Genomic DNA, 56647 nt, shown 5'->3' on the forward strand with positions numbered 1-56647 from the left:
CCCAGCCTCCATCCGCTGGCGATAAAACCGGACAACTCACGTGCTACCTAATCCGGACAACTCATGTGCTTACGACATTGACCGCCGTTATGGCTTGGCATTCGGCGCCGGATCGACTAGATGAGCCCCGCGCCTGTTGCTTTGACGGCTCAGGTGCGGGCAGGGAGTCCGCTGGTTGGCGGCGCCCGGTGCGGAAGTTCCGCAGCCCAAAGGGAGAGCATCTCCCCAACCCGCGCGGCGAAACCGGCCGGCGCGAAAGGCAAGGACGGAGAGGTGGCCGAGTGGTTGAAGGCGCACGCCTGGAAAGTGTGTTTACGGGAAACCGTAACGCGGGTTCGAATCCCGCTCTCTCCGCCAGCCTGCTTCGCTCTTCGAGCTTCGCAGGATTGGCTCAATCGACAGCGCGAAGCAGGATGCCCTCCGAAGCTTCAGCGTAGGAGGGCAGGGTCATCAACCTTGCCGACCGGCTTGCACGATTAAAAAAGCAGCTGTTAGTTTCGAGCGCTTTGGGAAGCGCGTCGAGTGATCCTTGGGCATTCTATGAACACGCCGCCCCCGACCCGGTTTTGGAATTCCCGGTGATCTGGTAATGGGTGATCCCGACCACAGGAGATGGCATGCCGGACGATGTAATGGTGCGCGACAGCAACGGCGCTCAGTTGAGTGACGGCGATTCCGTTACGCTGATCAAGGACCTCAAGGTCAAGGGCACTTCGGAGACGATCAAGCGCGGCACGTTGGTGAAGAACATTCGCCTTAACGGTAATCCCGGTGAGATCGAATGCAGTACCAGGCAAGTGAAGGGCCTGGTGCTCAAAATCGAGTTCGTAAAGAAGGCGTGACCCTCAAGGCGGTCGAGCCGCAGGGGTAGAATGCGTTTACCGGCGGCGAGCCGTTTCGTCGGCCAACCTGTTACCCCTTACGACTGACGATATCGCTGGAGCGCCAGGACGCGTTCACCACTTCCAATTCATCCGCCGAAAATCTTTATAAAATTCCTATTTCTTTCCGCTTTGCCCCGTCTCGAACCTTTATGGCGATCGGGTCCATATTCCGCTTTGAGAAAAACGTCGGACGCCGTCACCCAAGTGGGCGGGGCGTTCTCACGTAATCGCCAAGCTGCTTCGAGCGGGCGCAAAGTGGAAAAATCAAAGCAAGGACAAGCACAATGGACATCATTGTTCTCGGGATCGGGGTTTTGTTTTTCGCCCTCTCCTTTGCCTACGTCAAAGCCTGCGACAGAATTTGAGCGATCGGGCCATGCTTGTCGATTACATCCTCGGTGGCGGCGTGACGTTGTTCCTGCTCGCCTATCTGACATACGCCCTGATCCGCCCGGAACGCTTCTGACCGGCGCACGGAAAGCCACATCATGACTATCAACGGATGGATACAGATCCTTCTCTATTGCGGGATCCTGGTTTTGCTCGTGAAGCCGCTGGGCGGCTACATGCATCGCGTCTTCACCGGCGACCGCACCTTGCTGTCGCCGGTGCTCGGCCCCGTCGAGCGGGCCCTTTACCGCCTGGCTGGAACCGGCGACCAGGAGCAGCACTGGACGGGTTATGCCGCCGCCATGCTGTTGTTCAACCTTGCCGGTTTCCTGGCGCTCTATTTCCTGCAGCGCCTGCAAGGCGGCCTGCCCTACAACCCGGCCGGCATGAGCGCGGTCGAGCCGGGGCTCGCCTTCAACACCGCCGCCAGTTTCATGACCAATACCAACTGGCAGAACTACGGCGGCGAGAGCACGATGTCCTATCTCGTGCAGATGGCCGGCCTCACCGTGCAGAACTTCCTGTCGGCGGCCACCGGCATCGCCATGGCCATGGCGCTGATCCGCGGCTTTGCCCGCGCTTCCGGCAAGTCGATTGGGAATTTCTGGGTCGATATGACCCGTGCCACGCTCTACGTGCTTTTGCCGCTCTGCGTCGTGCTCACCCTGGTCTATGTTTGGCTCGGCATGCCGCAGACGCTGGGAGCCTATGTCGACGCCACCACGCTCGAAGGCGTGCAGCAGACCATCGCCGTCGGGCCGGTCGCCTCGCAGATCGCCATCAAGATGCTCGGCACCAATGGCGGCGGCTTCTTCAACGCCAATGCCGCGCATCCCTTCGAGAATCCGGACGCCATCTCCAACCTGATCCAGATGCTGTCGATCTTCGCCATCGGCGCGGCGCTCACCAACGTCTTCGGCCGCATGGTCGGCAACCAGCGCCAGGGCTGGGCGATCCTGGCCGCTATGGGCGCGCTGTTCATCGCCGGGGTCGCGGTCTGCTATTGGGCGGAAGCCGCGGGCAATCCGCTGGTCCATGCGCTGGGCATCGACGGCGGCAACATGGAAGGCAAGGAAACCCGCTTCGGCATCGCGCTTTCGGCGCTGTTCGCGGTCATCACCACGGCGGCTTCCTGCGGCGCGGTCAACGCCATGCATGACAGTTTCACCGCGCTCGGCGGCATGATCCCGCTCATCAACATGCAGCTCGGCGAAGTCATCGTCGGCGGCGTCGGCGCCGGCTTCTACGGAATGCTGATGTTCATCCTCATCGCCGTCTTCGTCGCCGGCCTGATGGTCGGGCGCACGCCCGAATATCTGGGCAAGAAGATCGAGGCCAAGGAGGTCAAGATGGCGATGCTGGCAATCCTGTGCCTGCCGCTGGCGATGCTGACCTTTACGGCCATCGCGGTGGTCCTGCCGAGCGCCGTGGCATCGATCGCCAATGGCGGTCCGCACGGCTTCTCCGAGATCCTCTACGCCTATACGTCGGCGGCGGCGAACAACGGCTCGGCCTTCGGCGGCCTCACCGGCAACACGCCCTGGTACAACATCACGCTGGGCCTCGGCATGCTCATGGGCCGCTTCCTGGTCATCATCCCGGCGCTCGCCATCGCCGGCTCGCTGGCGGCGAAGAAGACCGTGCCCGCCTCGGCCGGCACCTTCCCGACCGACGGCCCGCTGTTCGTCGGGCTGCTGGTCGGCGTCATCGTCATCGTCGGCGGCCTGACCTTCTTCCCGGCACTCGCCGTCGGACCGATCGTCGAGCATCTGGCCGCCATCCACGGGCAGACATTCTGAGACGGAAGTGTCCTGGCTGAAACGGAAATGTCCTGGTTCAACAACAGGCATCGCAACGATCGCCATCCCGCCGACAACGGAAAGGAGGAACGGCCTCCTCCTTTCCCCACCATGTCGACATTCCTCGGCATCGCCGCCGTCATGATCGTTCTGTGGTTGCTGGCCTACGGGCTTCCGCATCTTCTTTCGGCATCCGATCGCTCGGTGCCGCTCACCAACACCGAAGCTGGAGCTTCAAAATGAGCCAGTCAAAATCAGCGAGCATCATGGATGCCGGCATCCTATGGCCCGCCATCGGCGGCGCCTTCAGAAAGCTGAACCCACGCACATTGGCCAGGAACCCGGTAATGTTCGTCGTTGCCGTCGTCTCGGCGCTGACATCAGTGCTTTTCGTCAAGGACCTCGCCAGCGGCGGCGGCAATCTCGGCTTCACCATCCAGATCATCATCTGGCTGTGGTTCACCGTGCTGTTCGCCAACTTCGCCGAAGCCGTCGCCGAAGGCCGCGGCAAGGCGCAGGCCGATTCGCTGCGCAAGGCGCGCACCGAGACCCAGGCCAAGCTCCTGACCGGCGAGGACCGGACGAAATTCAAGCTGGTGCCCGGCACCAGCCTGAAGGTGGGCGACGCCGTGCTGGTCGAGGCCGGCGACATCATCCCCTCCGACGGTGAGGTGATCGAAGGCGTGGCTTCGGTCAACGAGGCGGCGATCACGGGCGAATCGGCGCCTGTCATTCGCGAATCCGGCGGCGACCGCTCCGCGGTCACCGGCGGCACGCAGGTGCTCTCCGACTGGATCCGCGTGCGCATCACCGCCGCCGCCGGCCACACCTTTCTCGACCGCATGATCTCGCTGGTCGAGGGCGCCGAGCGCCAGAAGACCCCGAACGAGATCGCGCTCAACATCCTGCTGGTCGGCATGACGCTTATCTTCGTGCTGGCCACCGCTACCATCCCGAGCTTCGCTTCCTATTCGGGGGGCTATATCCCGGTCACGGTGCTCGTCGCTTTGTTCGTGACCTTGATCCCGACCACTATCGGTGCGCTTTTGTCGGCCATCGGCATCGCCGGCATGGACCGTCTGGTGCGCTTCAATGTGCTCGCCATGTCCGGCCGCGCCGTCGAAGCGGCCGGCGACGTCGACACGCTTTTGCTCGATAAGACCGGCACGATCACGCTCGGCAACCGCCAGGCGACCGAATTCCGGCCGGTGAAGGGCGTCACCGAGCAGGAACTGGCCGACGCGGCGCAGCTTGCCTCGCTCGCCGACGAAACACCGGAAGGCCGCTCGATCGTCGTGCTGGCCAAGGAGAAATACGCCATCCGCGCCCGCGACATGGCGACACTGCACGCCACCTTCGTGCCCTTCACCGCGCAAACCCGCATGAGCGGCGTCGACATAGACGGCTCCTCCGTGCGCAAGGGCGCGGTCGATTCCGTGCTCGCCCATGTCAACCAGTCGACCGTCGCCAGCCACGCAACGCGCCCGAACAGCGATACGATCAGGGATCTCCAGGCGATCGCCGACGAGGTCGCCAAATCGGGCGGCACGCCGCTTGCGGTCGAGCGCGACGGACGCCTGCTCGGCATCGTGCACCTCAAGGACATCGTCAAGGGCGGCATCCGCGAGCGCTTCGCCGAGCTGCGCAGCATGGGCATACGCACGGTGATGATCACAGGGGACAATCCGATGACGGCAGCGGCCATTGCGGCCGAAGCCGGTGTCGACGACTTCCTTGCCCAGGCGACGCCGGAGGACAAGCTGAAGCTGATCCGCGACGAGCAGGCCAAGGGCAAGCTGGTCGCCATGTGCGGCGACGGCACCAACGACGCGCCGGCCCTTGCCCAGGCCGACGTCGGCGTCGCCATGAACACCGGCACGGTGGCGGCGCGCGAGGCCGGCAACATGGTCGACCTCGACAGCGATCCGACCAAGCTGATCGAGATCGTCGAGATCGGCAAGGCGCTGCTGATGACACGCGGTTCGCTGACCACCTTCTCCATCGCCAATGACGTGGCCAAGTACTTCGCCATCATCCCGGCCATGTTCGCCGTGTTCTACGTCGCGCCCGGCCAGACCACAGGTCCGCTGCAGGCGCTCAACATCATGCATCTGGGGACGCCGCAGAGCGCCATCCTGTCGGCCATCATCTTCAATGCGCTGATCATCATCGCGCTGATCCCGCTGTCGCTGCGCGGCGTCAAATACCGGGCGATCGGCGCCGGGGCGCTGCTCAGCCGCAACCTGCTCGTCTACGGCCTCGGCGGCATCATCGTGCCGTTCGCCGGCATCAAGATTATCGACATGGCCGTCACGGCCCTCGGCCTTGCATAAGGGATCATTCCGATGCTCAAGCAAATCAGACCCGCGATCGTCATGATCGTCTTCTTCACCGTGCTGACCGGGCTCATCTATCCCATCGGCATGACCGGCATCGCCCAGGCGCTGTTCCCGAAACAGGCCAATGGCAGCCTGATCGAGAAGGACGGCAAGGTGGTCGGTTCCGAACTGATCGGCCAGGCCTTCGCCAGCGAACGCTATTTCCACGGCCGGCCATCGGCCGCCGGCAATGGCTACGACGCCGGCGCCTCCAGCGGCTCGAATCTGGGTCCGACCAACCCCAAGCTGATCGAGCGCATCAAGGGCGACGCGGCGAAGTTGAAGGCCGAAAACCCCAATGCGCCGGTTCCGATGGGCCTTTTCACGACATCGGGCAGCGGGCTCGATCCCGACATCAGCCCCGAGGACGCTTCTTTCCAGGTTCCGCGTGTCGCCAAGGCAAGGGGCATCGATGAAGCCAAAGTCAAGGCGCTCGTCGACAGCCATGTCGAGGACCGGGAGCTCGGCGTGCTGGGCGAGCCGGTGGTCAATGTGCTGGCCCTTAACCTCGCATTGGACGACACAGCCAAGCAATGAAGAACAGCGCCGGGGATCGACACCGTCCCCCGCGCCGTTCAAACTGGATGCCGATGCCGGACGACAGAAGCAACGTCGAAAACAGACCTTCCCCCGACGCGCTGCTCGAGCATGCCGAGCGCGAGGGCCGCGGGCGTCTGCGCATCTTTCTGGGCGCGGCACCGGGCGTCGGCAAAACCTATGAAATGCTGATGTCGGGACGCGCCAGGCTGGCCGACGGCATCGACGTGGTGATCGGCGTGGTCGAGACGCACGGCCGCAAGGAAACCCTGGCCCTCGTCGAGGGCTACGAGGTCATTCCGCGCCGCCCGGTCGAATACAAGGGACGCACCCTCGACGAGATGGACATAGACGCCATCCTGGCACGCCGCCCGGCACTGGTCCTGGTCGACGAACTCGCCCATACAAACGCGCCCGGCAGCCGTCACCCCAAGCGCTATCTCGACGTGCAGGAAATCCTGGCGCGCGGCATCGACGTCTACACGACGCTCAACATCCAGCATGTCGAAAGCCTGAACGACGTCGTCGCCCAGATCACGCGGGTCAGGGTGCGCGAGACGGTTCCCGATTCCATCATCGACCAGGCCGACGACGTCGAAATCATCGATCTGACGCCCGACGACCTGATCAAGCGGCTGGAGGAAGGCAAGGTCTATTTCCCCAACACCGCCCAGCGCGCCATCGAGAACTATTTCTCGCCGGGCAATCTGACGGCGCTGCGCGAACTGGCGCTGCGCCGCACCGCCCAGCGTGTCGACGAACAACTGCTCAACCACATGCAGTCCCATGCCATCCAGGGCCCATGGGCGGCGGGGGAAAGGGTGCTCGTTTGCCTCGACGCGCGTCCGGGCGGGGCGGCGCGCGTGCGCTATGCGCGCAGGCTGGCCGACCGGCTCCGCGCGCCATGGACGGCGCTTCATGTCGACACGCCTCGTTCGGCCGCCATGTCGGAAGAAGAGAAGGGCAGGCTGGCGAACCATCTGCGCCTCGCCGAGCAACTCGGCGCCGAGGTGACGACCATTCCGGGCCAGAACGTCGCGCAGGACATCGTGCGCCATGCGACGGCGAACAATTTCACCCATATCGTGGTCGGCAGGCCGACCCGGTCGCGCTGGCGGGAATTGATCGAGGGCTCGCTCACCTATGATCTGATCCGCAATGCCGGCGACATCAGCGTCCATGTCATCTCGGGAACCGAGCGCGATACCGACGCAGCATCGAGAAAGGTCAGGACGGCGGCCGAGCAGCGGCCGTTCCAGATATGGCCGTATCTGTTCGCCACGGCCTATGTCGCGGGCTCGCTGGCCGTCGGCACGGTTCTCGATCAGTTCCTCGACGTGCGCAATCTGGCGATCGTGCTGCTGCTGGCGGTGCTGACATCGGCGGTGACGTTCGGACTGTGGCCGGCCTTGTACGCCTGTTTCCTGAGCGCCCTTGCCTTCAACTACTTCTTCCTCGAGCCGCGCTACACGCTGACGATCAGGGATCCCGAGAGCATCGTTGCGTTTGCCGTCTTCCTCGTCGTTGCCGTCATCGCCAGCAACCTGACGGCGCGCGTGCAGCGTCAGGCCGCCGCCGCCCGCTCACGGGCGCGGGCCACGGAGGATATCTATCTGTTTTCCAAGAAGCTTGCCGGCGCCGGTACGCTCGACGACGTTCTGTGGGTCACGGCCTTCCAGATCGCCTCGATGCTGAAATTGCGGGTGGTGCTGCTTTTGCCCGAAAACGGCGCCATCACCGTCAAGGCGGGCTATCCGCCCGACGACACGCTGGCCGAGGCCGACATCGCCGCCGCCCGCTGGGCCTGGGAGCACGATCGCGCCGCCGGCCGCGGCGCCGATACGCTGCCCGGTGCGAAGCGGCTCTATCTGCCGCTACGCACCGGGCGCACGGCGGTCGGCGTGGTCGGCCTCGACAACGACAAGCAGGGTCCGCTGCTGACGCCCGAGCAGCAGCGGCTGCTCGACGCGCTGGCCGACCAGGCAGCGGTCGCCATCGAGCGCATCCAGCTCGTCGCCGACGTCGATCGTGCCAAGCTCGCGGCCGAAGCCGACAGGCTGCGCTCGGCGTTGCTGACCTCCATCTCCCATGATCTGAAGACGCCGCTCGCCGCCATCATGGGCGCGGCCGGCACTCTCAGGGAGTTCGCGCCTGATCTACCCGAGCAGGACCGGACGGAGCTGTTGTCGACGGTGGTCGACGAAGCGGAACGGCTGAACCGCTTCATCGCCAATCTGCTCGACATGACCAAGATCGAATCCGGTGCGATGGAGCCGAACTATGCGCTGCACTATGTCGGCGACGTCGTCGGCACCGCGCTCGATCGCGCCCGCAAGATCACCAGCGAGCACAAGATCGAGGTCGACATTCCGCCCGACCTGCCGATGCTGAAGCTCGACCCGGTGCTGTTCGAGCAGGTCCTGTTCAACCTGGTCGACAATGCATCGAAATATTCGCCGCCCGGCTCGACGATCCGCCTGCAGGGCTGGACCGACATCGGCTCCGTCGTGCTTCAGATCATGGATGAGGGATTGGGCATCCCTCCGCAGGATCTTGAGCGCGTGTTCGACACTTTCTACCGGGTCCGCAAGGGCGACCAGGTGCGCGCCGGTACCGGGCTCGGCCTGTCGATCTGCCGCGGCTTCATCGAGGCGATGGGCGGCACGATCTCGGCCGCCAACCGGACCGACCGTTCGGGTGCTGCCTTCACCATCAGGATGCCGGTGCCGGCGGAACTGTCCGGCAATCGCATCGGCTCCAGCGCGGATCAGCCTCGATGACCAATTCGAACGTCAGGATACTGGTCGTCGATGACGAGCCGCCGATCCGCAAGTTGCTCCGGGTCGGCCTCGCCAGCCAGGGCTACGCGGTCAGCGAGGCGCCGAACGCCAAGGCGGCTATCGAGCTGATGGTGCAGGAAAAACCGGATCTCGTGCTGCTCGACCTTGGCCTGCCCGGCATGAGCGGCCATGAACTGCTGCGCAAATGGCGCGACGACGGCCTCGATATGCCGGTGGTCATTCTCTCCAGCCGCGCCGACGAGGCCGGCATCGTCGACGCGCTCGAACTCGGCGCCGACGACTACATCACCAAGCCGTTCGGAATGAACGAGCTGGTGGCGCGCATCCGCGTGGCACTGCGGCACAAGTTCCAGCAGCAGGGCGAGAGGCCGGTGTTCCAAACCGGTGATCTCAGCGTCGACCTGGTCAAGCGCATCGTCAAGGTCGGGGGCAAGGAGGTAAAGCTGTCGCCCAAGGAATACGACATTCTGCGCATTCTCGTGCAGTATGCGGGCAAGGTTCTCACGCACCAGTTCCTGCTGAAGCAGGTGTGGAACGATTCGACCGACGTGCAGTATCTGCGGGTCTATGTCCGGCAGTTGCGGCAGAAGATCGAGAAGACGCCGGACCAGCCGCGCTACATCACCACCGAGACCGGCGTCGGCTACCGCCTGCGCGAGGTCGAATAAGCGTTGCCTGGCCTGATTAGCCGACAGCTTCCGGCAGCCGGTTCGCGGCCGTCGATGTGCGCAAGGCGGCGAGGCAGCCAATGATGCCGAGCGGCACGAAGGCGAGGAACAGCCAGGTCGCCACATCAGCCGCCGCGTCCCGGTTCAGGCCTTGCGAAAAGCCGCTGGCATTGGCGACGATGCCGGCAAGGGCGGCACCCACCGCATAGCCGATGCGTTGCATGGTCGGCACCGCGGCCGAGGCGATGGTCTGCTCATCACCCGGCGCGGAGGCCACGATGACGCGCGTCAGGAACGGCCAGGCAACGCCGAAGCCGCCACCCTGCAAAAGGGCGCATACCAGGATCAGCGGGATCGAGCCTGCCGGGATGGTGTAGGCGAAACCAGCGAGGCCGGTGGCGATCATCAGGGCGCCGATGACGATGATCGATCTCTCACGCTCCTGTGGCGCGTTGGCGACAAGGATCGACAGGATCGACCAGGCGATCGATTCGGCGGCGATGATGTAGCCGGTGGTCAGGAGCGGAACGTGGTGCAGCGTGGTCAGAAGCAGCGGGCCGTAAATGGCAAAGGAACAGGTCGCCACCGAGAAGGCGGCGACCATGGTCATGCCGCTGCCGACCGGCGTGCGCCACGAGAACAGCTGCGAGGGGAAAAGCCGCGATTTCGGCTTCAGCGCATCGATACGGAAAAACAGCACAAGGCCGACCAGGCCGAGCACCATCAGCAGCGATGAGCGCAGAAGGGCGATGTCGACGCCCGCCGAGGCGATCAGCACGACGGCGACGGCAAGGCAGCCAAGCGCTATGAGCGGGAAGGGTGGTGCCTTGCCCGCGCCGGCACTCGGCCTCGTCGCTTCCGGCGTGTCGAGCACGACGAAGCTCGCCAGCGCCATCGCCGCACCGCCGAACACGAAGATGCCGAACGCCCAGCGCCATGACAGAAGCTCTGTCATGATCGCGCCAAGCATCGGCCCGCTGAAGGCGGCGACGCCCCAGATCGCCGACATGATACCGAAAAGCTGCGGCCAGATGGCCCGCGGAAACAGGCGCTCCACCGAGACGAAAGCCAGCGACACCAGCGCGCCGCCGCCCAGGCCCTCGATCAGGCGCCCGGCCAGGAACAATTGCATCGAGGGCGCGGTGGCGCAGATCAGCGCGCCGGCCGCGTAAAGCAGCGCCGCGACCACCATGTTGGTGCGCAGTGCCACATAGCTGACCAGCCGTCCGGCCGCGGCACCGGCGACGATGGCGCCCAGTTCATAGATCGCCAGCGACCAGCCGACGAGCTGCACGCCCGCCAGTTCGCCGATCATGGCGGGCATGACGGTCGCCACCATCGTCTCGTTGGTGGCGTGCAGCAGGATGCCGAGGCTGATGAAGCAGAAGCGCGCGAGGTCGCCGCTCGCCCACAATGCGCGCCAGTCGACCCTGTTTGTGCTGATGTCGGTCACTTCGGTCCCTCGAATTTCATATCCCGATGCAAACGCATGGCGCCAGGAGCCGGCTCGGGGGTCCGGCAGGACCATGGTCGGATGGGTTTGTAGAACCTCAACCAAGCTTGAGCTCAAGCGATTTTTTGGACATGTTCGTGGATGCCCGCATCCCTGGCCGGCCGGCATCGCCGGCCAATCAGTTCTCCGTGCTGCGCAGCTGGAACTGGCTGACACCGATGGCGAAATTGATGCCGGTCTGGGTCTGCAGGCTGAGCGGCTGCAAGGTGAAGGACTGCGAGGAGCCGCCAACCAGCAGATTGGCCCCGGCGCCGACGGTTGCCGTCACCTCGGCGCTGGCGCCGACATAGTCGCCGGCCAATGCGCCCGGCGCGTAGATGTTCTTCAGCGGCGTCAGCACCAGCCATCGCATCACCGCCTGCTTGGTCGTGCCGATGTCGAGGCCGTATTTGTTGACGGCACCGAAATAGGCTTCCGGCGCGAAAGTCTTGTCGGCAGGGGTGAAGGTGCAGCTCAGATCCTTGCTCGAGCCGAAGATGAAGCCGGTGCCGCCCGATATGGCGCATTCAAGTGTGCCGAGCTCGATGCCCTGGTCCTGTGCCTGGGCCAAGGCGGGGCTGGCAATGGCAACGATGGCAGCAAGGATCATTTTGCGTGTCATGGGCCCCTCGTGCATTCGCTGCAGCCATCTTTGAGGAGCAGATGACACTGCTTCGCGAGCGAAGGATGCCAGGTCAGTGCACGGGGTCCGGTCGGTGATCGTCGGGCTTTGGCCGGCAACCGTCTATGGCGGGATGTATCGTCCACTGGTTCTGAGGCTCCTGCTGGGATGCGACGGTCAATGGCGATCCTGCCGTCTCAACGGCTTCACACCAGCGCGCGGGGCTGCCGTCGGGAACCGGGGATTCGTTCCAGCTGCCGTTCCAGGTGCCGATCTTCTGACAGTGCTTGATGGGATGGATTTCGTTCCAGCCGTCATGTGCCGAATCGTAGACCCACGTTCCCTTGACGAACAGGATGTCCGCGCCGCGGCGCGTCGGATCGTTGACGTGAAGATCGCCGAGATTCTCGTCGAGATCCGTCGGATTGGCTGTGTCGAGCAGGCCGACTATGCCGCCTATGATGACGATGACCGCCGCGATGAGCGACAGGACCGCGCAGGCGATCCAGCCGAAGAAGGGAATGGCGCAAGCAACCGCGGCGGCCGTGGCGACTGGAATTGCGGCAAGGCAGGCTATCATGAGGTCGTAGACGCCGGCGCCTTCGAACTCGCAATGCAGCACCGCGGTCGGGTCGTCATTGGCCCATTGGCGCGCTTCCTGACCTTTCCAGTCGAGGCCCGCGCCCTGGATCGCAGGCGTGTTGGCGATCAGGCGTCCAAACGGCGCTATCTTTTCGGCCGTTGCCTGGTTGGTGAATTCGACGACATTGCCCGGCACCAGATTGAGACTGTAGTCGGTGTCGAACCGGTCCAGTCCCGACTTCTCCTCCGGCGGATCGACCTTGAGCAGCCAGCCCACCGCGCATTCGTCGCCACCGAGACAGATCAGCCGGTCGTACAGCCACCAGCGGCAATAGGCCAATATGGCCGCAAGCGCCACCAGCATGGCGGCCGGTCCGGGAAGGGCGCCCACAAGGATGAGCGGCAAAGCGACCACGGCCGCCGCAATGATCATCTGCCCGTATTGTTTGCCGTGGTGATTTCCGACCGATACGCATTTGGTGTAGTGCCGATAAGCCATGGCGACCCCCTATCGCTCGACATAGAGCGTCACGCCGCCGGCGAGGCCGCGGGCCGAGAAAGCATGAACGTTGATTGCCTTACGGCCGGTGAAACCGGCTGGCGGTTCAATATTGACAGTGACGGGGATTTCCTCACCCGGGGCAAGGTCCGCTTGTGCGGGCTCGAACGTGACAAGCCAGCCGGCGGGCAAAGGATGCGATTGACGGGTGTGGCCGACAGGCACTGCCGCGATGGTGCCGGGGAAGGTGCGCAAGGGCCGGCGACGCGGCCTCGGGCGAGGGCGCGGCTCACAGACCGGCAATTCAGGAAGGGAATAGGCATCGGCCTCGAGACGAAATCCCATCCTCTCCCGCTCGCCATTGCGCAGGCGAAATTCAAATCTTGCGGGCGAATGGGCGACACCGACGGTGGTGTTGTCCTGGCCTAGGTTGTTGTTCGGGTTCGCATCGTCGAGCCAGTCGAGCAGGACCTGGATGCAATAGTGACCAGGCGCTGCCGGAGTTCGCCATTTGACCGACGCGAAAGCCGGATGGTTGGCCCCGCCCTTGACGCCGAGATCGGTCCTGGTCTCATCGATCCAATGCGACACCGTGCCGATGCCGAAACTCAGATAGGAGAATTTCACCGGCAGATCGACGACCGGGGCCTCGGTCGAGTTGTTCCAGATACGGGCGACGATTTCATATTCGGTGTCGGGCGCCAGCATATGTGGTGCGACAGGATTGCCGCCGCTTCGGATCTCGATGTCGGGGTTGTCCCATGTGACGGCGAGGCCCTGGCCCATCAAATAATACTGCGCGTAGATCAGGGGATCCGGGCGTTTATAGGCGGGGTCGCTGATCTTGACGCAACGTTGCGGCCCGCTTCGGTCCAACCGATCGGGGAGCTTCATTCTTTCGCAGAGCAATCTGGCGAGGGCGCAGATCCGGGCAGCGATCTGGCGCAGGTTCGATGGCCACTCGGTGAACGCGTCGGCGAGCGCGTTCAGGAAATCCAGTACTTTGGGGAGCGGGTTCATGGCCAGTCCGCGGCCATTTCGTCAACGTCGCTGTCGACGCATGAAAAACCAGACAGCGGCAATCAAGAATGGTGCGAGTATCAGAAGAAGTTCGAAGGATCCCGACCCGCCATCGGGCGAAAATCCGAATAACTGCTCGATGAAATCCATCACGGCCTCCGGCAGCTGCAACAAAATTGCATTCGACGATGTCTTTACATCTGCCGGAGCTCGCGCGCATTTTCGCGCAGAGCCAGCAACATTTCCGGTTGGTAGCACAGAACGAGCAAGTCTTCCATCGGCAATAATTTCGATCTGCTAGCTTGGCCTGGTCGCAGCAGTTCGCAAATGCAAAGCGCGCGGCGGAACCAAGTCCACCGCGCGCTATTTTGATCATCGCGCGGTTGCCGTCCGTGCCGAGAAGATCAACGTGCCGTTACTTGAGAGAGTGGATCAGCTCAAGCGAGGTCACGGCAACGGCCAGGTTGACGCCGGTCTGCGCCTGGACGCTGAGCGGCTCCAGCATGAAGGCGCTGTCGAAGCCGCCGACCAGCAGATTGGCGCCGCCGCCGGTCACGACGCTCGCCTCGGCATTGACGCCGTAATAGCTGCCGGCAAGGTCGCCCGCGTCGCGGTCACGGGTCGCGGCAAACACGGCCCAGGCGAGTTGGCCCTGGTGCGTCTTGCCAACATCGACGCCGAGCTTGGAGATGACGCCGGTGTAAATCTCGGCCGGACCGTGATGATAGGGGCGGAAGACACAGGACACGCCCTTGTTGGATGTCACGATGTAGCCGGTGCCGCCGTCGATGGTGCAGTCGAGCGTGCCGAGCTGCAATCTGCCGGCGCTTGCCGGTGCAACAGCGAACATGGTCGTGGCGAGCGCAGCGGCGCAGACGAGTTTCTTGGTCATGGGAGGTCCTTTCGCAAAACGCTTCAAAGTAACGGCTGGGTGGCCAGACCGTTCCGCTGAAACCTTGGCGCGAACAAGGCAGGCGATCACGGCTTGCAGCGGGGTCAGCGCGCGGTTGCCGGATTGATGGCGATCTGCGGCGATACGTGTCCTTTCGGACACGCATCCGACGCGTGTGGGCTTGGCCGGCCTTGCCTGATCTCAGCTGACGCGGGCGAGGCCATCCTTGGCAGGCTGGTAGGTGGGATCGAGCCGAACGGCTTCGCGGTAGGACTTGGCCGCCTTGGCCTTGTCGCCGCGCCGCTCGTAGATCAGCGCCTGGTTGGACCAGGCCTCGGCGTTCTTGCCGTCGAGCTTGATGGCCATGTTGAAATCGGAGAAGGCATTGTCCTCGTCATTGGTGGCGAGGTAGGAAAGGCCGCGGCCATTATACGGCTCGGCGGCGTCCGGGGCCAGCGAGATGGCGGTCGAGAAATCCTCGATAGCGAATTTGTGCTGGCCCTGGCTCTGATAGATCAGGCCCCGATTGTGATAGGCGCGGGCATCGGTCGTGTCGAGCTGGATCGCCTTCTGGAAATCGTTGAAGGCTTCCTGGGTGCGGCCGGCCTTCCGGTAGAGATTGCCGCGGCCGATATAGGCGGCATCGTAGTTGCCGTTGATCTGGATCGAGCGGTTGTAGTCCGCCAGCGCTGCTTCCTGATTGCCGAGGAAGCGCTGGATGAGCGCACGGTTCGAATAGGCCTGGTAGAAATTCGGGTTAAGCTGGATGGCCTGGTTGAAATCCTTGAGCGCCGCCTGGTACTGGCCGCCCCGGCCATAGGCCGAGCCGCGCACATTGTAGCCTTCAGGATCCTGCGGATTGCGCTGAATCACCGCCGACAGCGATGAGATGTTCTCGCTCGACCCTTGCGCCTTGTCGATGTTGTTGAACTCGCCGGTCGGGCCCGAGGTCTGGCAGCCGGCAAGCATCAATCCGGAAAGCAGGGCTGTCGCCAGGGCAAAGCCACGAAATGTGGTTTTGCTCTCCACGCTGATTGCGTTCATGTCTGCCCTGTCCTCACTTGCCGCGTCATTCAGGTCCGGATCCCCCCTCCGGGCCGGGTCACATCAAAATAAAAAGGTGGCGGCGATTCCGCATCGCGCCACCCTTGGTATCCTTCGAAAAGGACGAAATATAGGCGTTAATCAGCGCGGCGGACGCGCTGCACCGGCGGCACCGCCGGCAGCCACCGGACGCGGCGTCATCGGCAGCAGGCCTTCGCGCTGTGCGCGCTTGCGGGCCAACTTGCGGGCGCGGCGAACGGCTTCGGCCTTTTCACGGGCGCGCTTCTCGGAAGGCTTCTCGTAGTGACCGCGCATCTTCATTTCGCGGAAGATGCCTTCGCGCTGCATCTTCTTCTTGAGAGCGCGAAGCGCCTGATCAACATTGTTGTCGCGGACGAGTACCTGCACGGGCAATCCTGTCTTTCGGGTTTGATATCAACAGGCAAGCGGCCATAGCCACTAGCCTCCGCGGCGATTTACACCACGAATTGTGGCGGCTGATAGCAGAATCACGCCGCGCTGTCCACAGCCGAAATGAACGGAGGCGGCCAATTCGCCCAGCGGGCGCTCGCAAGATAGGCAGCCAACTACGCGGTGGCCAGATGCAACCGCTCAAAATCCTCGAAGAATTCGCCATAGTCGCAGGTTATCTCTTCGCCCGCCGCTATGTCGCGGGTCGCGGTTGCCCCGCCATATTGCGAAAAGTCCGTGTTCGGCGTCGCCGAATGGTTCATGAAGCGGCCATTGTCGACCTCATAGACCACGAAGCCGGGCCGGTCGGGACTGGGATAGGCGTAGCGGTCGAGCAGTTCCCTGAGATGCGAGGGTGCCGCCTGGTATTTTTCCAGCGGGATCAGCCGGTCGAAATCCGGGTCGAGCCGCCAGATCGAGGCGCCTTTCCTGATTGGCTCGGCGGCGAACACGCCGACGCCCTCGATTGCGCTTTGGGCGACATAGGTTTTGATCAGCAGCATGGTTCCGGCCCGTTTCCAAGGAGAGAACGGAATCGTCAATTCGAGCCCAAATGCAAGCCCGGATTGCGACATCGCGGCCCGCGTTGATCCGCATGCCGGCGCCGAAACCGTTCACGTCCGGTTGATCGACACGCCGCCGTCGGCGAACAGCGCCGTTCCGGTGGTGAAGCTTGATGCGTCGGAGGCAAGATAAAGCGCCGAGCGGGCGATCTCTTCCGGCCGGGCCATCCGCTTCAGGGCATGGATGCCTTCGACGAACGTGCGGGCCTCGGGCGTGGTTGTGGTCGCGCCGGGCGTGTCTGTGCCGCCTGGCAGCAGTGCGTTGACGCGCAACCCCTTCGGCCCGTACTCGGCGGCCAACACTTGCGTCAGGCCGATCAGGCCGGCCTTGGCCGCGGCGTAGGCCGCCATGCCTGGCATGCCGACGGTATAGCCAACGAAGCTGGAGGTGAAGACCAGCGATCCGCCGCCACGCTCCAGCATCGCCGGTATCTGATGCCTGGCGGCCAGATAGGCGCTGGTCAGATTGGTATCCATCGTGTCATGCCACGACGCCGGCGGCAGGTCCGGCAGCGGCGCCATCATGCCGACAGCGCCGGCATTGTTGAATGCAATGTCGAGACCACCGAAGCTACCGGTCGCGAGATCGACCAGCGCCTTCGCATAGGCTTCGTCCCTGACGTCGCCGGCAAGAGCGATCGCAGTGCCGCCGGTTTCCACGATCTCCTCGACAAGCCTATCGAGCTCGGCCTGACGGCGCGCGGCGGCGACGACCTTGGCTCCTTCCTCGGCAAAGAGCTTTGCAGTGGCGCGGCCGATGCCGGAACTGGCGCCAGTGACGATGGCGATCTTGTTGGCGAGTGCGAGCATGTTTCTGTCATCCTTCCGCTAAGCCGGCCTTGGCGGTCGGATGCGTCGTCGCAAATGAGCATGGCCGCAGCCACCCGAAAGCTGCGAACCCGCCGATTTTCCCTGGCCTCGCACGCCGCGGCCGGTTGCGGCGCAAAACGGCAAGAGCCGTCGCAAACAGCGCAAGGGTGGCAGCGCTGTTTCGCTAGTGATACACCTCGCGCGCCGGGGGAAATTGCTAGCCCGGCCGCAAATCCGCGAGACTTTGGCGCGAGGCTGGAACGTGAAGAAATACTCTGTATTCGCCATCGCGCGTGAGGCCATGCGCGGCCACAAGGGCTGGGAGGAGCAATGGTCCTCGCCGGAGCCGAAGAAGGAATACGACGTCGTCATCGTGGGCGCCGGCGGCCATGGCCTGGCTACCGCCTATTATCTCGCCACCGTGCACGGCATCACCAATGTCGCGGTGCTGGAGAAGGGCTGGCTCGGTGGCGGCAATACCGGCCGCAACACCACCATCATCCGCTCCAACTACCTCTATGACGAGAGCGCTGGCATCTACGACCATGCGCTGAAATTGTGGGACGGGCTCAGCCAGGAGCTCAATTACAACGTCATGTATTCGGCGCGCGGCGTCATGATGCTGGCGCACAATGTGCACGACATCCAGGTGCTGAAGCGCCATGTCCACGCCAACCGGCTGAACGGCATCGACAATGAATGGCTCACACCCGAGCAGGCGAAGGAATTCTGCCCGCCGCTCAATATTTCCAGGGATGCGCGCTACCCGGTCGTCGGTGCCGCCTTGCAGCGGCGCGGCGGCACGGCGCGCCATGACGCGGTCGCCTGGGGGTATGCGCGCGGCGCCTCGGCGCGGGGCGTGCACATCATCCAGAATTGCGAGGTCACCGGCGTCAAGCGGGCGGCCAATGGCGCGGTGACCGGTGTCGAGACGACGCGCGGCTTCATCGGCGCCAAGAAGGTCGGCGTGGTCGCGGCCGGCCATTCCTCGGTCATTATGAACATGGCCGGCGTGCGCATGCCGCTGGAAAGCTATCCGCTGCAGGCGCTGGTGTCGGAGCCGGTCAAGCCTGTCGTTCCCTGCGTGGTGATGTCGAACACGGTGCATGCCTATATCTCGCAGTCCGACAAGGGCGAACTGGTGATCGGCGCCGGCACCGACCAGTACGTCTCCTACTCGCAGACCGGCGGCCTGCACATATTACAGCATACGCTGGACGCAATCTGCGAGATGTTCCCGATCTTCACGCGCATGAAGATGCTGCGCTCCTGGGGCGGCATCGTGGACGTCACGCCCGACCGCTCGCCGATCCTGGCCAAGACGCCGGTGCCCGGCCTCTACGTCAATTGCGGCTGGGGCACGGGCGGCTTCAAGGCGACACCCGGCTCCGGCCATGTCTTTGCCCACACCATCGCCAGGGACGATCCGCATCCGATCAACGCGCCCTTCACCATCGAGCGTTTCCGCACCGGCCGGTTGATCGACGAGGCGGCGGCGGCGGCGGTGGCGCATTGACGATGACTGAGCTGTAGGAACGAAAACATGCTTCTCATCCGCTGCCCCTATTGCGAGGAAGAGCGTCCGGAACTTGAGTTCCGCAACGCCGGCGAGGCGCATATCGCGCGCTCGGCCAACATGTCAGGCGAGAGCGACGAGGATTTCGAAAAATTCTTCTTCATCCGCTCGAATCCCAAAGGCATCATCTATGAGCGCTGGCGACACATGCATGGCTGTGCGCGCTTCTTCAACGCCGTGCGCGACACCGTCACCGACAAGTTCGTCATGACCTACAAGGCCGGCGAGCCGAAGCCTTCCAAGCTGCCCAAAAACTCCAGCGAAGTGGTTGCCAAATGAGCGGCGCGTTCCGCATACCGAGCGCCGGCCGCCTGAGCCAGGCCAAGACCGCCCGCTTCAGCTTCGACGGTCAGTCCTTCGTCGGCATCGAAGGCGATACGCTGGCTTCGGCGCTGCTGGCCAACGGCGTGCACCTGGTCGGCCGCTCGTTCAAATATCACCGGCCGCGGGGCGTGCTGTCGGCCGGCGCGGAGGAGCCCAACGCGCTGGTGCAGATCGTGCGCGACGACGCGCGCAAAACGCCGAATGTTCGCGCGACCGTGCAGGAACTCTATGACGGACTCGCCGCCAACTCGCAGAACCGCTGGCCGTCGCTGTCCTTCGACGTCAGCGCGGTCAACGATCTGGCGTCGCCGCTGTTTTCGGCCGGCTTCTACTACAAGACCTTCATGTGGCCGAAGGCGGCCTGGAAGAGCCTCTACGAACCCAAGATCCGGGAAGCCGCCGGGCTTGGCGTGTCCCCCGACAGGCCGGACCCCGACCATTATTCGTCGCGTTACGCTCATTGCGACGTGCTGGTGCTGGGCGGCGGTGCGGCCGGCATCGCGGCTGCATTGGCAGCGGCTGAAACCGGCGTGCGGGTCATTCTGGCCGATGAGCAGGCCGAATTCGGCGGCAGCCTGCGCTTCGAGAGCGGCGCGAAAATCGACGGCCAGGGCGGCTTTGCCTGGGCGCAGGCGGCGATCGCCAGGCTGAAAGGCATGGACAATGTCCGCGTGCTGTCGCGCACGACTGCCTTCGGCTACTACGCACAGAACTTCGTCGGCCTGGTCGAACGGGTCAGCGATCATTTGCAAAATCCCGGCCACGACCTGCCGCGCGAGCGGCTGTGGCAGGTGCGCGCCAGGCGCGTGGTGCTGGCGTCCGGGGCCATCGAGCGCCACATGGTGTTCGCCAACAACGACCGGCCGGGCATCATGCTGGCCTCGGCCGCGCGCACCTATCTCAATCACCATGGCGTCGCGGTCGGAAAAAACGTCGGCGTCTACACCGCCAATGATTCCGCTTACGCGGCGGCGATCGACCTGAAGAAGGCCGGCGTCAACATCGCGGCTATCGTCGATCTGCGCGACAATCCGACAGGGCCGGTGATCGATGAAGCAAGGATGCTCGGCATCGAGATCAATTTCGGCCGCGCGGTGATCCGCGCCGGAGGCAAGCTGCGCGTCTCGTCGATGACGGTGCAGCCGAAGAATGGTGGCGGCGAGCGCACCATTGCGGTCGATGCGATCCTGATGTCGGCCGGCTGGACGCCGTCGGTGCACCTGTTCTCGCAGTCGCGCGGCAAGGTCGCCTTCAACGACGAAACCAAGCGCTTCGTGCCCGGCACCTACGCGCAGGACTGCGTCTCTGTCGGCGCCTGCAACGGCACGGACGGCCTGTCGGCGACCCTCGACGAGGCCTATGCGGCAGGGGCCAAGGCGGCAAGGGACGCCGGCGCAAAGACTGCCAAGGGTACAAGGCCAAAAGTCGACGCCTCGGAAAGCTGGTCGCGTGGCATGCTGGGCGCCGCCCCCGGCGCCGGTCCGGATACGACGGTGAAGGCCTTCGTCGATTTCCAGAACGACGTCACCGCCAAGGACATCCGCCAGGCGGTGCATGAGGGCATGCGCTCGATCGAGCACGTCAAGCGCTTCACCACCAACGGCATGGCGACCGACCAGGGCAAGACCTCGAACATGCACGGCCTGGCGATTGCCGCCGAGACGCTTGGCAAGCCAATCCCCGAGGTGGGCCTCACCACGTTCCGCGCCCCCTATACGCCGGTGACCTTCGGCGCCATCGTCAGCCATGCGCGCGGTCCGCTGTTCGATCCGACGCGCAAGACGGCGATCCATCCCTGGGCTGAAGCCCAAGGCGCCGTGTTCGAGGATGTCGGGCAGTGGAAGCGCGCCTGGTATTTCCCCAGGGGTGGCGAGGACATGCATGCGGCGGTCGACCGCGAGTGCGTCGCGGTTCGAAACACGGCTGGCCTGTTCGACGCCTCGACGCTCGGCAAGATCGAGGTGGTCGGTCCCGATGCGGCCAAGTTCATGGAACTGCTCTACACCAATCCGTGGGAAAAGCTGGAGCCCGGCCGCTGCCGCTACGGCATCATGCTGCGCGAGGATGGCTTCATCTATGATGACGGCGTCGTCGGCAGGCTGGCGCCCGACCGGTTCCATGTGACGACGACGACCGGCGGCGCGCCGCGCGTCATGAACCACATGGAGGACTATCTCCAGACCGAGTTCCCGCATCTCAATGTCTGGCTGACCTCGATCACCGAGCAATGGGCTGTCATCGCCGTGCAGGGGCCGAAGTCTCGCGACATCATCGCGCCGCTGGTCGAAGGCATCGACATGTCGGACGAGGCGCTGCCGCACATGTCGGTACGCGAGGGCAAGATCTGCGGCGTGCCGACAAGGCTGTTCCGCATGTCGTTCACCGGCGAGCGCGGCTTCGAGGTCAATGTGCCGGCCGATTACGGCCAGGCCGTCTGGGAAGCGCTGTGGGCCGAGGGCCAGAAGCATGGCGCCACCGCCTACGGCACCGAGGCGATGCACGTGCTGCGCGCCGAGAAGGGCTACATCATCGTCGGCCAGGACACCGACGGCACGGTGACGCCCAATGATGCCGGCCTCGACTGGGCCGTCGGCAAGAAGAAGGCCGATTTCGTCGGCATTCGCGGCCTGACGCGGCGGGACCTGGTCGCCAAGGGCCGCAAGCAACTGGTCGGCCTCAAGACCAAGGATCCCAAGGTGGTGCTGGAGGAAGGCGCGCAGATCGTGGAGGATCCCAGGCAGGCGATCCCGATGAAGATGATCGGCCATGTCACGTCGAGCTATTGGTCGCAGAATTGCGGCCGCTCGATCGCTCTGGCGCTGGTCGCCGGCGGTCGCGCACGCACGGGCGACACGCTCTACGTGCCGATGCCTGGCGGGACGATCGAAGTGGAGGTTTCCGGCATGGTGTTCTTCGACGAAACGGGAGGCCGCCTCAATGGCTAAGGCAGTCGCGAAAAAGACGGCTTCGGCCGCATCGCCGGCGGCCGAGCGCCGTCCGGCGCTGGCCGGGCGCGCTATCTCCGCCGCCGGCGTCAAGGTAGAGGTGCTGCCGCCGGCCGAACGGATCTCGCTGCGCGCTCCGGAGGCGTCGCTTGCCGCCTTGTCGAAGGCGCTCGGCGTGACCATGCCGAAAAAGCCGAAGACGTCCGTGTCGAAAGGCGGGCGCACCGCGCTGTGGCTTGGGCCGGATGAATGGATGATCATCGACGAGGCCGGCAAAGACCCGCTCGCCGATTGTGCAAAGATTTCCGCCTTGCATTCCGCTGTCGGCATCTCGCATCGCAACGTTGCGATATCGGTCGCCGGTCCGGCCGCGGCCGCGGCAATCAATTCGGGCTGCCCGCAGGATCTGTCGCTCCAAGCCTTCCCGGTGGGTGCCGCCTCGCGTACCATTCTCGGCAAGGCCGAGATCGTTCTGCTGCGCACGGCGCAAGACGCTTTTCGGGTCGAGTGCTGGCGTTCCTTCTCGGATTATGTCTTTACTTTCCTCTCCGAGGGAGCACGCGACGCGGCGGCCTGATCCCGGAACGTTTGCCGCCCGCGCCCATTTGCGGCAACAGGTCGAGGGAGAATGCCGATGCCATCGAAGTCCACGCCGAAGTCGCCCGGGAAAAGCTCGGCCGTGCGCTCCCTGGAGCATGAGCGGCATCACGGCGCCGACGCCGAAGAGGAACTCGAGGAAGGCCTCGAGGATACGTTCCCGGCCAGCGATCCTGTGTCGATCACGGGGACGGCTATCCCCGGCGCCCCCGCAAGGCCGGGCAAAGCCAAGACCGTTCCCGGACGCAAACCGCGCTGATTTCCCCAGCTTCGGTTGAGGAGCCATCTTTCCAAGACGGCGCCAAGTGGGATATTCAAAGCGCTTTGGGAGATCGTAAAATGCCGGTAAAAGCCGTCGTCTGGGGCGAGAATGTCCATGAGCAGACCAATGCCGCCGTGCGCGGCCTTTATCCATTGGGCATGCATGGGACCATCGCAGCCGCGCTCAACCAGGATAAGGGCATCGAGGCGACCACCGCCACCTTGCAGGAGCCGGAGCACGGCTTGAGCGAAAGCCGGCTGGCTGCCACCGATGTCCTGCTCTGGTGGGGCCATGCCGCCCATGGCGAGGTCAAGGACGAGATCGTCGAGCGCGTGCAGAAACGGGTCTGGGAAGGCATGGGTCTGATCGTGCTCCATTCCGGACACTATTCGAAGATCTTCAAGCGGCTGATGGGCACGCCTTGTTCGCTGAAATGGCGCGAAGCGGGCGAGCGCGAGCGCGTCTGGGCCATCAACCGCGGCCATCCGATCGCGCAAGGCATCGGCGAGTGCCTGGAGATCGGCGAGACGGAGATGTATGGCGAGCCCTTCGCGGTGCCGGAGCCGCTGGAGACGGTGTTCGTCTCCTGGTACGAAGGCGGCGAAGTCTTCCGGTCGGGGCTGACCTATCAGCGCGGCGCCGGACGGATCTTCTATTTCTCGCCCGGCCACGAGACCTACCCGATCTACCACAATGAAGGCGTGCAGCAGGTGCTGCGCAACGCCGTGCATTGGGCGCACAATCCCGCACCCGCATGGTCCGGCATCATCAATGCGCCGAACGTGCCGACAGACCAGGCCAAGGAGAAGATCGTCCAGAAGGGCCTGCGCCTGCATGCCGACGGCGACAAGGGCCTGAGTTAGGCGTGAGTTGAAGATGCACCGCCTCCTTCTGCTCGGCACCGGTGGCATTGCCGGACATCACGTCGAGGAGTTCGCCAGGATTCCAGGCTGCACAATCGTCGCCTGCGTCGACCAGGTGCCGGGCCAGGCGGCGAGGTTCGCCGCCGCCAACCAGATCAGCCAGTCTTTCGAGAGCCTGGAAGCGGCGATCGGCTGGGGTGCGTTCGATGCGGCCATCAATGCGACGCCGGATGGCGTGCACAAGGCCACGACGCTGGCGCTGCTTGCCCATGGGAAACACGTCTTTTGCGAAAAGCCGCTGGCGCCGAACCATGCCGACGCGCTTGCAATGACGGAAGCGGCCGAGGCGGCCGGGGTCGTCAACATGGTCAACCTGACTTACCGCAACTCGCCGGCGATCGAGGAAGCGCGACGCATGGTGCAGGCCGGCGAGATCGGCGCATTGCGCCATGTCGAGGCGAGCTACAAACAGAGCTGGCTGGTCAGCAAGTCATGGGGCGACTGGCGCATCGAGGACAAATGGCTGTGGCGCCTGTCCAACCGGCACGGCTCGACGGGCGTGCTCGGCGATGTCGGTATCCACATTCTGGATTTCGCAAGCTATGGTGCCGACCAGGACATCGCCACCCTGCACGCCGACCTGGTGACGTTTCCCAAGGCCGAAGGCGATCGGATCGGCGATTATGTGCTTGATGCCAACGACAGTGTCGCAATGACGGCGCGGTTCAAATCCGGGGCGCTCGCGACGATCGTCGCCAGCCGCTACATGACCGGCCACGCCAACGACCTGTCGCTGGCCATGCATGGCACCAAGGGCGCCATCAAGGTCAACACAGACGGCAAGATTTCGCGCCTGTCGGCCTGCCTGGGCGAGGACATCGACCAGCAACGTTGGCGGACACTGGCGCTGCCGGATGTGAAGCGCAACGCGCTGCGTTTCGCCGAAGCGCTCGATACGGGAAGGAACGGCGATCCATCCTTCCGTCGCGCCGCCGACATGCAGAGGCTGATCGACGCGGCCTTCGAGAGTTCGTCGGCCAGACTGCCGGTCACGATCGCCTGAATCACATCTGGTCGACTGCACCGGCCAAACGTGTGTTGCCGTTATCAGAACGCGCTCGGTACGATCCAGGGATTGATGCTGATGCCGAGACGCGGCCCCTTGCCTTCAGCGGTATTTTCCGTGGCGCCCTTTTTCTCGAGCGAGCCGGTCGATGCGCAATCGAGCTTCACATTGGCCTTGGTGTCGACGCAGGTCGCGGCGGGCACGTGCTTGACCGGGTGTGTCGTGTTGGCGGCAAGGGCCGAGCCCGAAAGTGCCAGCACGGCAGCGAGGGTGAGGAGGGTCTTTTTCATTGTCCGTCTCCGGGTTCGATGGGTGAATTTGTTCTCGTACGTGTACGGTATTCCGTACAAATACGCCCACCGATCGCGGAGTTCAAGCCAGAAAATCGTACGCGTACGGAAATTTTTTGTTAACCAAGAAAATCCGCCCCGCTTGGCACGTTAAACGCGGAGCGGCGATGAAGCGTGGATACGCAAGGAGATATCGTTCAGCAGTTGACCTGTGTCTCGGTCAGCGGGGGCACGTTCTGTGTGCTGAGCGTGGCAAGGGTGAAATCGCACATCCGTTTCACGAAAGCCTGCGGATCGCCGAAGGGGTAGAAGGGGAAGGTGATCAGCAGCGAGATGGTGCCGTGGCCGACCGCCCACAGCATGGTGGCGATGGCGCGCGGATCGCCCTGCAACTTCCCCGCGGCGACGCAGGCCTCGACCCTGCTGATCAGCACCTTCATCGCCGGGTTGCTTTCTTCCATGTCCTCGTAGCTCCGGCCTGCCGGCAGCTTGGTCTTTTCGGTCATGAAGACGGTGCGGTATTCATTGGGATTGCCAAGCCCGAATGCGGCGTATTCCGTCATCACCGCTTGCAGCGCCTCGATCGGATCGTCGGCAGGGTGCTCCTCGATGCGTCGGGCAAGCGTCTCGAACGCATCCTCGGCCAGCGCGAACAATATGTCCTGCTTGTCGGCGAAATAGGAATAGACCGACATCGGCGCGTAGCCGACACGCTTGGCCAGCTTGCGGATGGTCAGGCCCTCATAGCCTTCCTCCTGCACAAGCTTGTGCGCGGCCTCGACAAGTTCGGAACGCTGTTCGGCCTTTTGTTTCTCGCGGCGTGTCTGGGCGCTCACCGGCAATATCGTCTGCCTCTGCTGGTTGGGGGCCAACTGAATTATATACGCTGTACGGAAACGGACAAGGGCGTCGCTGGTTCCCAAGCGGCAGGCGTCAGATGGCGCTGAGGCCGCCGTCGACAGCCAATGTGTGGCCGGTCATGAAGGAGTTGGCGGGGTCGGCGGCGAACAGGATCACCGGGGTGATCTCATCCACTTCGGCCACCCTCCTCATCGGCACGCCGCGCGTCAGTTCGGCCAGGGCGTCGGCTTCCGGAGCGCCGGAGACGCGCACGAAACTATCGACCATCGCCGTTCTCGTGTGCGCCGGACAAACAGCGTTGATGCGCAGGCCCTTGCTGGCGTATTCAATTGCCGCCGACCGGGTCAGCCCAACCACGCCGTGCTTGGCGGCGGCATAGATCGAAAGCTTCGGCGCGCCACCCAGTCCGGCGGCGGAGGCGATGTTGACGATGGCGCCGCCCTTGCCGTCCGCCTTGAACTGCCGCTCCATCTGCGGGATTTGGTGCTTCATGGCATAGAAGACGCCGAGCAGATCGATTTCGATCACCCGGCGCGCCTCCTCCGAGGCGACCTGCGGCAAACGCACGAAACTCTGCACGATGCCGGCATTGTTGACTGCGACATCCAGCCGGCCGAATCTTTCGACCGCCAGAGCCACCAGCGCCTGCGACAGCGCCTCGTCGGCGATGTTGCCGGCCAGGACCGCCGTCTCGGCATCGAGCGTTTCGGCAAAGCTCCTCAAGATTGGTTCATCGAGGTCGGAGAGGATCAGCCGCGCGCCCTCGGCGGCAAAACCTTTGGCGGCGCCGCGGCCGAGCCCGCCCGCGGCACCCGTGATCAACACCGTCTTTCCGTCGAAGCGGCCCATCGATCACTCCTCGTCGATCAGTTTCGGTCGATCAGTTTCGCGGCGAGGTGCGAAAGCAGTTTCACCGCCTCGCCATAGGTCCTGGCCTTTTCCGGGTTCGAGGCATTGCCGTCCAGCGCGCGCTTGTAGACGCCCTGGCAGATCGCGGCCAGCCGGAAGAAGGAGAAGGCGAGGAAGAACGTCCAGTCGCCGATGCCGGTGAGCCCGCGCCGCCGGCAATAGGTGGCGACATAGTCCTCTTCCGAAGGCAGTCCGAGCGCGGCGCGGTCGATACCGCCCAGGCCGCGAAAGCCCGAGCTATGCGGCAGGCGCCATTGCATGCACTGGTAGGCGATATCGGCAAATGGATGGCCTGATGTGGACAGTTCCCAGTCGAGCACCGCCATCACCTTCGGCCGGTCCGGCGCGAATATCAGATTGTCCAGCCGATAGTCACCATGCACCAGCGAGACACGGCCGTCGTCGGCGGGCCTGTGCGTCTCCAGCCAGTCGATCAGCCGGTCCATGTCGGCAATGGCACCGGTCTCCGAGGCGCGGTACTGACTGGTCCAACGCGCCAGTTGGCGCTCGAAATAGTTGCCCGGCCGGCCGAAATCGCCGAGACCCACGGCCTCGATATCGACGCCGTGCAGGGCGGCGAGCGTGGCGTTCATGGCATCGTAGATGGCGGCGCGCTCGCCATTGTCGCGCGCTTCCGGCAGTGCCGGATTCCAGAAGATGCGGCCGTCGATGAAATCCATGATGTAGAACATGCGGCCGATCGGCGAGTTCTCGGCCGAGAGATGCAGCATCCGCGGCACCGGCACGGCGGTGCCCGAAAGGGCGCTCATCACCCTGAATTCACGGTCGACCTGGTGTGCCGATTTCAGCAACTGCCCCGGCGGCTTGGCGCGCAGCACGTAGCGGCCGCTGGCCGCCGTCAGCAGATAGGTCGGGTTGGATTGGCCGGATTTGAATTTTTCGACGGAGGAAAGTCCGGCAAAACCGGGGATCCGCGCCTCGAGATAGGGCGAAAGCGCTGCCTGGTCGAGCGCGTTCGGGTCGCTCATGCGGTCTCTGGCTGGCGTTCGATCAGGGTCAGCGTCAGCCAGCGGGCGGTGAGCGCCGGTTTCTTCGAGCCCTCGATCTCGATCGTCACGTCATGGGCCGTCTGCACCCAACCTGAGGGCCTGACCTTGACGTCAGCCAGCACGAAACGGGTGCGGATGCGCGCGCCGGTCTTCACCGGCGCCAGGAAGCGCAGCGAATCGAAGCCGTGGTTGACGCCCATCTTGCCGTTTTCCAGCGGCGGCATGGTCTCGAACGTCATTGCCGACAACAGCGACAGCGACAGGAAGCCATGCGCGATGGTGCCGCCGAATGGCGTCTCGCGCTTGGCCCGCTCCGGATCGCAATGAATGAACTGGTGGTCGTCGGTGGCGTCTGCGAACTGGTCGATCATGCGCTGCGTGACCACCCGCCATGGCGAGACGCCCACCTCCTTGCCGACGCTGGCCAGAAGCACATCGAGACTGATCGGTTCCACGCGGATGTCCTCCAGTTTCATCCCCGGCTTCCCCGGCCGGACATGTCATTCCTTGAACAGGGTCAGCCCATGCTGCACCGACTGTCCGCCGTCAATCGGCAGGATGGCGCCGGTGACATAGCTGCCTGCACGGCTGCACAAATAGAGCGTTGCGCCGGCAATGTCATCCGGGGCGCCGATACGGCCGATCGGAACGTGGCTGCCGACATACCTGGCCTGTTCCTCAGTGGCGGTGGCAAACGCCGTCATCCGGCTCTGGAAGGGCCCAGGGGCAAAGGCGTTGACGGTGATGCGGCGGCCGGCGAATTCCAGCGCCAGGGTGCGCGTCAGGTGATGAACGGCCGCTTTGGAGGCGGTGTAGGAGTAGGCGTCGTCGGCCAGCGGCTGCGTGCCCATCACGGAGCCCAGATTGATCACCCGGGCTGGATCCTCGTCGCTGGCGGCGGCTTCGAGCAGCGGCAGCAGTTCGCGGGTCAGGTGGAAGACGGCGGTGACGTTGACGCCGAACACCTTGGCCCAGGCATGATAGGGGAAGCTCTCCAGCGGCGCTCCCCAGGACACGCCGGCATTGTTGACCAGGATATGCAGCCGTTCGGCCCGCGTCTTGACCTCGCCGACCAAGGCGGCAATGCCGGCCTCGCTGGAAACGTCTCCGGCAAAGCCTTCCGCCCGGCCCGGCGCGCCAAACCCGTTCAATTCCTCGGCGACCTTGATGCAGTCCTCGCCCTTGCGCGAGGCGATCATCACCGTTGCGCCGGCCTTGACGAGGCCCGTCGCCGCCATGCGGCCGATGCCGGTCGCCGCGCCCGTGACCAGCGCGGTCTTGCCGGCCACCGAAAAAAGATCGTCGAGATAGCTCATCGAACTCCTGCGCCTTTCATCGGCGGATCGGGGAAAGCGTTCGCGTTGACAAGGCTATCCGAAGTACGGTCATCCTTGCCACTGACAAAATGCCCGGCCTGAATGAAGGGTTAGCAACCGATGACGGAGATGAATCTCGGCATGACGGAGCGGCTGAGGCCGATCCATGCGCGCGTCGCGGCCATGGTGCGCGACGAGATCATGCCGCTCGACAAGGAATTCCTCGGCGAAGTCGGCAAGGCGGGCGACCGCTGGACATACACGCGGCGCCAGACCGAGATCCTCGAAGGGCTGAAGACGACCGCAAGAGAGCGCGGCCTTTGGAATTTCTGGCTGACCGGCTCGGAACGCGGCTACGGTCTTTCCACCGTCGAATACGCCTATCTGGCCGAGGAGATGGGCAAGGCGCATCTCGGCGCCGAGACCTTCAACTGCTCGGCGCCCGACACCGGCAACATGGAGGTGCTGGAGCGCTACGGCTCGGCGGAGCACAAGAACGCCTGGCTGGAGCCGCTTCTCGACGGAAAGATCCGCTCGGCCTATCTGATGACCGAGCCGGACGTAGCCTCGTCGGATGCCACCAACATTTCGATGCGCTGCGAACGGCGCGGCGACGGCTATGTGCTGAACGGCGAGAAATGGTGGGCCTCTGGTGCCGGCGATCCCCGCTGCGCCATCTATATCGTCATGGTGAAGACCTCCGATGGAGAGCCGAAGCACAGGCGGCATTCGATGATCCTCGTGCCGGCGGACACCAAGGGTGTCAGCAAGCTGCGTCCAATGCAGGTCTACGGCGACGACGACGCGCCGCACGGCCACATGCATCTTCGCTTCGACAATGTGCTGGTCCCGGCGTCGAACCTGATCCTCGGCGAGGGCAGGGGTTTCGAGATCGCGCAAGGCCGCCTCGGCCCCGGCCGCATCCATCACTGCATGCGGGCCATCGGCCAGGCCGAGATGGCGCTGGAGCTGCTGTGCCAGCGTTCGGTCCGCCGCGAAGCGTTCGGCCAGCCATTGGCGAAACTCGGCGCCAATTTCGACATCATCGCCGAATGCCGCATGGAGATCGAGATGGCCCGCCTGCTCTGCCTCAAGGCGGCGTGGATGATCGACCAGGGCGACGCGCGCGCCGCCGCGCCCTGGATCAGCCAGATCAAGGTGGTCGCGCCACGCGTGGCGCTGAAGGTCACCGACGAGGCGGTGCAGATGTTCGGCGCGCAAGGCATCAGCCAGGACACGCCGCTGGCGCGCTCGTGGACGCATCTCAGGACGCTGCGCCTCGCCGACGGGCCGGATGCCGTGCATCGCCGCCAGGTGGCGCGGGCGGAGCTGAAGAAATACACGCAGGAGAAGGTCTGAGATGGCCCGGTCCGAGCGGGGAGACAGCCGATGAGCATCCCGTCCGAAATGAAGGCGCTGCTCCTGGTCGGCGACGGCTACACCAGGACGCCGAGCGGCAGCACGCTGGAGGCGATGGAGCCCTATCTCCAGCCAGGCAGTATCGCAGTGCCGGCGCCTGGGACGACGCAAGTGCTGATCAAGGTCAGCCTTGCGTCGATCAATCCGTCCGATGTCGCCTTCATCAAGGGCCAATACGGCCAGCCGCGGGTCAAGGGCCGGCCGGCCGGCTTCGAGGGCGTCGGCGTGATCGTTGCCGGCGGCGACGAGTCCTATCCCAAGAGCCTCGTCGGCAAGCGCGTTGCCTTCGCCACCGGGCTCTCCAATTGGGGCTCATGGGCCGACTATGCCATTGCCGAAGCCGCCGCCTGCATTCCGCTCCTCGACACCGTGCGCGACGAGGATGGGGCTGCCATGATCGTCAATCCGCTCACCGCGATCGCCATGTTCGACATCGTCAGCCGAGAAGGCGAAAGGGCCTTCATCATGACCGCCGGCGCCAGCCAGCTCTGCAAGCTGATCATCGGCCTGGCCAAGGAGGAAGGGTTCCGGCCTATCGTCACCGTGCGCCGCGACGAGCAGATCGCGCTGCTGAAGGAAATCGGCGCCGCCCATGTGCTCAACGAGAAGTCTCCCGATTTCGAAACCTCGCTGCGCGAAGTTATAAAGGCCGAACAGCCGCGCATCTTCCTCGATGCGGTGACCGGGCCACTGGCCTCGGCCATCTTCAACGCCATGCCGAAGCGCTCGCGCTGGATCATCTATGGACGCCTCGATCCCGAAGCCACGATCATCCGCGAACCCGGCCAGCTGATTTTCCAGCACAAGCACATAGAGGGCTTCTGGCTGAGCGAATGGATGCGGCAGCATAAGGACCGCCGCGGTCCTGCGATCCTCGAGGCGCAGAAGCGCTTTTCCGACGGGCGCTGGACGACCGACGTGACGGCTGTGGTGCCGCTGGCAGAGGCGATGGCGCGCGTGCCGGCGGAACTGGCCAGGCCCAATGGCAAGGTGTTCATTCGGCCGTAAAGCAGGGGGTGTGCGGTTGAGCTGCATTCCGGTTCATCGAGAGCACAGCTGCTATAACCTTCGAGGGCCGGAAAGAGGGTGGTTTGTTGGCTGCGATCGTTCAATGTCATCGGCGGCCACGCCGTTCGATCCCCCTATGCCACCCCGCTTTGTCCGTGATATGCCGCCGCCAATGGACGCTGGGACAGCGCCGGACCGGGCCTGTTCCGGATTGGTGTGGGGTGCTTGATGAGGATTTCCAAGCCGGTTTTCGACCGCCTGGGGCTTGGCCTGTGGATCGGGGCATTCGCGGTCGTGCTTGGCCTGGTCCTGTGGTCGCCCGATGCGCGCACCGTATTGCACGCCTACAGATATGGCAGTGTGGAGTTTCTCGCCGGCCGGCCGCTCTACGACCTCGAGTCCGAGATGGGATACCTTTACACGCCCGCCTTTGCCGCGCTCTATATTCCGTTCTTGAATCTGGGACCGCATCTTGGCGGGCTGGTCTGGCATGCCCTCGGTTTCGCCGTTCTCACCCTTGCCGCGGCGCGGCAGGTGCGCAAGCTGGGCGGACAGGAGCAGAACTGGCTGCTTTCCTTCGGCCTCTTTCTCGCTTTGCCGATGACACTGGGCGCCATTCGCAACGGCCAGGCGACAATCCTGCTGACCGGCGCCTGCTGGCTCTTGACCCTGTCGGCACTGGAAGGACGGCGTGCGGAGACCTTTTTCTGGGCCTCGCTTGCCATAACGGCCAAGCCGACCGCGATCATCATGCTGCTGTTGGTGGGGGCGTTGCGCCCGCGGCTGATACCGGTGCTGGTGCTCGCGGTGCTGTTCGTGCTCGCCATCCCCTACGCTTTCGCTCCCGCCGGCTACCTGAACGAGCAGTATGGCGATTTTGCCCGCATGCTGACGTCGATGGCCGTCGACAAGACCAGCCATTTTGTTCCTACCGATTTCACAGCGCCCTTTATCGAGATGGGGCTGCCCGTTCCGGACTCGGCTGCCACGGCGGTGCGCGTCGTGATCGGCCTGCTGACGCTCTCGATCGTGCTCTGGTTCGACCGCAAGCTCGAACAAGGAGCGGCCGGACTCGCGATCTTCCTGGCGGCCGCCTTCTACATGTGCGTCTTCAACCCGCGCGTCGAGCCCAACACCTATGCGATGATCGCGGTTCCCGCCGGCCTTGCCATTGCCCTGTTGTGGCGCGAAGAAAAAGGTGGCGTCCTGGCCTGCGTGCTGTCCATGACTTTATTCCTGACAGGTTTGACCGGTGTCGAGCGCCACATGCATGACTTTCTCTATCCCTGGTTTCGGCCGATCACGGTCACTTTCATCGCCTGCTTCCTGATATGGTGGTTCTGGGCCAAGGCGCGGCAAAAATTGGTGAATGCGGAGCCTGTCGCCCATGGCTGAGATGCGCCCGACACTCGATATCGTGGCGCCGTTCTTCAACGAGGCGCAATCGGCGACGGCTTTCGCGGCATTGCTCGACGCGCTCGAGGCGGCGGTGTCGAGCCGCTTCGGCATGCAAGTCCACAAGATCCTGGTCGACGACGGCAGCCGGGACGATAGCGCCGGGCGGTTTTCGCAGGCACTTTCGGGATCCTGGGAAATCGTGCGCCTCAGCCGCAATTTCGGCAAGGAGGTCGCCGTGCTCGCCGGCCTCGACCACTCGCGGGGCGACATGGTGCTTGTCATGGACGCGGATCTGCAGCACTCCCTGGAGACCAGCCTGAAGATGATCGTCGAGCTGGCTGAGAATCCGGACGTCGACGTCGTCTACGCGCAGAACGACCGGCGCGGGGCAAGCTGGCGGCGCAGCCAGTTGGCGAAACTGTTCTACAGCCTGATCAACAGCAGCCAGCGGTTCGATATTCCCGAGAATGCAGGCGACTTTCGCGTCATGCGCGGCACCGTGGCGCGCGCATTGACCAGCCTGCGCGACAAAAGGCGCTTCAACAAGGGCCTGTTCGCCTGGGCCGGCTTCCGCCAGAAGGCCATATCCTATTCGCCGGAAAACCGCGCCAGCGGCAAGTCGAAATGGAGCCGGCTCAACCTGATCGCCTTTTCGCTAGAGGGGTTTACGTCCTTTTCGGTGATTCCGCTGCGCCTGATCAGCCTCAGCGGACTGCTTGCGGCGTTTGCCGGCGCGGTCTACGGCGCGAAAGTGCTCTTCGAGGTGCTGTTCTACGGCATTGCCGTTCCAGGCTATCCGAGCCTGCTGGTCGCCGTGGTGCTGCTCGGCGGCCTCAACCTGACACTTCTCGGGCTGATCGGTGAATATGTCTGGGTCACGCTCAGCGAAAGCAAGGATCGCCCGGTCTACATCGTGCGCGATATCGTGCGCAGCGATGTTCCCGCCAGGTCGGCGCCGGGCGTTTCCGGGGCATGATGCGCGGCATCCGCCTGATCGCCGACGATTACGGCCTGGCGCCCGGCGTCTCGGCGGCGATCCTCGACCTGCTCGATCGCGGGCGGCTAACGGGCACCGGTTGCATGACCGGTTTCGCGGAATGGCCGGGGGAGGCGGAACGCATCAAGCCGCTGTGCGGCCGGGTCGCCGTCGGCCTGCATCTGACCTTGACGGACCAGCCGGCCGTGACCGGCCCGTCGAGCCTGGCGCCGGAAGGCCGGCTGCCGCCGCTCCGCTCGCTGGCATTGCCGATCCTGCGTGGCGGCATCGAGACCCGCGACGTCCATGCCGAGCTCGACGCCCAATTTGGCCGCTTCGTCGAGGCGCTCGGACACCGGCCCGATTTCATCGACGGCCACCAGCATGTGCATTTCCTGCCTGTCGTGCGCAAATGGCTGCGGGGGCGTTTCGCCGGAGATGCCGGCAGACCGTGGCTGCGCGGCGCGCCGGCACTGGCCGGCAGCGGAGCGGCGGCATCGAAAATTGCGGCGATCGCCGCCCTGGCAACTGGTTTCAACCGATCCATGCGGCGCGCCGGCTTCACCGTGAGGGCGCCGCTCGCCGGCATCTATGACTGGCGGCAGCCGGAAAAGTTCGCGCCCGCCCTGCAAACCGCCGTTGAAAGCCTGCCGGAAGAGGGACTGTTCATGTGCCATCCCGGGCATGTCGACGAGACGTTGCGTGCACGCGACCCGATGCAAGATGTGCGCGAAGTCGAATTCGCGGTTCTCGCCTCCGATCATTTCGGCGCAAACCTGGCTCGCGCGCGTGTCGGCATCATGGACGGCACAGCATGAGTGCCGATCAGTCCCGGCGTTCGACCGGCAACAAGATTATCCGCTTCGCCATTGTCGGCCTGGTGAACACGGCCATCGACCTTGCCGGTTTCTTTCTGCTGCTCAAGCTGCACGTGCCGCCGCTGCCCGCCAACGTTGCGTCCTGGTTCATTGCCGTCACCTTCTCCTTCGCGGCCAACGGCTTCTGGTCGTTCGAGCGCGATCCGGCCATCCGGCTGCATCATGCCTTTCTTCGCTTCGCCTCGCTCGGCGCGCTGATTTCGCTTGGTGTCTCCAGCCTCGCGATCGCGGTGTTCGCCGGCGTCGTCGGCGTGTGGCCGGCAAAGATCGGCGGGGTGGTTGTGGCGGCGGTGCTGAATTTCCTCGCCGCGCGCTGGTCGATCGAGGGCCGTCTCTTGAAATAGCAGGCTGTTTCCCCACGAAAATTCCGGACCCGCTACACGGTCTCCTGGAATTTCCCTATTCAGCCGGCTCCACATCGGTGTAGGCGGCTTCCTCGAGTTCGCGCTTCAGCCGCGCCTCCTCGTGGGTCTTCGGCGTGACGAAGCGGCCGAGCAAGAGATAGGCGACGGGGGTCAGGAACAGCGTCGAGACGGTGGCCAGCCCCAGTCCGCCGACGATCACCCAGCCGAGCGCGATACGGGCCTCGGCGCCGGCGCCCGCTGCCAGCACCAGCGGCACGCCGCCGAGCACGGTGCAGATCATGGTCATCATCACCGGGCGCAAGCGAATGGTCGAGGCCTGTTCGATCGCCTCGCGCACGCCCAGTCCGCGATCGCGCAGCTGGTTTGCGAATTCGACGATCAGGATGCCGTTCTTGCCCATGACGCCGACCAGCAGCACCAAGCCGATCTGGCTGTAGGCGTTGAGGCTGGTGCCCGAGAGCAGAAGCGCGAAGATGGCGCAGGCGAGGCCGAGCGGCACTGTCGCCATGATGATGATGGCGCTGACGAAGCTCTCGAATTGCGCGGCAAGCACCAGCAGGATGATGACCAGGGCAAAACCGAAGATGGTGACCATGGCGCTGTTGGTCTCACCCAGCGTCGCCGCCTCGGCCAACGGCACAATGCGGCTGCCCGGCGGCAGAAGCGGTGTTGCGATTTCCTCGGCGCGCGTAAGGGCCGAGCCGAGCGCGAAATCGCCGCCGAGGTTGGACGTGATCGCCACCGACGGCTGCTGCTGCTCGCGCGACAGCGAGGGCGGCACGGCACGCTCGGTCAGCGTGGCTATGGTCGACATCGGCACGAAACGGCCGTCAGCCGTCTTTAGGAAGACGTTCTCCAGGTCCGTCGGATCGTTGATCGGGTTGGTGGTCGAAACCAGCTTCACCCCGTAGCTGCGGTCGGCGATGTAGACATCGACGACGTCGTTGCCGTCGAGCATGGCCTGCATGGTGTTGGCCAGTCCTGTGATGTCGATGCCGAGATCGGAGGCGCGCTCGCGGTCGATGGCAACGGAAAGCTGCGGTTGCGTCGGGTCGATGGAAAGGCGTGGCGTTTGGAAACGCGGATCCTTCTGCATCTCGGCGATGATCTTGACGGCCGCGTCGCCGAGCGCCTTGCGGTCGTTGCCGACCAGCGCAAACTGCAGGCCGTTGCCGGCGCCACGGATGCCGAGGCTGTTGGGCTGCACCGGGAAGATGCGCACGCTGGGCACCTGGCGGGTGAGCTGGCTGATCTCGGCCATGATCTCCTGCTGGCTGCGGCTGCGCTCGTCCCAGGGCGCCAGCGTCATCACCATGAAGCCTGAATTATAGGCGCCGTTCTGGCCGGCGCTCTCGAAAGTGCTGACGATTTCGCCGGAATCACGCAGCGGCTGGATCAGCTTTTCGATCTTCTGCATCTGCTGCGTCGTGTATTCGAGGCTGACGCCTTGCGGGGCGCTGATACGAAGCAGCACGACCGCGCGATCCTCGGTCGGCGTCAATTCCTGGCGGATGGTGCCGAACAGCGCGAATGCGGTGCCGGCGAACAGCAGCGCCACCAGCACCACGATCCACGGCGCGTCGAGGCAGACATGCAGGCTGCGCCGGTAGGCCGCGTTCAGCGCGCCGCCGATGCGCGCGCCGACGCCGTTGCTGCCCTCGCGGTGGAGGGCGGCACCGGACAGCATGCGCGAGGCAAGCATGGGACAAAGCGTCAGCGCGACCACGCAGGACAACAGCACCGACATGGCGAGCACGAAGCCGAATTCGCGGAACAGGCCGCCGGTCTGGCCCGGCAGGAAGGAGATCGGCACGAAGACGGCAACCAGAGTCAGCGTGGTGGCGATGACGGCGAAGAACACTTCCTGTGCGCCGAGCACTGCGGCGGCACGCGGCCCCATGCCTTGATTGCGCCGCCGCACGATGTTTTCCAAAACGACGATCGCGTCATCGACGACAAGCCCCGTCGCCAGCACCAGGGCCAGCAGCGTCAGGATGTTGATCGAGAAACCAGCGAGGTAGATCGCCGCAATGGTGCCGATCATGGCGACGGGCATCGACAGGCCCGGAATGAGCGTGGCGCGCCAGTCGAGAAGAAAGGCATAGATGACGACCAGAACGATGGAGACGGAAAGCGCGAGCGCGATCTCCACCTCGTGCACGGCGCCGTTGACGAACACCGCGTCGTCGCTTGTGACCTTGATCGACATGCCTCGCGGCAGGTTTGCCTGCAACTTCTCGACCGCGGCCTTGACGCCGGTGGAGATGTCCAGCGTGTTCGATTCCGCCTGGCGGATGATGCCGATGCCGATGCCGGTCTTGCCGTCCGAACGCAACGTGGTCTGGCCGATGTCGGGGCCGAGCGTGACGGTGGCGACATCGCGGATGCGCGTCGTTCCGCCAATGATGATGTTCTCAAATTCTTCCGGCGTCGTCACATCGGCGGTGGTGCGAACGATCAGGTCCTGATTGGTGGTGGTGATCGAGCCGGCGGGTGAATCGAAGGCGACCGAGGCAAGGGCGGTCCTGAGGTCGGCGACGGTGAAGCCCAGGCTGGCGAGCTTGTTCTGATCGACGTCGATGCGGAAGATCTTGTCGCGGTCGCCATAGACCTGGACGTCCGCGACGCCTGGAACGGCAGCCAGTTCGTCCTCGATCTGGTCCTGGACCACGACGGTCATGTCCTGAACCGACATGGTGTCGGAGGTGACGGCCAGGCGCATCACGGGGTCGGAGTTGGCGTCGGCCTTGACGATGCGCGGCGGATCGGCCGTTTCCGGCATCTGGTTGGCGACGCGGCCGACGGCATCCCGCACATCCGAGGCCCCGACATTGAGATCGACGCCGTCGTTGAATTCGATGGTGACGCGGCTCGAGCCGAAGGAGGAGGTCGAGGAGATCGACTTGACGCCGGAAACGCGGGCAACAGCTCCCTCGATCGTGTCGGTCAGTTCGCGATCGACCGTTTCGGCCGCCGCGCCTTCGAAAGTCGTGGAAACGGTGACGACGGCGCGGTCGACATCAGGCAGCTCGCGGATCTCGACGCCATAGAAGGCGGCGAGGCCGGCGACCGCGATGAGGACATTCAGCACCAAGGCCATGACCGGCCTGCGGATGAACAGGGCGGTAAAGCCAGTCTCGCTGGCGGCGTTGACGGCTCCGGTCATGAGCCTTCGGCCGCGTTCGCGGCGCGCTGCTCTCCGCGGGCGATGCGGACTTCGCCTCCCTCGCTGACGCTCTGGGTGCCTTCGGTCACCACCATGTCGCCACTGTCCAGCTCCGCGTCGATCAACACGGTTTCGGTGTTGCGCTGGATGATGCGCACCGGCACCCGCTTGGCCTTGCCGTTCTCGACCGCCCAGACGTAAGCGCCCTCCGAGCCCCACAGGATCGCCAGCGGGCTGACGGCGGGATAGGTCTCGCCGGGGAATTTCATGGTGATGGCGAACGACATGCCGGCGCGCAGCGAATCGGCCGGGTTGGCGATCGTCGCCTTGACCAGAAGCGTACGGCTGTTCTCGTCGATGTGGTTGTCGATGGCCGAAACCGTGCCGGTATAGCTGTTGCCGGGATTGGCGATCGGCATCGCCGACAATTGCGCGCCGATCTTGACGGCGGCCGCGAAGCGTTCCGGCACCAGGAAATCGACAAGGATCGAGGAACGGTCGTCGAGCGTCGCGATCGCCGACTGGTTGGTCACATAATTACCGGCGGAGATCGGCAGGATCCCGACCGTGCCGGAGATCGGGGCGAGAACAGACCGGCGGTGCAGGGCGAGTTCCGCATCCTGTAGCGCCAGCTTGGCACCGGCCAGCACCACTTCGGCATCGGCGACGGCGACCGGTGTCGCCGCATTGGAGGCGCGCAGCGACCTGACCCGGTCGAGCTTGGCCTGTGCGTCCTGAAGCGCGAGCCGGGCACGGTCCTGGGCGATCACTTCGGTTTCGGAATCAAGGGTCGCGATGACCTGTCCCTTGTCGACATGGGTGCCGGACGAAACCAGCAATTCGGCGAGACGGCCGGAGGAGTAGGGGTTGACCGTCACCGACGCATTGGCGCGGCCGGTGCCGATGGCCTGGAGCCGATCGTTTATGGTCGCGGAAATAGCGGGCACGACGACGACGTTGACCTGACGGGCTCGCTCGCCGCCAGCGGATTTCGTGCCGGCGCCGGTTTCAGCCGGAGGCGTTGCCGCGTAGGCCCAGTCTATTCCCCAGCGCGCCAGCACGTCCGGCGCGCCCGGGAAAAAGCGCAGCCAGGCGGCAACCGCCACCACCAGCACCACAAGGGCGAAAAGTATCTGTTTCCAGGCGGCCATCGGCACTCCGGTTGGCAAAACAATCCTTCCGTCCACCGGTTTCCCGAAATAAGCAGACGCAGCGGGGCTATTCTAAGGCAAGAAGCAAGCCCCCGATATCGTGCCTTTATGACGATTCTTCAGTGTCCGCGCACATTAAATATGCGTAACGTTGCCGGTGTTCGTGCCGTTTTGATTTTTTAGTTCACTTCGAGCCGGGCTTTCGAGATTACAACGCTGGCTATGCCGCCCCGACGCCAGTTTCGGACCGAAATCGTTCCAGACGTATCCCGGGCTGCATCAACGCAGGCCTTCCATCTCGCGGATGCGCCGGGCGCCGTCGGCCTCGAGTTGCCTTGTGACGGCGCCGATCAGCGTTTCGGCGACGACGAAGAGCGCCGCCGAGGAGTCCCACGCCGAAGGCACGGCGGTTCGCCCGGCGATGACGTGACGGGCGAAGCGGGCGATCGGCGACAGCCACTGGTCGGTGAACAACACGATCTGCACGCCACGCTGATGCGCCTTCTCGGCGAAGCGGATGAGGCTGTCCTGGTAGCGCCTGATGTCGAAAATGACCAGCACGTCGCGCTTGCCCATGTCGATCAGCCTGTCGCGCCACATGCTTTCCTGGCCGGCGAGGTGAATGACGTCAGGCTGGATGATGGCGAGGTGGGCGGCCATGTAGCGCGCCAGCGGATCGGTGAAGCGGCCGCCGATCAGGAATGTCTTGCCGCGACGCTCGGCGAGGCGGGACGCGATGTCGGCAAGCTGCTTGTCGGACAGGTGCCGGAACGTCTCGCGCATATTGTCGAGCGTTGCCTCCAGCATCGGCGACGCCGTGCCGCCGGGCAAGGGCGGATTGAGCGTGCGGGTCGCAGGGGACTGCAATTGCGCCGCCAGTTCGTCCTGCAGGCTCGACTGGAACTCCGGATAGTTCTGGAAGCCGAGCCTGGCGACGAAACGCAGGATCGTCGGCGAGGATACGCCGGCCGCGGACGAGAATTCGGCGACAGTCTTCAGACCGATCATCGGATAGCTCGCTATCAGCGTCTGGGCCGCGCGCCGCTCGCCGGCCGGCATTGTGCCGATGCGGTCGGCGATCAATTCGGCAATACTGGAAATCATCTTTCCCATCCATGGCCCGGCCGACGGTGTTTTCCCCAAATCGCATTTGACAAAGCCGGGCAAACTGTATGAAATCATCCATAGGGACGCAATGAGGCAAAATACGTAACATACGATACAGCGCTCCCCGGGGACCGCAGACTATGGAGAAAGCACGGCCCGCCAGCCTTGCATCGCCTGATGCCGTAAGGGTGACCAACCCGGGCGGATCGAGTCCCTTCGTGCTCACCTGCGACCACGCCTCCAATTTCCTGCCCGCCGAATTCGGCACGCTCGGCCTCACCGCCGAGGACCTGTCGCGTCACATCGCCTGGGACCCGGGCGCGCTGCCGGTTGCGCTGCGCATGGCGCAGGCGCTCGATGCGACGCTGGTCGAAACCTGCATTTCGCGTCTCGTCATCGACTGCAACCGGCCGCTTGACGCGCCGGACCTGGTGCCGCCGGTCAGCGAAACCACAGCCATACCGGGCAACACCGGCCTGTCGGAAAAGCAGCGCGCGGCGCGGGTCGCCCTGTCCTGGCAGCCGTTCCATAGCGCCATCGAGCATATTGTCGAAGACAGGCTGGCGCGCGGCCAGGAGACGCGGCTGGTATCGGTGCATTCCTTCACGCCGGTCTACAAAGGCCGAGACCGGCCCTGGCATATCGGCATCATCCACGATGACGACCGCCGGCTGGCGGCGCCGCTGATATCGGCGCTGCGGCACCTTGCCGGCATTACCGTCGGCGTCAACGAACCCTATTCGCCGGCCGACCGCGTCTATTTCACGCTGGAACGCCATGCGCGCCCGCGCGGGCTGCCCTGCGCGATGATCGAAATCCGCAACGATGAAATCTCCGGCGAGACCGGGCAGCGGAAATGGGCGGATTTGCTCACAGGCATCTTTTCGGATCTAGAGCCCGAGGAGACCAGGGGCGCCAGGGAACACGCAGTGGGAAAGTCAGTTCAATCGGCTAGCTGAGAACGCAAGGGGACTAAAAATGGCAGCACCTGGATATACCGAAGTTGACAAGGCGGAGGACGTCAAGGTCCTCCACAGCATGGGCTACGCCCAGGAACTGGAGCGGCGCCTCAGCCGCTTTTCGAATTTCGCCGTTTCCTTCTCCATCATCTGCATCCTGTCGGGCGGCATCAATTCGCTGGCGCAGGCAACGTCGGGCGCCGGCGGCATCGGCATCGGCATCGGCTGGCTGGTCGGCTGCTTCGTCTCGTTGACGTTCGCCGTCGCCATGTCGCAGATCAGCTCGGCCTATCCGACGGCCGGCGGGCTCTATCATTGGGGCTCGATCCTGGGCAACCGCGGCACCGGCTGGGTCACGGCCTGGCTCAATCTGCTCGGCCTGATCACCGTGCTCGGCGCCATCAATGTCGGCACCTGGACGTTCTTCATCGGCGCCTTCGGACCGGCGCTCGGCATCGAAGGCACGCTGACCAACCAGATGATCTTTCTGGTCATCATCACCGGCGCCCAGGCGCTGATCAACCATCTCGGCATCAAGCTGACGGCCAAGCTCACCGACTTCTCGGGCTATCTCATCTTCTTCGGCTCGATCCTGATCGCGGTGGTCTGCCTGCTCTCCGCCGAAACCTGGGATTTCAGCCGGCTGTTTACCTTCCATAACTACTCCGGCGATGCCGGAGGCGGCGTCTGGCCGTCGGTTTCGAATGCCTGGGTGTTCGCGCTCGGCCTCCTGCTGCCGATCTACACCATCACCGGTTACGACGCCTCGGCGCATACGTCCGAGGAGACCATCAAGGCGGCCAGCTCGGTGCCGCGCGCCATGGTCATGTCGGTGATCTGGTCGGCCGTGTTCGGCTATCTGTTCCTGGCCGCGTTCGTGCTGATGATCCCGAACATGGACGATGCCGCCAAGCAAGGCTGGAACGTGTTCTTCTGGGCCTTCGACCAGCGCGTCAGCCCTGGCCTCAAGGAGTTCGTCTATCTCGTCGTGTTCATCGCTCAGCTGCTGTGCGGCCTCGCCACCGTCACCTCAGCCTCGCGCATGATCTTCGCCTTCTCGCGTGACGGCGGCCTGCCGGGTTCGTCGGCACTGGCCAAGGTCAGTCCGACCTACCGCACGCCGGTGGCGGCGATCTGGACGGCATCGATCCTGTCGGTGCTGTTCGTCTGGGGGTCGACGCTGGTTTCGGTCGCCGGCACCTCGGCCTACACCATCGTGGTCTCCTGCACCGTCATCTTCCTGTTCCTGTCCTTCACCGTGCCGATCGTGCTCGGCATGCTGGCCTGGGGCACGCCCAAGTGGGACAAGATGGGACCGTGGAACATGGGGCGCGGCGTGTTCATGCTGTTTGCGGTCCTGTCGATCGTGTCGATGATCCTGATCTTCGTCATTGGCATCCAGCCGCCGAACGACTGGGCGCTCTACATCACCGTCGGCTTCTTCATCCTGACCGCGATCGTCTGGTTTGCCTTCGAGCGCAACCGCTTCCAGGGTCCGCCGCTCGGCGACATCATCGCGGCGCGCCAAGCGGCGATCAAGGCGGCTGAGCAGGCCGTCGGCGAAACCGGCCACTGAGGCCAGCATCTCACAGCCATGGCCCGCGCATCGCCGGCCATGGCTTCGACCCTTCGAAATCGACAAGCCCAAAATGACAAGCACTGGAGCGCCAAAGGAATGGCCGGAAATTTCTCGTTCGATCAGTTGAAGAAAGCGGTTTCCGGCGGGGAGATCGACACGGTGCTGGCCTGCATCGTCGATATGCAGGGACGGCTGGCGGGAAAACGGTTCCTGGCCCAGTACTTCGTCGATTCCGCGCATGACGAGACGCATGGCTGCAACTATCTCCTGGCCGCCGACATCGATATGGAGCCGGTGCCCGGCTATAAGGCGGCAAGCTGGTCGAAGGGCTATGGCGATTTCGTCATGAAGCCCGACCTCGCGACGCTGCGGCGCATTCCGTGGCTGGAAAAGACAGCGCTCGTGATCTGCGACGTGCTCGATCACCACACCCATGACGACCTGCCGCATTCCCCGCGCGCCATCCTGAAGAAGCAGGTCAAGCGGCTGACGGAGCGCGGTTATATCGGCTATTTCGCCTCCGAGCTCGAATTCTACCTCTTCAGCGAGACCTACGATTCCGCCCGCAAGAAGCACTGGCAGGGCCTCGACACCGCCTCGCCCTATATCGGCGACTATCAGATCGGCATCACCACCAAGGAAGAAGGCGTCATGCGACGGCTTCGCAACGAGATGGAAGCGGCAGGCATCCCGATCGAGAACTCGAAGGGCGAGTGGGGGCCGGGTCAGGAAGAGATCAATGTGCGCTATGCCGAGGCCCTCGACATGGCCGATCGCCACGTCATCCTGAAGAACGGCGCTAAGGAGATCGCCGAATCCGAAGGCAAGGCGATTTCCTTCATGGCCAAGTACAATTACGGGCTCGCCGGCAATTCCAGCCACATCCACAATTCGCTCTGGAGCGCCGACGGCAAGACGCCGCTTTTCTTCGACAGACAAGCCGACTGGACGCTGTCGAGCCTCGGCCAGCAATGGGCGGCGGGCCAACTTAAATACGCCAAGGAGTTCACCTGGTTCCTGGCGCCCTACATCAATTCCTATAAGCGCTTCCAGGCCGGAACGTTCGCGCCGACCAAGATCATGTGGAGCGAAGACAATCGCACCGCCGGCTTCCGCCTGTGCGGCGAAGGCACCAAGGGCATCCGGATGGAATGCCGCATCGGCGGCGCCGACTTGAACCCCTATCTCGCCTTCGCGGCGTTGATCGCCGCCGGCCTTGCCGGCATCGACGAGAAGCTGGAGCTGCAAAAGCCCTTCGTCGGCGACGCCTATCAGGCCTCGCGCCTGCCGGAGATCCCGAAGACGCTGCGCGACGCCACCGACACGCTGGCCAAGTCCAAGATGCTGAAACAGGCGCTCGGCGAGGACGTGCTCGAACACTACGTCCACACCGCCAAATGGGAGCAGTTCGAATACGACCGCCGCATTACGGATTGGGAACTGCACAGGGGGTTCGAGCGATACTAGAAAGATAGTAAGTTACTACCCTTACCTTGATCGGAAACGCGGATTGAACTAGATTTATGTGATGACCGAAGGAACCAAATACCATCCGCTTTTCGAGCATCTTCTGTTCTCGGGCCAAGGCCATATGTCCATGAGCTTCGCGGAGATTGAGCAAGTAATAGGCGGCCGCTTGCCGCCGTCGGCGCGACAGCGGGAGGAATGGTGGGCGAACAGCCCGAACGGGCACAGCCAGGCACGCGCCTGGTTGCGCGCAAACTATCGGGCGTCCCATGTCGACCTTGCGAACGAACGCGTGGATTTTAAACTGGAGGGATGGCCCGAGGGCTATCGAAAGCCGAACATGGCTACCATGGACAAGACTCCTCCGGGAATGGCGGAGCCAGCGCAGGCTAGCTACGAACTTCCACGGGAAAATATCGACCATCCGCTTTTCGGCATATGGACAGGCAAGGTTACGCTTTGCCCAGGGCATGATTACACTAGGCCGGCTTTTGAGCCTGATGTGCAGCCGTGACGCATAGGTTGCTGCTCGACACGTGCGCGATCATATGGATAGCGCTGAACGAGCCGATCAGGCCGGAAGCCAAGACTGCGATCAATACCGCCGCGGCTGTTGACGAGAAGATCCGGGTTTCCCCCATTTCGGCCTGGGAATTGGGCCTGCTGAGCGCCAAGGGCCGGTTGGCGGCAGCAAAGTCGCCAACAAGCATTTTTGGGGAAGTGATCGCCACGCCAGGCATCAAGGTGGAGGCTCTTTCGCCGGGCTTGTTGATTGAATCGTCCTTCTTGCCCGGATCGCTTCACGGCGATCCGGCAGATAGAATATTGATCGCGACGGCACGGGCGTTCGATCTGACGCTCGTGACGCGCGATCAGTCGATACTGGATTATGCGAGAGCGGGGCATGTTCGCGCCCTTGCCTGCTGACGCTTTGCCTTTCGATATGGAGACATCTTCTTGGAAATCGTGAAACTCAAATCCCCTATCGATGGTTCGGTCTATGCCGAGCGTCCGATCGCCACCGACCAGGCGGTCAATGCCGCTGTCGAGCGCGCCAAGGCAGCGCAGGAGAAGTGGGCGCAGACTCCGATCGCCGAGCGCGGCAAGTACATGCTGGCGATGCTCGAGGCGTTGGTTGCCATGACCGACGAGATCGTGCCGGAGATCGCCTGGCAGATGGGGCGTCCGGTGCGCTATGGCGGCGAGTTCGGCGGCGTCAAGGAACGCACCAGCCATATGGTCGAAATCGCCGAGGCGGCGCTGAAATCCGTGCCGGCCTCCAATCCGAAGGACGGGTTCCGCCGCTATGTGAAGAAGGATCCGCTCGGCGTGGTCATGGTGATCGCGCCGTGGAACTATCCTTACCTCACCGCGGTCAACACGATCGTGCCGGCGCTGATGGCCGGCAACACCGTCATCCTCAAACATGCCGCGCAGACGCTGCTGGTCGGCGAGCGTTTCCAGCAGGCTTTCGACAGAGCAGGCCTGCCCAAGGGCGTGTTCCAGAACATCGTGCTGAACCATGTCCAGACAGAAAGATTGCTTGGCTCGGGCAAGATCGACCACGTCAATTTCACCGGCTCGGTCGCCGGCGGCCGCGCCATCGAAAAGGCAGCGGCGGGCACCTTCATGACGCTCGGATTGGAGCTTGGCGGCAAGGATCCGGCCTATGTGTTGCCCGACGCCAAGATGGACCATGCGGTCGCCAATCTGGTCGATGGCGCCTTCTACAATTCCGGCCAGTGCTGCTGCGGCATCGAACGCGTCTATGTGCATGAAAGGGTCTATGACGAGTTCGTCGAAGCCTTCATCGCCGAGACGAAGAACTATGTCGTCGGCAACCCGCTCGAACAGGCGACGACGATGGGGCCGATGGCGCAGGCGCGTTTCGCCGACCTGATCCGTGAGCAGAAGGCCGAGGCGCTGCGCAAGGGCGCCAAGGCGCATATCAACATGAAGGTGGCTCAGGACAAGGCCGGCTCGCCCTATCTGGCGCCGGAGGTGCTGACCGGCGTCGACCATCAGATGAGCGTCATGCGCGAGGAAAGTTTCGGCCCGATCGTCGGCATCATGAAGGTGCGCAACGACGAGGAGGCGATCGCGCTGATGAACGACAGCCCCTACGGCCTGACCGCCTCGATCTGGACGCGCGACACCGAGCATGCGGTGGCGATCGGCGACCGCGTCGAGACCGGCACGGTGTTCATGAACCGCTGCGACTACCTCGACCCGGCGCTGGTCTGGACCGGCGTCAAGGACACCGGCAAGGGGGCCGGCTTGTCCGCCATCGGCTACGACAACCTGACCCGGCCGAAATCCTTCCACCTGCGCGAAGCCATCTGATTTTTTGAAAGACAAACATGTCCAAGCTGATCTCCAAATGGAACTACCCCACCACCGTCCGCTTCGGCGCCGGGCGCATCAAGGAATTGCCCGAGGTGCTCGCCGCCACCGGCATCAAGCGGCCGCTCTTCGTCACCGATCCGGGGCTGGCGAAACTGCCGGTCGTCGCTTCGACGCTGAAAATCCTCGATGACGCAAAAGTGCCCTACGGCGTTTTCTCCGAAGTGAAGCCGAATCCGGTCGATTCCAATCTCACCGCCGGCATCGCGGTGTTCAAGAAGGGCAAGCATGACGGCGTCATTGCCTTCGGCGGCGGCTCGGCGCTCGACCTTGGCAAGCTGATCGCCTTCCAGGCGGGACAGACGCGCCCGGTCTGGGATTTCGAGGACATCGGCGACTGGTGGACACGCGCCAACTCGGACGCGATCGCGCCGATCATAGCGGTGCCGACCACGGCCGGCACCGGGTCCGAAGTCGGCCGCGCCGGCGTCATCACCAATGAGGCGACCCACACCAAAAAGGTCATCTTCCATCCGAAGCTGCTGCCGGCGATCGTCATTGCCGATCCGGAGCTGTCGGTCGGCATGCCGGGCTTCATCACCGCCGGCACCGGCATGGACGCGCTGGCCCATTGCCTCGAGGCTTATTGCGCGCCGGGCTATCATCCGATGGCCGACGGCATCGCCGTGGAAGGCATCAGACTTGTCTTCGAGAACCTGCCAAAGGCCTATGCCAACGGCAGGGATCTGGTCGCCCGCGCCAACATGATGAGCGCCGCGGCGATGGGCGCGGCAGCCTTCCAGAAGGGGCTGGGGGCGATCCATTCGCTGTCGCATCCCATCGGGGCGCTCTACGACACCCATCACGGCATGACCAATGCGGTGTTCATGCCCTATGTGCTCGCCTTCAACCGCGAGGCGATCGAGGACCGCATCGCGCGGCTCGCCGCCTATTGCGGCATAAGGGGCGGCTTCGACGGCTTCGCCAAGGCTGTCATCAAGCTTCGCAAGGAATTGAAGGTGCCGCATGCGCTGCCTGGCCTGATCAAGGGGCTCGACATGGACAAGAAGCGCAGGGCCTTGATCGCCGATATGGCGGTGGTCGATCCGACAGCCGGCGGCAACCCGGTCAAGCTGACCAAGAAGGCAGCGCTGACGCTGCTCGAAAATGCAATCGCCGGGACGGTGTGATACCGCTTTAAGGGTAAAGTTGATCTGGAAAATCAGGGGCAACCAAGGGGAAAGGGGTGAAGTGCAAGGCAAAAAGTAATTAGCCGGAAAATTAAGTGGGGGCTAATTGCTACAGTCGATTAAAAGGAGTTAACTTTCGTGCTGCCAGCGGTGGGGTTTCATAAAGCTTTCATCTGGCTGTCACACGAAAACGATACCGCATCGCAGGCGTCCAACGGCGTCAGTTCAACGGAGAGAACACATGTTCAAATTCACGGGGAAAGTGCTTTCCCTTTCGGCCGCGGCGCTGTTTGCGTCGACGGTGATTTCGTCCGCGGCTCCGCTGGACGATCTCGTCAAGGCCGCGAAGGCGGAAGGCCAGCTCACCACCATCGCTTTGCCGCATGACTGGTGCGGTTACGGCGACGTTATCGTGGGGTTCAAGGCGAAATATCCGGAAATCACCATCAACGAGCTCAACCCCGACGCCGGCTCGGGCGACGAGGTCGAGGCGATCAAGGCCAACAAGGACAATAAGGGTCCGCAGGCGCCCGACGTCATCGACGTCGGCCTGTCCTTCGGCCCGACTGCCAAGGCCGACGGCCTGCTGATGCCCTACAAGGTGTCGACCTGGGACTCGATCCCCGACAGCGCCAAGGATGCCGACGGCGCCTGGTACGGTGATTACTACGGCGTTCTGGCGATGATGGTGAACAAGGATCTGGTCAAGGAATCGCCTGTTGACTGGGCCGATCTGCTGAAGCCGGAATTCGCCAATTCAGTGGCTCTCGCCGGCGATCCGCGCGCTTCGAACCAGGCCATCCAGGCGGTCTATGCCGCTGGTCTTTCGAGTGGAGCCGCGGCTGGCGAAGCCGCGGGCACCGCCGGCCTCGACTTCTTCAAGAAGCTCAATGCCGCCGGCAACTTCGTACCGGTCATCGGCAAGCCGGCGACACTCGCCCAGGGTCAGACCCCGATTCTGATCAACTGGGACTATAACGCGCTCGCCGGCCGTGACACGCTGAAGGGCAACCCGCCGGTCGACGTCGTCGTGCCGAAGACCGGCGTCGTCGCCGGCGTCTACGTGCAGGCGATCAGCGCCTATGCGCCGCATCCGAACGCAGCCAAGCTCTGGATGGAATACCTCTATTCAGACGAAGGCCAGATCGGCTGGCTCAAGGGCTATTGCCACCCGATCCGCTTCAACGATCTCGCCAAGAACGGCAAGATCCCGGCGGACGTCCTGGCCAAGCTGCCGCCGGCGGAAGCCTATGCTTCGGCGGTGTTCCCGACGCTGGACGAGCAGGGCAAGGCCAAGGAGGCCGTCACCAAGAACTGGGACTCCGTTGTCGGTGCCAACGTCAAGTAACAGTTGAATCCACCGGGCGGCTTCGCGGCCGCCCGGTTCCCCCTCGAAGACGGTAGCCGGCGCATGACCGATCTCTCGCTTTCCAGTCACGATACCGCAGGCAAGACCGCGCCGCCCGCGGAGGCACGCGCGTTGCGATTGCCGACGCAATGGCTAGGCGTCGCTCCGTTCTTCATCTTCGCCATCATGTTCCTGATTTTGCCCACGCTTTATCTGATGCTGGGCGCATTCCAGAATGATGCCGGCGAGTTCACGCTCGAGAACATTGTCGCTCTGGCGCAGCCGTCGATCGTTGCCGCTTACTGGATATCGATCAAGGTAAGCCTGGCCTCGGCGCTGATCGGCGCTTTCGCGGGCCTGGCCATCGCCATCGCCATCGTGCGCGGCGGGCTGCCGGACTGGATACGCTCGGCGACCCTGACCTTTTCCGGCGTTGCCTCCAATTTCGCGGGCGTGCCGCTGGCCTTCGCCTTCCTCGCCACGCTCGGCCGGCTCGGTCTTGCCACGGTGATCCTGAACACCGTGTTCGGCCTCAACATCTATGCCCACGGCTTCAACATCCTGTCCTTCTGGGGCCTGACGCTGACCTATGTCTATTTCCAGATACCGCTGATGGTGGTCATCATCACGCCGGCAATCGATGGTTTGAAGAAGGAATGGGGTGAAGCTGCCGCCACGCTTGGCGCGACCACCGCGCAATATTGGCGCATCGTGGTCATCCCTGTGATCTGGCCGAGTTTTCTCGGCACCGTGATCCTGCTTTTCGCCAACGCCTTCGGGGCGATCGCCACCGCCTATGCGCTGACCGGCTCGTCGCTCAACATCGTGCCGATCCTGCTCTACGCGCAAATCCGCGGCGACGTGCTGCACAATGCCCATCTCGGCTACGCGATCGCCTTCGGCATGATCGTCATCACCGGCCTGGCCAATGTCTTCTACATCTGGTTCCGGACCCGTTCCGAGAGGTGGCTGAAATGAAGTCGGGCAAATTCTGGGCCTGGGTGGTCTTCATCCTCGGCGCGGCCTATTTCTTCATCCCGCTGATCGCGACGGTGGAATTTTCGATGCGCATGCGGCGCGGCGCCTATTCCTTCGACGCCTATCGGATCGTGCTCGGCGACGCGCGTTTCCAGGCGACCTTCCTGTATTCGGTGGTCGCCGCCATCTTCACCATCATTCTGGGTGTGCTGATCGTGGTGCCGGCAGCCTACTGGATCCGATTGCGGCTGCCGCAGCTCAGGCCGATCGTCGAGTTCATCACGCTTTTGCCGTTGGTCATTCCGGCCATCGTCATCGTCTTCGGCTATATCAGGATGTACGGCTCGAATTCACCCTTGCCGTTCCTCGGGTCCGATATGGGAACCAATGCCTTGCTGGTCATCGGCTATGCGACCTTGGCGCTGCCCTATATGTATCGTGCCGTCGATACGGGGCTCAGAACCATCGACGTGCGGACGTTGACGGAAGCGGCCCAGATCCTCGGGGCCGGCTGGGGCACGATCATCACCCGCGTCATCCTTCCCAATGTGCTGATTGCGGTGTTGTCCGGCGCCTTCCTGACATTCGCCATCGTCATCGGCGAGTTTACGATGGCGAGCTTGCTGAACCGGCCGGCTTTCGGCCCGTATCTGCAGAATGTCGGGGCCAACCGCGCCTATGAGCCGGCGGCCCTTGCCATCATCGCCTTCGTCATCACCTGGGGCTGCATGTCGCTGATCCAGATCCTGTCGCGCTTCGCGCCGAAATCGGCTAATCGTCCGAACTGACCCGAAAGAAAAAGCCATGGCCGAGCCATTCCTCTCCATCCAGCATGTGCGAAAATCCTTCGGCGCCACCACCGTTGTCGAGGATTTCAATCTCGACGTCGAACCGGGCGAGTTCGTCTCATTCCTCGGCCCGTCAGGCTGCGGCAAGACGACGGTGCTGCGCATGGTCGCCGGCTTCGAGGAGCCGTCGGCCGGCAAGATCGTCGTCGGCAGCAAGGACATCACCAGGTTGAAGCCGAACCAGCGCAATGTCGGCATGGTGTTCCAGGCCTATGCGCTGTTCCCGAACCTGACCGTGGCGCAGAACATCGGCTTCGGACTGAAAGTCGCCGGCATGTCCAGGGCTGATATCGATGCCCGTGTCGCCGAAATGCTGGGCATCATCAAGCTGCCGCAGATGGCCGACCGCTATCCTTATCAGCTCTCGGGCGGCCAGCAGCAGCGTATCGCGCTGGCCCGCGCCATCGCACCGAAGCCGAAGCTCTTGCTGCTCGACGAGCCGCTGTCGGCGCTTGATGCCAAGGTGCGCGTCTCGCTGCGCGAGGAAATCCGCTCGATCCAGAAGAAGCTCGGCATCACCACCATCTTCGTCACCCATGACCAGGAAGAGGCGCTGTCGATCTCCGACCGCATCGCGGTGATGTATGGCGGCAAGGCCGAGCAGGTCGGCACGCCGTTCGAGATCTACAACCGGCCGGCAACCAAGTTCGTCGCCAATTTCGTCGGCACGCTGAATGTGCTGGAAGGCACCGTCACCGACGCGGCGTCGGGCAAGGTTCGTGTCAACACCGAGGAAGTCTCGCTCAAGGGCAGGCTCAACGGCTCGAAGTCCGGCGATACGCTGTCATTGGCGTTGCGGCCGGAAGCCATTTCGCTCGGCCGCCAGCCCGGTCGCGATTCAAGCCTGTCCGGCGAGATCTCCGAAGTGCACTTTCTCGGCTCAGTGATCCGGGTCCGGGTCGGCATCGGCGGCAACACCGTCTCGCTCGACACGTTCAACAGTTCGACGACGCCACCGCCGGCCGTTGGCGAGAAGGCGGAGATTTCCTTCTCGTCGGGCGACCTGCTGGTGCTGCACTGACGCGGCCGAAGCGCCCTGCCGATCCGGCCCACCGGTCCAGTTGCCGGACGATGCACTCCTATTGGACAATCAACAGCATCCTGCCGCTTTGCCACTGCCAAGAGCTCCGCTTCGCCGCTACGATGAGCCATGGCGCTATTTGAGCTCACCCTTGTCCTCCTGCTGATCGCCGTTGCGCTGACGGCGCTGTCGCGGCGCCTGCAGGTTCCTTACCCCGCCTTGCTGGCGCTGGCGGGCGCCGGCCTTGGCTTCCTGCCCGGCGCGCCGACGATCGAGATCGATCCGGAACTGGCGCTTGCGCTGTTCATTGCGCCGGTGCTGCTCGACGCGGCCTACGACACATCGCTGCGCGATCTTAACCGCTACAGGCTGCCGCTTGTGCTGCTGGCGCTTGGCGCGGTCGTTTTCACGACCGCCGTCGTGGGACTGGTCGGCTGGAAAATGGCCGGCCTGCCGATCGCCGCCGCCATAGCCCTTGGCGCCATCGTGGCGCCGCCGGACGCGGTTGCCGCGAGCGCCGTGCTCGGGCAGTTCAAGGTGCCGCACCGCATCACGGCCATCCTTCAGGGCGAAAGCCTGCTCAATGACGCCACCGCGCTTTTGATCTATCGCATCGCGATCACCGCCGCCGCCGGTCCCGTTCTTTTGGGCAGTGCCGTTCCGATGGTCCTGCTGTCGACCATCGGCAGCCTGGCCGCGGGCTATCTGCTCGGCCGCCTGTCCCAGGCGATGCTTGGACGTATCGAAGATGCGGCGAGCGGCACCGTCGTGCAGTTCGCCGGGACGTTCGGCGTCTGGATCCTGGCTGACAGGCTGGGGCTCTCGGCCATCATCACCATCGTCGTCTATGCCATGACCATCGCGCGCACCGCACCGCGGCGCATGTCGGCCAGAAAGCGCGTCAGCTCCTATTCCGTCTGGGAGACGGCGGTGTTCGTGCTTAACGTGCTGGCTTTCGTGCTGATGGGCCTGCAGGCGCGGCTGATCGTCGGTCGCCTGGCCGAGCAGGGACAGTCCGAGGCGTTCCTGTTTGCAGGGACGATCCTGGCGGTCGTCATCGTTTCCCGCCTTGCCTGGGTGCTGGGCTGCGGCGCCGTGATCCGATGGCTTGCCCGCTTCGGCAATGCGGAGCAGCGGCAAGAGGTGCCGTCGTTTCGCGGCGGGGTGCTGATCGGCTGGTGCGGCATGCGCGGCCTGGTGACGCTGGCGGCTGCCTTCGCATTGCCGGCGGACTTCCCCGGCCGCGATCCGATCGTGCTCACCGCCTTTTGCGTGGTGCTGGGCACGCTTGTCCTGCAAGGCATGAGCCTGAAGCCGTTGCTGCGCCTGCTTCGTCTCGAACCGGACGAGACTATAGACCGCGAGGTCGCGCAGGCCCGTGTCGCCATCATGCAAGCGGCCCTCGACATATTGAGCGGCAAGACCTCGACCGCGGCGGCGGCGGTGCGCGAGCAGTATGCCGCACAGCGCAAGGTCGCCAAGAACCCCGACGACGCCCAGGCAGCAACCGAGTACGACCGGCTTCGGCTCTATGCCATCAAGCGCCAGCGCGACGCGCTGGAAGAACTTCGCCGCAACGGGACGATCGGTGACGAGGCCTATCACCGGCTGGAGGAAGAAATCGACTGGTCGGAGCTGGCGGCTTCCCCGGCGGGACGGTTCCAGCCGCTGACGACCTAGGCGAGGCGAGGGGCTTTTGCGTCGTGGCCCAGCCGGGCCGCCGCGGCGGTCCATTGCAAGGTCGCCGTCGAAACGGTACTGCCGTCACCAAACTGAGCCGGACAAGAATGAAGCTGGTCAGCTACAATATCCAATACGGGTTCGGCAGCGACGGCCTCTACGATCCGGCGCGCGCCGCGCGCATTGTTGCCGGCGCCGATATCATCGCCTTGCAGGAGGTCGAGCGGCACTGGCAGCGCAGCAATTTCGACGACCAGCCAGAGCTGCTTTCGCGGCTGCTGCCGGACTATCACTGGGTGTACGGCCCGGCCTTCGACATGGACGCCAGCGAACAGCGCGACGGCCGCATCGTCAACCGGCGCCGGCAGTTCGGCACCATGGTGCTGTCGAAGCTGCCGATCGTCTGGTCGCGGCTGCATGCGCTGCCGATGCGCCGCACACTGCGGCCGCTCAACACCCGCAACGCGGCGCTCGAATGCATGATCCGCACGCCGGCGGGTCCGGTGCGGGTGCTTTCATTGCATCTCGCCCATGTCGCGGTTGAAGAACGGCTGGAGCAGATCGATTATCTGCTCGCCGAGCATCGCCGGGCGCCCTCCGATGGCGGGCCGTGGAGCGGCGCCGACGATGAGCCGGCGCGCAACTGGAGCAATGGCGAGCCAGAGCCGGAGAACCCGCTGGCGGCGATCTGGATGGGCGATTTCAACATGGAGCCGGGCAGCGCCGAATACCGCCGCATCGTCGGCGGCACGCCCTATCATCGCGGTGCCGCCTATCTGGATGGGTTCGTCGATGCCGCTGCCGTGGCGATTGAACCGGCGGATGACTTCCACACGCACGAGAAGATCATCGACGGCAGGCTGGCAAAGCGCCGGCTCGATCATTGCTTCGTCGGGGGCCTGTTTGCCGGGCGGGTGCGCTCGGTCAGCTCGGACATTGGCGAAGTGGCTTCCGATCATTTTCCGGTCAGGATCGACATCGATCTCGAAACGCCCGCCGGCCCCGGAGGCGGATGAGCCCCAAATGACGCTTTTCGTCTTCTTCGCGGTGCTTGCCGCAGCCGCCATGCACGCGATCTGGAATGCGCTGGTCAAGGTCCATCTCGACCGCTTCCTGTCGATCACCCTGATGACGCTTGGCATGGGATTTGCCGCGCTTTTCGCACTTCCCTTCGTCGAGGTGCCGAGGGCGGAGGTCTGGCTCTATATCATTGCCTCCGTCGTCTTCCACATGGGCTACCGGACCTTCCTGATCGGCGCTTACCAGGCCGGCGACTTCGCCCAGACCTATCCTCTGGCGCGCGGCACCGCGCCCTTGCTGGCGGCGCTTGGCGGTATGTTCGTGGTCGCCGAAGTGCCGGCGCCGCTCGCGATTCTGGGTATTCTTTTGCTGTCGGCCGGCACGCTGGTGATGTCGTTTCGCGGCGGCGCGCATCTGGAACGATTGAACCTGCGCGCGGTGGGCTTTGCGCTGGGGACCTCGATCTTCATCGCCAGCTACACACTGTCCGACGGCAGCGGGGCGCGGCTGGCGGCCACGGCGCAGAGCTATGCCGCCTGGCTGTTCGTGTGCGATGCGCTTGGAGCGCTGGTGCTGTGCCTGATCTTCCGTGGACCGCGGGCCTTGCCGGTGCTGGCGCGCGACTGGAAAGCGGGGCTGTTCACCGGCGTGCTGAGCGGCGCTGCCTACTGGATCGTCATGTGGGCTATGACCAAGGCGCCGATCGCCTCGGTGGCGTCGCTGCGCGAGACCTCCATCCTGTTCGCCATGGTGATCTCGGTGTTCGCGCTCGGCGAGAAGATGACGGGCTGGCGCGGCGCCGCCGCGCTCAGCATCGTCGCCGGCGTCGTGGCGCTCAGACTCGGCTGATGTCGTGGTCCAGCACGGTCATCACCTGGCCGCGCCGTTCCGGACTGAAGCGGATGACGATGATGATGCAGACGGCGACCACGCCGGCGAACAGCGCCAACGCGTAGCCATAGCTGCCTCCGGGAGCCTCGGCTATGCCCGCCTGATAGGGACCGCCATAGGAGGCTGCGAGATTGCCGGCCTGGTAGATGAAGCCGGGCAGGGTCGCGCGCACCGCGCCGGGCGAGAGCTCGTTGAGGTGCACCGGAATGACGCCCCAGGCGCCCTGGACCGCGACCTGCATGACGAAGGCGCCGATGGCCAGCATGAAGGGCGTCGAGCTGTAGGCCCATAGCGGGATGGACGGCAAGGCAATCAGGCAGGCGAGCGTGATCGCATTGACGCGGCCGATTTTCTCGGACAGCGCCCCGAACGCCAGACCGCCGA

The 56647-nt window shown here is 64.0% G+C and carries 54 protein-coding genes and 1 tRNA gene (1 of these 55 cut by a window edge); 36 read left to right on the forward strand and 19 right to left on the reverse strand.

The genetic code is table 11. From position 1 onward, the window contains the following. Positions 1-267 precede the first annotated feature (267 nt). From FJ959_RS23695 to FJ959_RS23735, 9 genes are all read left to right on the forward strand, one after another. Positions 268-357: transfer RNA gene (locus tag FJ959_RS23695), tRNA-Ser, on the forward strand. Between the two features lie 260 nt (positions 358-617). After that, a complete protein-coding gene (locus FJ959_RS23700) occupies positions 618-842 on the forward strand; it encodes an alkylphosphonate utilization protein (protein ID WP_140632409.1) in 225 nt (74 codons plus the stop codon). Positions 843-1260: 418 nt separating this feature from the next. Beyond that, positions 1261-1350, forward strand: a complete 90-nt coding sequence (kdpF, locus tag FJ959_RS23705) for a K(+)-transporting ATPase subunit F (RefSeq protein ID WP_015315765.1) — start codon at positions 1261-1263, stop codon at positions 1348-1350. A 22-nt stretch (positions 1351-1372) separates the two neighbouring features. Next, positions 1373-3073 (forward strand): potassium-transporting ATPase subunit KdpA, encoded by a 1701-nt coding sequence (kdpA, locus tag FJ959_RS23710; RefSeq protein ID WP_140632412.1) that lies wholly within the window; start codon positions 1373-1375, stop codon positions 3071-3073. A gap of 27 nt (positions 3074-3100) precedes the next feature. Continuing rightward, positions 3101-3316 (forward strand): hypothetical protein, encoded by a 216-nt coding sequence (locus tag FJ959_RS23715; RefSeq protein WP_140496344.1) that lies wholly within the window; start codon positions 3101-3103, stop codon positions 3314-3316. After that, positions 3313-5406: a potassium-transporting ATPase subunit KdpB gene (kdpB, locus tag FJ959_RS23720; protein ID WP_140632415.1), complete on the forward strand. Its 2094-nt coding sequence runs from the start codon at positions 3313-3315 to the stop codon at positions 5404-5406. The genes FJ959_RS23715 and kdpB overlap by 4 nt, the downstream gene beginning before the upstream one ends. Before the next feature lie 12 nt (positions 5407-5418). Then, positions 5419-5988 carry a potassium-transporting ATPase subunit KdpC gene (kdpC, locus tag FJ959_RS23725; RefSeq protein WP_140632418.1) on the forward strand — a complete coding sequence of 190 codons (570 nt, stop codon included), beginning with the start codon at positions 5419-5421 and terminating at the stop codon, positions 5986-5988. Positions 5989-6041: 53 nt separating this feature from the next. Further along, positions 6042-8768: a sensor histidine kinase KdpD gene (locus FJ959_RS23730; protein ID WP_140632421.1), complete on the forward strand. Its 2727-nt coding sequence runs from the start codon at positions 6042-6044 to the stop codon at positions 8766-8768. After that, on the forward strand, positions 8765-9457 hold the full coding sequence (locus FJ959_RS23735; protein WP_140632424.1) for a response regulator transcription factor: 693 nt from the start codon (positions 8765-8767) through the stop codon (positions 9455-9457). The genes FJ959_RS23730 and FJ959_RS23735 overlap by 4 nt, the downstream gene beginning before the upstream one ends. Before the next feature lie 16 nt (positions 9458-9473). Here the strand turns inward: FJ959_RS23735 and FJ959_RS23740 are convergent, their stop codons facing one another. From FJ959_RS23740 to FJ959_RS23780, 9 genes are all read right to left on the reverse strand, one after another. Continuing rightward, positions 9474-10910, reverse strand: coding sequence for an MFS transporter (locus FJ959_RS23740; protein ID WP_140632427.1), 1437 nt, complete (start codon positions 10908-10910; stop codon positions 9474-9476). 178 nt (positions 10911-11088) lie between these two features. Further along, a complete protein-coding gene (locus FJ959_RS23745; RefSeq protein ID WP_140513722.1) occupies positions 11089-11571 on the reverse strand; it encodes a DUF992 domain-containing protein in 483 nt (160 codons plus the stop codon). Positions 11572-11644: 73 nt separating this feature from the next. Then, complete coding sequence (locus FJ959_RS23750; RefSeq protein ID WP_140496337.1) at positions 11645-12652, reverse strand: hypothetical protein; 1008 nt, start codon at positions 12650-12652, stop codon at positions 11645-11647. Positions 12653-12661: 9 nt separating this feature from the next. Beyond that, on the reverse strand, positions 12662-13672 hold the full coding sequence (locus FJ959_RS23755) for a hypothetical protein (protein WP_140522454.1): 1011 nt from the start codon (positions 13670-13672) through the stop codon (positions 12662-12664). Positions 13673-14087: 415 nt separating this feature from the next. Then, entirely contained in the window at positions 14088-14564 is a 477-nt protein-coding gene (locus FJ959_RS23760) for a DUF992 domain-containing protein (RefSeq protein ID WP_140522452.1), read from the reverse strand. A gap of 201 nt (positions 14565-14765) precedes the next feature. Then, a complete protein-coding gene (locus FJ959_RS23765) occupies positions 14766-15608 on the reverse strand; it encodes a tetratricopeptide repeat protein (RefSeq protein WP_140496334.1) in 843 nt (280 codons plus the stop codon). A gap of 141 nt (positions 15609-15749) precedes the next feature. Continuing rightward, a complete protein-coding gene (gene rpsU / locus FJ959_RS23770) occupies positions 15750-16016 on the reverse strand; it encodes a 30S ribosomal protein S21 (protein WP_010911429.1) in 267 nt (88 codons plus the stop codon). A gap of 179 nt (positions 16017-16195) precedes the next feature. Further along, on the reverse strand, positions 16196-16582 hold the full coding sequence (locus FJ959_RS23775; protein ID WP_140496333.1) for an SET domain-containing protein-lysine N-methyltransferase: 387 nt from the start codon (positions 16580-16582) through the stop codon (positions 16196-16198). Between the two features lie 111 nt (positions 16583-16693). Next, complete coding sequence (locus FJ959_RS23780) at positions 16694-17452, reverse strand: SDR family oxidoreductase (RefSeq protein WP_140496332.1); 759 nt, start codon at positions 17450-17452, stop codon at positions 16694-16696. A gap of 262 nt (positions 17453-17714) precedes the next feature. Here FJ959_RS23780 and FJ959_RS23785 point away from each other — a divergent pair, with 262 nt between their 5' ends. The 7 genes from FJ959_RS23785 (at position 17715) to FJ959_RS23815 (ending at position 25082) form a co-directional block, all read left to right on the forward strand. Next, on the forward strand, positions 17715-18968 hold the full coding sequence (locus FJ959_RS23785) for a sarcosine oxidase subunit beta (protein WP_140624375.1): 1254 nt from the start codon (positions 17715-17717) through the stop codon (positions 18966-18968). Positions 18969-18995: 27 nt separating this feature from the next. Next, positions 18996-19307 (forward strand): sarcosine oxidase subunit delta, encoded by a 312-nt coding sequence (locus tag FJ959_RS23790; RefSeq protein ID WP_140496330.1) that lies wholly within the window; start codon positions 18996-18998, stop codon positions 19305-19307. Then, positions 19304-22297 (forward strand): sarcosine oxidase subunit alpha, encoded by a 2994-nt coding sequence (locus FJ959_RS23795; RefSeq protein ID WP_140560276.1) that lies wholly within the window; start codon positions 19304-19306, stop codon positions 22295-22297. The genes FJ959_RS23790 and FJ959_RS23795 overlap by 4 nt, the downstream gene beginning before the upstream one ends. Continuing rightward, entirely contained in the window at positions 22290-22874 is a 585-nt protein-coding gene (locus FJ959_RS23800) for a sarcosine oxidase subunit gamma (protein WP_140632430.1), read from the forward strand. Before FJ959_RS23795 ends, FJ959_RS23800 begins: the two co-directional genes overlap by 8 nt. Positions 22875-22931: 57 nt before the next feature. Continuing rightward, entirely contained in the window at positions 22932-23153 is a 222-nt protein-coding gene (locus tag FJ959_RS23805; protein ID WP_140496327.1) for a hypothetical protein, read from the forward strand. An 80-nt stretch (positions 23154-23233) separates the two neighbouring features. Beyond that, positions 23234-24019: a ThuA domain-containing protein gene (locus FJ959_RS23810; protein ID WP_140547154.1), complete on the forward strand. Its 786-nt coding sequence runs from the start codon at positions 23234-23236 to the stop codon at positions 24017-24019. A gap of 13 nt (positions 24020-24032) precedes the next feature. Beyond that, positions 24033-25082: a Gfo/Idh/MocA family oxidoreductase gene (locus tag FJ959_RS23815; RefSeq protein ID WP_140632433.1), complete on the forward strand. Its 1050-nt coding sequence runs from the start codon at positions 24033-24035 to the stop codon at positions 25080-25082. 44 nt (positions 25083-25126) lie between these two features. On the opposite strand, the gene FJ959_RS23820 is transcribed toward FJ959_RS23815, so the two are convergent. The 6 genes from FJ959_RS23820 to FJ959_RS23845 all read right to left on the reverse strand — a co-directional run bounded on the left by FJ959_RS23820 (position 25127) and on the right by FJ959_RS23845 (position 29471). Beyond that, on the reverse strand, positions 25127-25375 hold the full coding sequence (locus FJ959_RS23820; RefSeq protein ID WP_140632436.1) for a DUF680 domain-containing protein: 249 nt from the start codon (positions 25373-25375) through the stop codon (positions 25127-25129). Between the two features lie 197 nt (positions 25376-25572). Beyond that, positions 25573-26217 (reverse strand): TetR/AcrR family transcriptional regulator, encoded by a 645-nt coding sequence (locus FJ959_RS23825; RefSeq protein WP_140632439.1) that lies wholly within the window; start codon positions 26215-26217, stop codon positions 25573-25575. A 91-nt stretch (positions 26218-26308) separates the two neighbouring features. After that, positions 26309-27085 carry an SDR family oxidoreductase gene (locus FJ959_RS23830; RefSeq protein WP_140632442.1) on the reverse strand — a complete coding sequence of 259 codons (777 nt, stop codon included), beginning with the start codon at positions 27083-27085 and terminating at the stop codon, positions 26309-26311. Positions 27086-27102: 17 nt separating this feature from the next. Beyond that, on the reverse strand, positions 27103-28134 hold the full coding sequence (locus tag FJ959_RS23835; protein WP_140513711.1) for a phosphotransferase family protein: 1032 nt from the start codon (positions 28132-28134) through the stop codon (positions 27103-27105). Beyond that, positions 28131-28631 (reverse strand): MaoC family dehydratase, encoded by a 501-nt coding sequence (locus tag FJ959_RS23840; protein ID WP_263483366.1) that lies wholly within the window; start codon positions 28629-28631, stop codon positions 28131-28133. Before FJ959_RS23840 ends, FJ959_RS23835 begins: the two co-directional genes overlap by 4 nt. A gap of 24 nt (positions 28632-28655) precedes the next feature. Further along, positions 28656-29471 carry an SDR family oxidoreductase gene (locus FJ959_RS23845; protein WP_140496320.1) on the reverse strand — a complete coding sequence of 272 codons (816 nt, stop codon included), beginning with the start codon at positions 29469-29471 and terminating at the stop codon, positions 28656-28658. A 120-nt stretch (positions 29472-29591) separates the two neighbouring features. On the opposite strand from FJ959_RS23845, the gene FJ959_RS23850 reads away from it, so the two are divergent. The 6 genes from FJ959_RS23850 (at position 29592) to FJ959_RS23875 (ending at position 35494) form a co-directional block, all read left to right on the forward strand. Continuing rightward, positions 29592-30830 carry an acyl-CoA dehydrogenase family protein gene (locus tag FJ959_RS23850; protein WP_140632445.1) on the forward strand — a complete coding sequence of 413 codons (1239 nt, stop codon included), beginning with the start codon at positions 29592-29594 and terminating at the stop codon, positions 30828-30830. 30 nt (positions 30831-30860) lie between these two features. After that, positions 30861-31898 carry a zinc-binding dehydrogenase gene (locus FJ959_RS23855; protein WP_140632448.1) on the forward strand — a complete coding sequence of 346 codons (1038 nt, stop codon included), beginning with the start codon at positions 30861-30863 and terminating at the stop codon, positions 31896-31898. 228 nt (positions 31899-32126) lie between these two features. Continuing rightward, positions 32127-33293, forward strand: a complete 1167-nt coding sequence (locus FJ959_RS23860) for a glycosyltransferase family 87 protein (protein ID WP_140632451.1) — start codon at positions 32127-32129, stop codon at positions 33291-33293. Next, on the forward strand, positions 33286-34272 hold the full coding sequence (locus FJ959_RS23865; protein ID WP_140560287.1) for a glycosyltransferase family 2 protein: 987 nt from the start codon (positions 33286-33288) through the stop codon (positions 34270-34272). The genes FJ959_RS23860 and FJ959_RS23865 overlap by 8 nt, the downstream gene beginning before the upstream one ends. After that, complete coding sequence (locus FJ959_RS23870; protein ID WP_140632454.1) at positions 34269-35090, forward strand: ChbG/HpnK family deacetylase; 822 nt, start codon at positions 34269-34271, stop codon at positions 35088-35090. Before FJ959_RS23865 ends, FJ959_RS23870 begins: the two co-directional genes overlap by 4 nt. Continuing rightward, the gene (locus tag FJ959_RS23875; RefSeq protein ID WP_140632457.1) at positions 35087-35494 is read left to right on the forward strand and encodes a GtrA family protein; all 408 of its coding nucleotides are present in this window, start codon (positions 35087-35089) and stop codon (positions 35492-35494) included. The genes FJ959_RS23870 and FJ959_RS23875 overlap by 4 nt, the downstream gene beginning before the upstream one ends. Positions 35495-35549: 55 nt before the next feature. Here FJ959_RS23875 and FJ959_RS23880 read toward each other — a convergent pair whose 3' ends face one another. From FJ959_RS23880 to FJ959_RS23890, 3 genes are all read right to left on the reverse strand, one after another. Beyond that, entirely contained in the window at positions 35550-38681 is a 3132-nt protein-coding gene (locus tag FJ959_RS23880) for an efflux RND transporter permease subunit (protein WP_140632460.1), read from the reverse strand. Then, the gene (locus FJ959_RS23885; RefSeq protein WP_140632463.1) at positions 38678-39832 is read right to left on the reverse strand and encodes an efflux RND transporter periplasmic adaptor subunit; all 1155 of its coding nucleotides are present in this window, start codon (positions 39830-39832) and stop codon (positions 38678-38680) included. Before FJ959_RS23885 ends, FJ959_RS23880 begins: the two co-directional genes overlap by 4 nt. A gap of 279 nt (positions 39833-40111) precedes the next feature. Further along, the gene (locus FJ959_RS23890; protein ID WP_140496311.1) at positions 40112-40936 is read right to left on the reverse strand and encodes a MurR/RpiR family transcriptional regulator; all 825 of its coding nucleotides are present in this window, start codon (positions 40934-40936) and stop codon (positions 40112-40114) included. 143 nt (positions 40937-41079) lie between these two features. On the opposite strand from FJ959_RS23890, the gene FJ959_RS23895 reads away from it, so the two are divergent. From FJ959_RS23895 to FJ959_RS23960, 14 genes are all read left to right on the forward strand, one after another. After that, positions 41080-41898 carry an N-formylglutamate amidohydrolase gene (locus tag FJ959_RS23895; RefSeq protein ID WP_140513702.1) on the forward strand — a complete coding sequence of 273 codons (819 nt, stop codon included), beginning with the start codon at positions 41080-41082 and terminating at the stop codon, positions 41896-41898. Between the two features lie 19 nt (positions 41899-41917). Next, positions 41918-43474 (forward strand): amino acid permease, encoded by a 1557-nt coding sequence (locus FJ959_RS23900; protein WP_140496309.1) that lies wholly within the window; start codon positions 41918-41920, stop codon positions 43472-43474. 99 nt (positions 43475-43573) lie between these two features. Beyond that, positions 43574-44944, forward strand: coding sequence for a glutamine synthetase family protein (locus tag FJ959_RS23905; protein ID WP_140496308.1), 1371 nt, complete (start codon positions 43574-43576; stop codon positions 44942-44944). Positions 44945-45005: 61 nt separating this feature from the next. Then, entirely contained in the window at positions 45006-45458 is a 453-nt protein-coding gene (locus FJ959_RS23910) for a hypothetical protein (protein WP_140513701.1), read from the forward strand. Between the two features lie 8 nt (positions 45459-45466). Further along, positions 45467-45871 carry a type II toxin-antitoxin system VapC family toxin gene (locus tag FJ959_RS23915; protein WP_224518925.1) on the forward strand — a complete coding sequence of 135 codons (405 nt, stop codon included), beginning with the start codon at positions 45467-45469 and terminating at the stop codon, positions 45869-45871. A 30-nt stretch (positions 45872-45901) separates the two neighbouring features. Beyond that, positions 45902-47287 carry an aldehyde dehydrogenase family protein gene (locus FJ959_RS23920; RefSeq protein WP_140632466.1) on the forward strand — a complete coding sequence of 462 codons (1386 nt, stop codon included), beginning with the start codon at positions 45902-45904 and terminating at the stop codon, positions 47285-47287. Positions 47288-47304: 17 nt separating this feature from the next. Next, positions 47305-48477 carry an iron-containing alcohol dehydrogenase gene (locus tag FJ959_RS23925; RefSeq protein WP_140513698.1) on the forward strand — a complete coding sequence of 391 codons (1173 nt, stop codon included), beginning with the start codon at positions 47305-47307 and terminating at the stop codon, positions 48475-48477. Positions 48478-48718: 241 nt separating this feature from the next. Then, on the forward strand, positions 48719-49825 hold the full coding sequence (locus tag FJ959_RS23930; protein ID WP_140632469.1) for an ABC transporter substrate-binding protein: 1107 nt from the start codon (positions 48719-48721) through the stop codon (positions 49823-49825). A 63-nt stretch (positions 49826-49888) separates the two neighbouring features. Further along, positions 49889-50803, forward strand: a complete 915-nt coding sequence (locus tag FJ959_RS23935) for an ABC transporter permease subunit (protein WP_140513697.1) — start codon at positions 49889-49891, stop codon at positions 50801-50803. Further along, complete coding sequence (locus FJ959_RS23940; RefSeq protein ID WP_140496301.1) at positions 50800-51591, forward strand: ABC transporter permease; 792 nt, start codon at positions 50800-50802, stop codon at positions 51589-51591. The genes FJ959_RS23935 and FJ959_RS23940 overlap by 4 nt, the downstream gene beginning before the upstream one ends. 16 nt (positions 51592-51607) lie before the next feature. Beyond that, positions 51608-52672, forward strand: coding sequence for an ABC transporter ATP-binding protein (locus FJ959_RS23945; RefSeq protein ID WP_140496300.1), 1065 nt, complete (start codon positions 51608-51610; stop codon positions 52670-52672). A gap of 129 nt (positions 52673-52801) precedes the next feature. After that, complete coding sequence (locus FJ959_RS23950) at positions 52802-54352, forward strand: sodium:proton antiporter (protein WP_140632472.1); 1551 nt, start codon at positions 52802-52804, stop codon at positions 54350-54352. A 107-nt stretch (positions 54353-54459) separates the two neighbouring features. Continuing rightward, positions 54460-55368, forward strand: coding sequence for an endonuclease/exonuclease/phosphatase family protein (locus FJ959_RS23955; RefSeq protein ID WP_140632475.1), 909 nt, complete (start codon positions 54460-54462; stop codon positions 55366-55368). Between the two features lie 7 nt (positions 55369-55375). Then, complete coding sequence (locus tag FJ959_RS23960; protein ID WP_140496297.1) at positions 55376-56221, forward strand: EamA family transporter; 846 nt, start codon at positions 55376-55378, stop codon at positions 56219-56221. Here the strand turns inward: FJ959_RS23960 and FJ959_RS23965 are convergent. Beyond that, on the reverse strand, positions 56208-56647 hold the end of the coding sequence (locus FJ959_RS23965; protein ID WP_140632478.1) for an MFS transporter. The gene runs 796 nt beyond the window's last position; the window shows 440 of its 1236 coding nt (coding positions 797-1236); the start codon falls outside the window, past its right edge; the stop codon is at positions 56208-56210. The two genes, FJ959_RS23960 and FJ959_RS23965, sit on opposite strands and share 14 nt — an antisense overlap.

The sequence above is a fragment of the Mesorhizobium sp. B2-2-4 genome, assembly GCF_006442375.1.
Classification (GTDB): domain Bacteria; phylum Pseudomonadota; class Alphaproteobacteria; order Rhizobiales; family Rhizobiaceae; genus Mesorhizobium.

Excerpts from the sequence above, each read along its gene's own strand:
- FJ959_RS23735 (WP_140632424.1), top strand. The coding sequence starts at position 8,765 with ATGACCAATTCGAACGTCAGGATACTGGTCGTCGATGACGAGCCGCCG.
- FJ959_RS23955 (WP_140632475.1), top strand. The coding sequence starts at position 54,460 with ATGAAGCTGGTCAGCTACAATATCCAATACGGGTTCGGCAGCGACGGC.
- FJ959_RS23775 (WP_140496333.1), bottom strand. The coding sequence starts at position 16,582 with ATGCTGCTGATCAAAACCTATGTCGCCCAAAGCGCAATCGAGGGCGTC.
- FJ959_RS23715 (WP_140496344.1), top strand. The coding sequence starts at position 3,101 with ATGTCCTGGTTCAACAACAGGCATCGCAACGATCGCCATCCCGCCGAC.
- FJ959_RS23765 (WP_140496334.1), bottom strand. The coding sequence starts at position 15,608 with ATGAACGCAATCAGCGTGGAGAGCAAAACCACATTTCGTGGCTTTGCC.
- FJ959_RS23745 (WP_140513722.1), bottom strand. The coding sequence starts at position 11,571 with ATGACACGCAAAATGATCCTTGCTGCCATCGTTGCCATTGCCAGCCCC.
- FJ959_RS23755 (WP_140522454.1), bottom strand. The coding sequence starts at position 13,672 with ATGAACCCGCTCCCCAAAGTACTGGATTTCCTGAACGCGCTCGCCGAC.
- FJ959_RS23940 (WP_140496301.1), top strand. The coding sequence starts at position 50,800 with ATGAAGTCGGGCAAATTCTGGGCCTGGGTGGTCTTCATCCTCGGCGCG.
- FJ959_RS23830 (WP_140632442.1), bottom strand. The coding sequence starts at position 27,085 with ATGGGCCGCTTCGACGGAAAGACGGTGTTGATCACGGGTGCCGCGGGC.
- FJ959_RS23840 (WP_263483366.1), bottom strand. The coding sequence starts at position 28,631 with ATGAAACTGGAGGACATCCGCGTGGAACCGATCAGTCTCGATGTGCTT.
- FJ959_RS23700 (WP_140632409.1), top strand. The coding sequence starts at position 618 with ATGCCGGACGATGTAATGGTGCGCGACAGCAACGGCGCTCAGTTGAGT.
- FJ959_RS23795 (WP_140560276.1), top strand. The coding sequence starts at position 19,304 with ATGAGCGGCGCGTTCCGCATACCGAGCGCCGGCCGCCTGAGCCAGGCC.
- FJ959_RS23845 (WP_140496320.1), bottom strand. The coding sequence starts at position 29,471 with ATGAGCTATCTCGACGATCTTTTTTCGGTGGCCGGCAAGACCGCGCTG.
- FJ959_RS23910 (WP_140513701.1), top strand. The coding sequence starts at position 45,006 with ATGACCGAAGGAACCAAATACCATCCGCTTTTCGAGCATCTTCTGTTC.
- FJ959_RS23875 (WP_140632457.1), top strand. The coding sequence starts at position 35,087 with ATGAGTGCCGATCAGTCCCGGCGTTCGACCGGCAACAAGATTATCCGC.
- FJ959_RS23895 (WP_140513702.1), top strand. The coding sequence starts at position 41,080 with ATGGAGAAAGCACGGCCCGCCAGCCTTGCATCGCCTGATGCCGTAAGG.
- FJ959_RS23850 (WP_140632445.1), top strand. The coding sequence starts at position 29,592 with ATGACGGAGATGAATCTCGGCATGACGGAGCGGCTGAGGCCGATCCAT.
- FJ959_RS23870 (WP_140632454.1), top strand. The coding sequence starts at position 34,269 with ATGATGCGCGGCATCCGCCTGATCGCCGACGATTACGGCCTGGCGCCC.
- FJ959_RS23730 (WP_140632421.1), top strand. The coding sequence starts at position 6,042 with ATGCCGGACGACAGAAGCAACGTCGAAAACAGACCTTCCCCCGACGCG.
- FJ959_RS23945 (WP_140496300.1), top strand. The coding sequence starts at position 51,608 with ATGGCCGAGCCATTCCTCTCCATCCAGCATGTGCGAAAATCCTTCGGC.
- FJ959_RS23925 (WP_140513698.1), top strand. The coding sequence starts at position 47,305 with ATGTCCAAGCTGATCTCCAAATGGAACTACCCCACCACCGTCCGCTTC.
- FJ959_RS23790 (WP_140496330.1), top strand. The coding sequence starts at position 18,996 with ATGCTTCTCATCCGCTGCCCCTATTGCGAGGAAGAGCGTCCGGAACTT.
- kdpA (WP_140632412.1), top strand. The coding sequence starts at position 1,373 with ATGACTATCAACGGATGGATACAGATCCTTCTCTATTGCGGGATCCTG.
- FJ959_RS23760 (WP_140522452.1), bottom strand. The coding sequence starts at position 14,564 with ATGACCAAGAAACTCGTCTGCGCCGCTGCGCTCGCCACGACCATGTTC.
- FJ959_RS23885 (WP_140632463.1), bottom strand. The coding sequence starts at position 39,832 with ATGGCCGCCTGGAAACAGATACTTTTCGCCCTTGTGGTGCTGGTGGTG.
- FJ959_RS23780 (WP_140496332.1), bottom strand. The coding sequence starts at position 17,452 with ATGCTCGCACTCGCCAACAAGATCGCCATCGTCACTGGCGCCAGTTCC.
- FJ959_RS23865 (WP_140560287.1), top strand. The coding sequence starts at position 33,286 with ATGGCTGAGATGCGCCCGACACTCGATATCGTGGCGCCGTTCTTCAAC.
- kdpC (WP_140632418.1), top strand. The coding sequence starts at position 5,419 with ATGCTCAAGCAAATCAGACCCGCGATCGTCATGATCGTCTTCTTCACC.
- FJ959_RS23820 (WP_140632436.1), bottom strand. The coding sequence starts at position 25,375 with ATGAAAAAGACCCTCCTCACCCTCGCTGCCGTGCTGGCACTTTCGGGC.
- FJ959_RS23810 (WP_140547154.1), top strand. The coding sequence starts at position 23,234 with ATGCCGGTAAAAGCCGTCGTCTGGGGCGAGAATGTCCATGAGCAGACC.
- kdpB (WP_140632415.1), top strand. The coding sequence starts at position 3,313 with ATGAGCCAGTCAAAATCAGCGAGCATCATGGATGCCGGCATCCTATGG.
- FJ959_RS23750 (WP_140496337.1), bottom strand. The coding sequence starts at position 12,652 with ATGGCTTATCGGCACTACACCAAATGCGTATCGGTCGGAAATCACCAC.
- FJ959_RS23960 (WP_140496297.1), top strand. The coding sequence starts at position 55,376 with ATGACGCTTTTCGTCTTCTTCGCGGTGCTTGCCGCAGCCGCCATGCAC.
- FJ959_RS23900 (WP_140496309.1), top strand. The coding sequence starts at position 41,918 with ATGGCAGCACCTGGATATACCGAAGTTGACAAGGCGGAGGACGTCAAG.
- FJ959_RS23835 (WP_140513711.1), bottom strand. The coding sequence starts at position 28,134 with ATGAGCGACCCGAACGCGCTCGACCAGGCAGCGCTTTCGCCCTATCTC.
- FJ959_RS23800 (WP_140632430.1), top strand. The coding sequence starts at position 22,290 with ATGGCTAAGGCAGTCGCGAAAAAGACGGCTTCGGCCGCATCGCCGGCG.
- FJ959_RS23805 (WP_140496327.1), top strand. The coding sequence starts at position 22,932 with ATGCCATCGAAGTCCACGCCGAAGTCGCCCGGGAAAAGCTCGGCCGTG.
- FJ959_RS23950 (WP_140632472.1), top strand. The coding sequence starts at position 52,802 with ATGGCGCTATTTGAGCTCACCCTTGTCCTCCTGCTGATCGCCGTTGCG.
- FJ959_RS23890 (WP_140496311.1), bottom strand. The coding sequence starts at position 40,936 with ATGATTTCCAGTATTGCCGAATTGATCGCCGACCGCATCGGCACAATG.
- FJ959_RS23880 (WP_140632460.1), bottom strand. The coding sequence starts at position 38,681 with ATGACCGGAGCCGTCAACGCCGCCAGCGAGACTGGCTTTACCGCCCTG.
- kdpF (WP_015315765.1), top strand. The coding sequence starts at position 1,261 with ATGCTTGTCGATTACATCCTCGGTGGCGGCGTGACGTTGTTCCTGCTC.
- FJ959_RS23860 (WP_140632451.1), top strand. The coding sequence starts at position 32,127 with ATGAGGATTTCCAAGCCGGTTTTCGACCGCCTGGGGCTTGGCCTGTGG.
- FJ959_RS23930 (WP_140632469.1), top strand. The coding sequence starts at position 48,719 with ATGTTCAAATTCACGGGGAAAGTGCTTTCCCTTTCGGCCGCGGCGCTG.
- FJ959_RS23935 (WP_140513697.1), top strand. The coding sequence starts at position 49,889 with ATGACCGATCTCTCGCTTTCCAGTCACGATACCGCAGGCAAGACCGCG.
- FJ959_RS23815 (WP_140632433.1), top strand. The coding sequence starts at position 24,033 with ATGCACCGCCTCCTTCTGCTCGGCACCGGTGGCATTGCCGGACATCAC.
- FJ959_RS23905 (WP_140496308.1), top strand. The coding sequence starts at position 43,574 with ATGGCCGGAAATTTCTCGTTCGATCAGTTGAAGAAAGCGGTTTCCGGC.
- FJ959_RS23855 (WP_140632448.1), top strand. The coding sequence starts at position 30,861 with ATGAGCATCCCGTCCGAAATGAAGGCGCTGCTCCTGGTCGGCGACGGC.